44 protein-coding genes (1 of these 44 cut by a window edge) are annotated in these 44,065 nt (G+C 61.9%); 22 read left to right on the forward strand and 22 right to left on the reverse strand.

Going from position 1 to position 44,065, the window contains the following annotated elements; translation table 11 throughout:
• A protein-coding gene (locus HX817_RS07120; protein WP_102369405.1) for a fumarylacetoacetate hydrolase family protein crosses the window boundary here: on the reverse strand, positions 1–395 show its 5' portion. The gene continues 301 nt to the left of window position 1, outside the view; only the first 395 of its 696 coding nucleotides appear in the window; it begins with the start codon at positions 393–395; its stop codon lies beyond the left edge, outside the window.
• Between the two features lie 172 nt (positions 396–567).
• Between HX817_RS07120 and HX817_RS07125 the strand changes: the two genes are divergently transcribed.
• Positions 568–1,119, forward strand: coding sequence for a DUF4262 domain-containing protein (locus HX817_RS07125; protein ID WP_177040034.1), 552 nt, complete (start codon positions 568–570; stop codon positions 1,117–1,119).
• Positions 1,120–1,122: 3 nt separating this feature from the next.
• On the opposite strand, the gene HX817_RS07130 is transcribed toward HX817_RS07125, so the two are convergent.
• The gene (locus HX817_RS07130; protein ID WP_174717799.1) at positions 1,123–1,452 is read right to left on the reverse strand and encodes a hypothetical protein; all 330 of its coding nucleotides are present in this window, start codon (positions 1,450–1,452) and stop codon (positions 1,123–1,125) included.
• Between the two features lie 213 nt (positions 1,453–1,665).
• On the opposite strand from HX817_RS07130, the gene HX817_RS07135 reads away from it, so the two are divergent.
• Complete coding sequence (locus HX817_RS07135) at positions 1,666–2,211, forward strand: hypothetical protein (RefSeq protein WP_177040035.1); 546 nt, start codon at positions 1,666–1,668, stop codon at positions 2,209–2,211.
• A 62-nt stretch (positions 2,212–2,273) separates the two neighbouring features.
• On the opposite strand, the gene HX817_RS07140 is transcribed toward HX817_RS07135, so the two are convergent.
• The 3 genes from HX817_RS07140 to HX817_RS07150 all read right to left on the reverse strand — a co-directional run bounded on the left by HX817_RS07140 (position 2,274) and on the right by HX817_RS07150 (position 3,864).
• Positions 2,274–2,912 (reverse strand): hypothetical protein, encoded by a 639-nt coding sequence (locus tag HX817_RS07140; RefSeq protein WP_102369407.1) that lies wholly within the window; start codon positions 2,910–2,912, stop codon positions 2,274–2,276.
• Positions 2,913–3,029: 117 nt separating this feature from the next.
• Complete coding sequence (locus tag HX817_RS07145; protein ID WP_087693029.1) at positions 3,030–3,350, reverse strand: multidrug efflux SMR transporter; 321 nt, start codon at positions 3,348–3,350, stop codon at positions 3,030–3,032.
• A gap of 67 nt (positions 3,351–3,417) precedes the next feature.
• Complete coding sequence (locus HX817_RS07150; RefSeq protein WP_029615984.1) at positions 3,418–3,864, reverse strand: carboxymuconolactone decarboxylase family protein; 447 nt, start codon at positions 3,862–3,864, stop codon at positions 3,418–3,420.
• Positions 3,865–4,059: 195 nt separating this feature from the next.
• Between HX817_RS07150 and HX817_RS07155 the strand changes: the two genes are divergently transcribed.
• The 3 genes from HX817_RS07155 (at position 4,060) to HX817_RS07165 (ending at position 6,769) form a co-directional block, all read left to right on the forward strand.
• Entirely contained in the window at positions 4,060–4,662 is a 603-nt protein-coding gene (locus HX817_RS07155) for an FMN-dependent NADH-azoreductase (protein WP_177021637.1), read from the forward strand.
• Between the two features lie 17 nt (positions 4,663–4,679).
• Positions 4,680–6,092 (forward strand): PLP-dependent aminotransferase family protein, encoded by a 1,413-nt coding sequence (locus HX817_RS07160; protein WP_177040036.1) that lies wholly within the window; start codon positions 4,680–4,682, stop codon positions 6,090–6,092.
• A 77-nt stretch (positions 6,093–6,169) separates the two neighbouring features.
• Positions 6,170–6,769, forward strand: a complete 600-nt coding sequence (locus HX817_RS07165) for a TIGR00730 family Rossman fold protein (RefSeq protein WP_177040037.1) — start codon at positions 6,170–6,172, stop codon at positions 6,767–6,769.
• A gap of 55 nt (positions 6,770–6,824) precedes the next feature.
• On the opposite strand, the gene HX817_RS07170 is transcribed toward HX817_RS07165, so the two are convergent.
• The 3 genes from HX817_RS07170 to HX817_RS07180 form a co-directional block, all read right to left on the reverse strand.
• Positions 6,825–9,314: a TonB-dependent siderophore receptor gene (locus HX817_RS07170; protein WP_177040038.1), complete on the reverse strand. Its 2,490-nt coding sequence runs from the start codon at positions 9,312–9,314 to the stop codon at positions 6,825–6,827.
• An 89-nt stretch (positions 9,315–9,403) separates the two neighbouring features.
• Complete coding sequence (locus HX817_RS07175; protein ID WP_177040039.1) at positions 9,404–10,348, reverse strand: FecR family protein; 945 nt, start codon at positions 10,346–10,348, stop codon at positions 9,404–9,406.
• Positions 10,345–10,890, reverse strand: a complete 546-nt coding sequence (locus tag HX817_RS07180; RefSeq protein WP_102605591.1) for a sigma-70 family RNA polymerase sigma factor — start codon at positions 10,888–10,890, stop codon at positions 10,345–10,347. Before HX817_RS07180 ends, HX817_RS07175 begins: the two co-directional genes overlap by 4 nt.
• A gap of 174 nt (positions 10,891–11,064) precedes the next feature.
• Between HX817_RS07180 and HX817_RS07185 the strand changes: the two genes are divergently transcribed.
• Together HX817_RS07185 and HX817_RS07190 are read left to right on the forward strand one after the other, a co-directional pair.
• Positions 11,065–11,376, forward strand: coding sequence for a hypothetical protein (locus HX817_RS07185; protein WP_102605590.1), 312 nt, complete (start codon positions 11,065–11,067; stop codon positions 11,374–11,376).
• Positions 11,377–11,427: 51 nt separating this feature from the next.
• Positions 11,428–11,952, forward strand: a complete 525-nt coding sequence (locus tag HX817_RS07190; protein ID WP_177040040.1) for a hypothetical protein — start codon at positions 11,428–11,430, stop codon at positions 11,950–11,952.
• Between the two features lie 40 nt (positions 11,953–11,992).
• Here HX817_RS07190 and HX817_RS07195 read toward each other — a convergent pair whose 3' ends face one another.
• On the reverse strand, positions 11,993–14,140 hold the full coding sequence (locus HX817_RS07195; RefSeq protein ID WP_177040041.1) for a TonB-dependent receptor domain-containing protein: 2,148 nt from the start codon (positions 14,138–14,140) through the stop codon (positions 11,993–11,995).
• A gap of 216 nt (positions 14,141–14,356) precedes the next feature.
• Between HX817_RS07195 and HX817_RS07200 the strand changes: the two genes are divergently transcribed.
• Genes HX817_RS07200 through HX817_RS31565 form a run of 3 tightly spaced genes read left to right on the forward strand, consistent with a single transcriptional unit; the run spans position 14,357 to position 15,740 of the window.
• Positions 14,357–14,515 (forward strand): hypothetical protein, encoded by a 159-nt coding sequence (locus HX817_RS07200; protein WP_003219684.1) that lies wholly within the window; start codon positions 14,357–14,359, stop codon positions 14,513–14,515.
• 4 nt (positions 14,516–14,519) lie between these two features.
• Positions 14,520–15,158 (forward strand): helix-turn-helix domain-containing protein, encoded by a 639-nt coding sequence (locus tag HX817_RS07205; RefSeq protein ID WP_008436005.1) that lies wholly within the window; start codon positions 14,520–14,522, stop codon positions 15,156–15,158.
• Between the two features lie 60 nt (positions 15,159–15,218).
• Complete coding sequence (locus HX817_RS31565) at positions 15,219–15,740, forward strand: hypothetical protein (protein ID WP_177040047.1); 522 nt, start codon at positions 15,219–15,221, stop codon at positions 15,738–15,740.
• A 262-nt stretch (positions 15,741–16,002) separates the two neighbouring features.
• On the opposite strand, the gene HX817_RS07215 is transcribed toward HX817_RS31565, so the two are convergent.
• On the reverse strand, positions 16,003–17,331 hold the full coding sequence (locus tag HX817_RS07215; protein ID WP_177040042.1) for an LLM class flavin-dependent oxidoreductase: 1,329 nt from the start codon (positions 17,329–17,331) through the stop codon (positions 16,003–16,005).
• A 74-nt stretch (positions 17,332–17,405) separates the two neighbouring features.
• A complete protein-coding gene (locus HX817_RS07220; RefSeq protein WP_003219677.1) occupies positions 17,406–17,930 on the reverse strand; it encodes a MarR family winged helix-turn-helix transcriptional regulator in 525 nt (174 codons plus the stop codon).
• A gap of 120 nt (positions 17,931–18,050) precedes the next feature.
• Between HX817_RS07220 and HX817_RS07225 the strand changes: the two genes are divergently transcribed.
• Complete coding sequence (locus HX817_RS07225; RefSeq protein WP_177040043.1) at positions 18,051–18,851, forward strand: SDR family oxidoreductase; 801 nt, start codon at positions 18,051–18,053, stop codon at positions 18,849–18,851.
• A 14-nt stretch (positions 18,852–18,865) separates the two neighbouring features.
• Here HX817_RS07225 and HX817_RS07230 read toward each other — a convergent pair whose 3' ends face one another.
• Together HX817_RS07230 and HX817_RS07235 are read right to left on the reverse strand one after the other, a co-directional pair.
• The gene (locus HX817_RS07230; RefSeq protein ID WP_003219674.1) at positions 18,866–19,120 is read right to left on the reverse strand and encodes a hypothetical protein; all 255 of its coding nucleotides are present in this window, start codon (positions 19,118–19,120) and stop codon (positions 18,866–18,868) included.
• Positions 19,121–19,206: 86 nt separating this feature from the next.
• Positions 19,207–19,512 (reverse strand): putative quinol monooxygenase, encoded by a 306-nt coding sequence (locus tag HX817_RS07235; RefSeq protein ID WP_003219672.1) that lies wholly within the window; start codon positions 19,510–19,512, stop codon positions 19,207–19,209.
• Positions 19,513–19,664: 152 nt separating this feature from the next.
• Here HX817_RS07235 and HX817_RS07240 point away from each other — a divergent pair, with 152 nt between their 5' ends.
• Positions 19,665–21,380, forward strand: a complete 1,716-nt coding sequence (locus HX817_RS07240) for an amidase (protein ID WP_008436013.1) — start codon at positions 19,665–19,667, stop codon at positions 21,378–21,380.
• On the opposite strand, the gene HX817_RS07245 is transcribed toward HX817_RS07240, so the two are convergent.
• From HX817_RS07245 to HX817_RS07255, 3 genes are all read right to left on the reverse strand, one after another.
• Positions 21,371–21,646, reverse strand: a complete 276-nt coding sequence (locus HX817_RS07245) for a hypothetical protein (protein WP_003219667.1) — start codon at positions 21,644–21,646, stop codon at positions 21,371–21,373. The genes HX817_RS07240 and HX817_RS07245 overlap by 10 nt on opposite strands.
• A 139-nt stretch (positions 21,647–21,785) precedes the next feature.
• A complete protein-coding gene (locus HX817_RS07250; protein WP_102369418.1) occupies positions 21,786–23,936 on the reverse strand; it encodes a phosphocholine-specific phospholipase C in 2,151 nt (716 codons plus the stop codon).
• A 54-nt stretch (positions 23,937–23,990) separates the two neighbouring features.
• Positions 23,991–25,202 (reverse strand): DNA-binding transcriptional regulator, encoded by a 1,212-nt coding sequence (locus tag HX817_RS07255; protein WP_177040044.1) that lies wholly within the window; start codon positions 25,200–25,202, stop codon positions 23,991–23,993.
• Between the two features lie 153 nt (positions 25,203–25,355).
• On the opposite strand from HX817_RS07255, the gene xylA reads away from it, so the two are divergent.
• The 5 genes from xylA (at position 25,356) to HX817_RS07280 (ending at position 30,767) form a co-directional block, all read left to right on the forward strand.
• Entirely contained in the window at positions 25,356–26,672 is a 1,317-nt protein-coding gene (gene xylA / locus HX817_RS07260) for a xylose isomerase (RefSeq protein ID WP_102369419.1), read from the forward strand.
• Between the two features lie 57 nt (positions 26,673–26,729).
• Positions 26,730–27,731: a D-xylose ABC transporter substrate-binding protein gene (gene xylF / locus HX817_RS07265; RefSeq protein WP_003219660.1), complete on the forward strand. Its 1,002-nt coding sequence runs from the start codon at positions 26,730–26,732 to the stop codon at positions 27,729–27,731.
• Between the two features lie 68 nt (positions 27,732–27,799).
• Positions 27,800–29,359 carry a D-xylose ABC transporter ATP-binding protein gene (gene xylG, locus HX817_RS07270; RefSeq protein WP_008436027.1) on the forward strand — a complete coding sequence of 520 codons (1,560 nt, stop codon included), beginning with the start codon at positions 27,800–27,802 and terminating at the stop codon, positions 29,357–29,359.
• Positions 29,360–30,496 carry a sugar ABC transporter permease gene (locus HX817_RS07275; RefSeq protein WP_003219656.1) on the forward strand — a complete coding sequence of 379 codons (1,137 nt, stop codon included), beginning with the start codon at positions 29,360–29,362 and terminating at the stop codon, positions 30,494–30,496. It abuts the gene before it with no gap.
• A gap of 91 nt (positions 30,497–30,587) precedes the next feature.
• Positions 30,588–30,767 carry a hypothetical protein gene (locus HX817_RS07280; protein ID WP_032899468.1) on the forward strand — a complete coding sequence of 60 codons (180 nt, stop codon included), beginning with the start codon at positions 30,588–30,590 and terminating at the stop codon, positions 30,765–30,767.
• 41 nt (positions 30,768–30,808) lie between these two features.
• On the opposite strand, the gene HX817_RS07285 is transcribed toward HX817_RS07280, so the two are convergent.
• The 5 genes from HX817_RS07285 to HX817_RS07305 form a co-directional block, all read right to left on the reverse strand.
• Entirely contained in the window at positions 30,809–32,395 is a 1,587-nt protein-coding gene (locus tag HX817_RS07285) for a GMC family oxidoreductase (protein WP_177040045.1), read from the reverse strand.
• A gap of 49 nt (positions 32,396–32,444) precedes the next feature.
• Entirely contained in the window at positions 32,445–33,326 is an 882-nt protein-coding gene (locus HX817_RS07290; protein ID WP_177021626.1) for a sugar phosphate isomerase/epimerase, read from the reverse strand.
• On the reverse strand, positions 33,310–34,350 hold the full coding sequence (locus HX817_RS07295; RefSeq protein ID WP_008436030.1) for a glycoside hydrolase family 3 N-terminal domain-containing protein: 1,041 nt from the start codon (positions 34,348–34,350) through the stop codon (positions 33,310–33,312). The genes HX817_RS07290 and HX817_RS07295 overlap by 17 nt, the downstream gene beginning before the upstream one ends.
• A complete protein-coding gene (locus HX817_RS07300) occupies positions 34,337–35,368 on the reverse strand; it encodes a glycoside hydrolase family 3 N-terminal domain-containing protein (protein WP_102369424.1) in 1,032 nt (343 codons plus the stop codon). Before HX817_RS07300 ends, HX817_RS07295 begins: the two co-directional genes overlap by 14 nt.
• Positions 35,369–35,432: 64 nt before the next feature.
• Positions 35,433–36,599, reverse strand: coding sequence for a Gfo/Idh/MocA family protein (locus tag HX817_RS07305; RefSeq protein WP_177040046.1), 1,167 nt, complete (start codon positions 36,597–36,599; stop codon positions 35,433–35,435).
• Positions 36,600–37,038: 439 nt separating this feature from the next.
• On the opposite strand from HX817_RS07305, the gene HX817_RS07310 reads away from it, so the two are divergent.
• Positions 37,039–37,905: a helix-turn-helix transcriptional regulator gene (locus tag HX817_RS07310; RefSeq protein ID WP_032899479.1), complete on the forward strand. Its 867-nt coding sequence runs from the start codon at positions 37,039–37,041 to the stop codon at positions 37,903–37,905.
• Here the strand turns inward: HX817_RS07310 and HX817_RS07315 are convergent.
• A complete protein-coding gene (locus HX817_RS07315; protein WP_177028801.1) occupies positions 37,896–38,987 on the reverse strand; it encodes a thiamine pyrophosphate-dependent enzyme in 1,092 nt (363 codons plus the stop codon). The genes HX817_RS07310 and HX817_RS07315 overlap by 10 nt on opposite strands.
• A 761-nt stretch (positions 38,988–39,748) precedes the next feature.
• On the opposite strand from HX817_RS07315, the gene HX817_RS07320 reads away from it, so the two are divergent.
• From HX817_RS07320 to HX817_RS07335, 4 genes are all read left to right on the forward strand, one after another.
• Complete coding sequence (locus HX817_RS07320; protein WP_008430158.1) at positions 39,749–40,909, forward strand: PotD/PotF family extracellular solute-binding protein; 1,161 nt, start codon at positions 39,749–39,751, stop codon at positions 40,907–40,909.
• Between the two features lie 109 nt (positions 40,910–41,018).
• On the forward strand, positions 41,019–41,954 hold the full coding sequence (locus tag HX817_RS07325) for an ABC transporter permease (RefSeq protein ID WP_008430156.1): 936 nt from the start codon (positions 41,019–41,021) through the stop codon (positions 41,952–41,954).
• Positions 41,955–41,982: 28 nt separating this feature from the next.
• Complete coding sequence (locus HX817_RS07330) at positions 41,983–42,774, forward strand: ABC transporter permease (RefSeq protein ID WP_008430153.1); 792 nt, start codon at positions 41,983–41,985, stop codon at positions 42,772–42,774.
• Between the two features lie 5 nt (positions 42,775–42,779).
• Positions 42,780–43,847 carry an ABC transporter ATP-binding protein gene (locus HX817_RS07335; RefSeq protein WP_008430152.1) on the forward strand — a complete coding sequence of 356 codons (1,068 nt, stop codon included), beginning with the start codon at positions 42,780–42,782 and terminating at the stop codon, positions 43,845–43,847.
• The last annotated feature ends 218 nt before the right edge of the window (positions 43,848–44,065 follow it).

Here is a 44,065-nt window from a genome sequence, read left to right on the forward strand (position 1 = left end):
TTGGCCCATTCCCACGGCCGCGACAGCTTTTTCGCCTGGGCCTGGAGGTCGCGGCGGGTCAGGTCGATGCCCAAGCCGTAACCCCAGATATGCGCAAACGCATCTTCCGGGGCGATGTCCACGCCGCCCTTGCCGATGGCCACCACCAACTCGACTTCATGGTGCAGATCGGCGGTCAGCGGCGGATAGGCGATCACGCCCTCGGCGGGCACCACGGCATCCGCCGGCTTCATGAAAAAGAACGGCGGCTCGCGGTCAGGGTCGTGGCCCATTTCGCGGGCATGTTCGCTGTAGTTGCGCCCGACACAGAACACCCGACGCAGCGGGAAGCGCGCGTCGTCGCCGTGGATGGCGAGGGACGGGGTTTCGTTGGGAGTGATGACGTAGCGGGTCATGGCATGTGCCTCTTCGGTTACCTGGGGCCAGTATGCGGACGGGCTCCGGGGCGAAGTTGGACAGGCTTACGCAGATTTTGTACTGGGCGGTGCATCGGTCACTTTGCCGAGCGAACCCAACACTGCTAGCCTCATCGCGCTTTCAACCCCTGATCCCGCAGAAAGGACTCTGATGAACATCATTCGCGCCGTCGCCCTCTTCGCCGCCTCATTGTTCTCGATGAACACTTCAGCCAAGGCCCCGCTTCCGGGATTCCAGTTGCCCAAGGCAGATTCGGAATATGACGAGAAGGTGTTGGCGGATATCAAGAAGATCGGCTGGCACCATGTGCATGTGCGGGCTGAAGACGGTGAGCCTTCGCTCGCCTACTCCCTGGGGTTCTACGCCAACTTCGGCCAACCGGAAATCATCGTATTCGGGCTGCCCCCGCAGATTGCCCAGCAGTTGCTGAACATCGCCGCGATCCGCTTTGCCGGTGCAAAAGCCGCCTATGAAACCTACAAGCCCTATGACGATATTGCCGAAGGCATGCGCATCGCCTTCATTCCTGTAGACCGCAGGCACTACCGCGAGTACCTCGGTTATGCCGGCTGGTTCTACGCCTCGATCAAAGCTGATTTCCCTGCGTTGCAAATGGTCTGGCCGGACAAACAAGGGCGCTTTCCGTGGGAGCCCAACTACGACCAGTCGTTCTCAAGGCTCCAATTGCTGCTGGATAAATAAGGGTTATTTACGCGCCAGCTTGTAGCGCAAACAGTCCTGATAAAAACTCTGGCGAATCACCTCGGGCTTGACCCGCGAACGGCTGTCGTAGGTCTGCTCGGTGATGCCCATGGCCATCATGTGCATCCAGGGTTTCTTGAACTGGTAGGTCTTCAGCTTCTGCCGCGCGGCGTACAGCGAGACGCCCGACAGCTTCAATTCCTGGGCCCGGGCGGCGGTGCCTGCACCCCAGCTGCACATGTACTTGTCGTTGTCCCGCAGCTCCCGTGCCTCAACCGAAACCGCCCCACCCGCCACGGCACAGGCGATCAGCATGATTCCCACATTGCGCATTTGCATCCCGCCTAACCACCTGAAAATAAAAGTGATTTTGGCGAGAATTTTGTTACAAAGGGGCCAGCAAATTGCCTTATCGGTGAATTTTCCGGCCTGAAACCGAACCGAGTAACAGCGTTGCCATTCAGGCATTTTGCCACTATTGGTTGCCGATGGCCCATTGCCTGACGATAATCGCGGCGCTCTCCCACACTCACGCAAGGAAACGCCGTGAAAAAGCTTCTACTGTTGACCCCATTGCTCGCACTGCTGTTGCAAGGCTGCGGCGTCACCATGACGCAATACGAGCCGAACTTCGATAACGTCCAGGTCCTCAAGCAGGCAGCGCCGCTGCAACCCGTCAGCAATGCCCAGGTGACGGCCGCATCGGGCGAAGGCTCGTTGTCTGTACGTGCCAACCCGATCCGCTCGCCCAGTGGCAGCATCCCGGCGCATATCCAGGCTGCGATCACCCAGGAACTGCAACTGGCAGGCCTGCTGAACCCGCAAGCAGGACGTCATCTGCAAGTGCTGGTGGTGAAGAATTCGCTGTCGGCAGGCATGGGCTCCGGCAACGGCACGCTGGCCGCGCGGTTTACCCTGCTCAAGGGCAATGACGTGGTGTACGACGCGACCAAGGAAGTGAATCACACCTGGCCCAGTTCGTTCTTCGGGTTCATTGCGATCCCGAATGCCGCCAACGCCTACAACCCGATGGTGCGGGATTTGCTCAAGTCGCTGTACAGCGACCCGTTGTTCATCAAGGCGCTTAAGTAAGGCCTGGGCTGCGAGGATCGGCCACCCTGCCCTCGCAGCTGTTTCAAACGTTCAGTTACGTGTCACGCTCGTGGCACGTCGGCATCCAGTGCCGAATACTTCAGGTTATTGCCGTCGACCATTTGCTTGAGCAGGGCATTGACCTGGCGGGTGAAGGTATCGGTCACCGCGTCTTTCGGCGTGTTGGCCATCAACGGGATGAACCAGATGCCCATCCAGGTATTGATCGAGTCGTGGTTGGAGCCGGTGCTCAGTGCCTGGCCTTGTGCGTCCACCGATTCCAGCTTCATGGTGTACTGATCAGTCCCCAGCGCCGGAATGATGGTGAAGGTAAAGCCGCTGATAAAGGCCAATACCAGTTGGCCGCCACCCGGTGGATGGTTGTAGACCTTCAGGCGCAGGCTGTAATCGCCTGGCTGCTTCTGGAATTCATCCAGGGTCACGCGACCAAACAGGCCGGAGTCAGTCAGGACTTTCTGCAGCTGTGGCTTGAGCATGTCACGCGCTTGTGGGACTTCGGCCGCGGCGGCATTTGTCGGCTCGCCCTGGTAGAACTTGAAGTCTACGTAGACGTTCGGTTTGTTGGCGTAGCTGGCCTTCGACGGCAGCGTGACGGGTGCTACTTCGTCTTTCGTGAAGCTGGCGCAGCCGCCCATCGACAACGTGATCAGGGCCAACCCCAGCATTTTTCCAATGTGCATTACGACTTCCTTAGTGAATGGAGCGTCTCCATGGCCGGAGTTGCTGGGGGCGGATGATAAAGAGTGGGTGGGAATGTTAAAAGGCCATCTCCGAGAAATACCCGCTCGCAGGCAGCACTAGTTGGCGGAGACCAGTTTCAGGCCGATCACGCCGGCCAGGATCAGCACGATGCACAGCACTCGTAACGGTGCGGTGGAATCGCCCAGCAAAGCCATGCCGAGGATCGCGGTGCCCGCTGCGCCGATTCCAGTCCACACTGCGTAGGCGCTGCCCACCGGCAGGGTGCGCAGTGCCATCGACAGCAGGATCACGCTGGAAACGCCGGTCACTACGGTGAGCAATCCGGGGGTGAATCGGGTGAAACCGTCCGAGGCCTTCATCGCGAACGCGAAGGCGATTTCAAGGATGCCGGCCAAGCCGAGCAGTAGCCATGCCATGGGATGAGCCCTCAGGAAATACAGTGGGTGTGTGGCGAGCAGCCCCGCCACACCGAATCAGCGTTGGCTATGCCTTGGCAGCTGCCGCTGGCGTGGTACGGAAGGTGATGCCCAGTCGGTTGAAGGCATTCATCAAGGCGATGCCGTAGGTCAGGTCAGCCAGTTCCTTGTCGCTGAACTCGGCGGCCGCTGCCGCATAGTCGGCGTCCGAAACATCACTGGCGGTCACGGCTTCGGCAAAGGCCAGCGCCACGCGCTCACGCTGGGTGAAGACTGCGCCAGCGTCGTGCCACACTGGCACCAGCACCAGCTTGTCCACGGCCAGGCCTTGCTTGAGCAGGTCCCGCGAGTGCATGTCGATGCAAAAGGCGCAGCCGTTGACTTGCGAAACCCGCAGGTAGACCAGGTCGATCAGCTCCTTGGACAGGCCGCTGTTTTGCAGGTAGACGTAAACCCCGCCGAACGCCTTGTAACCTTCAGGGGAAGCTTTGGAGTAGTCGAGACGCGTTGTCATGGTGAAATCCTGTAGCGGTTGGATGAAGCCGCCATCTTGCGACGCCATGGCCTACCCCAAAAGATCCATGATCTGGCTTGAGCGCTAGGCCATGGACCCGCGGACATGGCCTACTCTGAATCATGATTCTTGGCTCTTTGGCATGGGTCATGGGGTTCGTAGACTGAGGGCCATCCATCCAGGAAGCAACGCACCATGAATATCCTCCATGTCAGTGCCAGCCCTCGCGGGCAAGCGTCGGAGAGCAACGCCCTCTCCCTCAAGATCATTGAATGCCTGCGCCAGCGGCACCCGGACGCCGAGGTGATCCGGCGCGGCATTGCCGCCAATGCCCTGGCACCGGTGGACGAGGCTTATGCAACGTCCCAGCAGTCCCTCGTGGACGTCTCGTCCGAGGGGTCGATGGCCCAGTCCGAGCGGCTTGTTCAGGAGCTGGAGCTGGCCGACATTGTGGTGATCGCCACCCCCATGCATAACTACTCGGTGCCCGCGGCCCTCAAGCTATGGCTCGATCACATCGCACGGGTGCGCCGCACCTTCGATATCTCGGCCCAGGGCAAGATCGGCCTGTTGCAGGACCGGCCAGTGTTCGTCGCCATCGCCTCAGGCGGGCGGTTTTCCGGGGAGCGCGCGCACCAGCCGGACTTCCTGACGCCGTACCTGAAAACCATACTGGGCATGATCGGCCTGCATGACGTGACCTTCTTCACCGTCGAAGGCACCGCTTCCCGCCCGGAAACTCTGGCCCAGACGCGCCGCCAGACCGACCAGGCGCTGCACGATTATTTCGCCACCTGAACAGGACCCGCCGCCGGATGAGCACTTCGATCAAGGCCTTTTCACCGCTGGACGCCGGCGCCGCGGAGCCGATTTACCGGCAACTTTACTGGCGGTTCCGCAGCGCGATTGCCGACGGTTTGCTCAAACCGGGCGAACGCATACCCGCAGCCCGTGCCCTGGCCAAGGAGTTGGGGTTGGCCAGGGGCACCATCGACACGGCTTATTCGCTGCTGGCAGCCGAGGGTTATATCCAGCCCCGAGGCCAGGCCGGCACGGTGGTGGCTGAAGGGATCAAGGCCAGCCTGCCGGAGCGCCCCATGACGGCCAGCGACCACAATGCCGTGCGGCACAAGGCCGCCGTGTTGCCGTTTCAAATGGGGCTGCCCGCACTGGACGCGTTCCCTCGCAAGATCTGGTCGAAAATCGCCGCCCGCTGCGTGCGGGCCACCCAGGTCGCCGACATGGCCAACCCGTGCGTGTTCGGCCTGCACTCGCTGCGCACGGCGATTGCCAGCTACTTGCAGGTTGCCCGGGGCATTCATTGTTCGCCGGCGCAGGTCTTCGTCACCTCGGGCTATCGCAATACGCTGGGGCTGATCGCCCACGCACTGCTGGAACCGGGCGATCGGGTGCTGGTGGAAGACCCGGGCTACCTGTTCACCCGGCCGTTGCTGGATTACCTGAATATCAAGGCCATACCGGTGCCGGTGGACCCGGATGGCATGCAGGTATCCCGGGCCGTGCAACAGGGCAAAGGCGCCCGCGCCGTAGTGGTCACGCCGGCCCATCAAAGCCCGCTGTGTGTCTCGCTGTCCTTGCCCAGGCGCCTGGAACTGCTGGATTGGGCGAGTCGCCAGCAGGCCTGGATCATCGAGGACGACTACGACGGCGAATACCGCTACGTGAGCCGCCCGCTGCCGGCCCTCAAGAGCCTGGACCGCGACGGCCGAGTGCTGTACGCCGGAACCTTTAGCAAGGTGTTGTTCCCCGGCATCCGCCTGGCCTATCTGGTGGTGCCGGCAGCTCAAGTGGAACGCTTCGAACATGTCAGTCAGACCTTCCTCGGGGGCTGCCCGGAGCTGACCCAGGCGATCGTCGCAACATTTATGACCGAGGGGCATTTTGCGCGGCATATCCAGCGCATGCGCAAACTCTACGGTGAGCGTCGGGAGGCCACCGCCAGGGGCTTGCGCAAGGCCTTGGGCGAGCATATTTCGATTGACGCCCAGCCGGGCGGGATGCACTTGATCCTGCGCCTCAATGCACAACAGTCAGACCGCCTGTGCGTGGAACGCCTGGCGCAGGCCGGCATTTATGCCGAAGCCTTGAGCGACTGGAATATTCAAGGCCAGACCGGCCCCGGCCTGCTGCTGGGCTTTGCCAATATCGAGTCCGAGGCCATCGCCGAAGCCCTTGGAAAACGCATCCTGGACGCACTCATGGCCTGATCCGCCTGCGCGTTCTTGGCTCTTTCGCCCACCGGCGAGTGGCGCCATGCTGGACAGCTTGTCCTCACCCGCCTGGAATGCCCATGCCCACTCCCCTGCGCAGCCTTGCAGTTTTCTGCGGTACCAATTTCGGCTTCAACCCGCGCTATGCGGATGGCGCCCAAGCCCTCGGCCGGGAAATCGCCCGGCGCGGCATACGCCTGGTCTACGGCGGCACCCACAAGGGCTTGATGGGCGTGGTGGCGGATGCTGCGCTGGCTGAAGGTGGCGAAGTCATCGGCGTGATCACCGAGTTACTGCATGAACGCGGCCATTCCCACGCCGGGCTTACCCACCATGAAGTGACTCAAGACATGCGCAGCCGCAAGACACGCATGAGCGACTGCGCCGACGGTTTCATTGCCTTGCCCGGCGGGCTGGGAACCCTGGAGGAGTTGTTCGAGGCGGCCACGCTGACCCAGGTCGGCGAACACCACAAGGGCGTGGCGTGCCTGAATACGGAGGGGTTCTTCAACCCGGTGCGCGCCCTGTTGGATCACGCCGTGAAGGAAGGCTTCATGAAGGTCGAACACAGCCGGATGCTGATGTTCAACGAAGACCCCGGCGCCCTGATTGATGCCCTGGAGCAGTGGCAGGCGCCGGTGGTTTCCAAGCTGATTGAGCCGGTGGCGAACTAACGCTTTTCGGCCTTGGCGATGCTGCTCCCGAATCCTTTCGCCAAGGCCTTTTTATTTACCACTGATAGGTCGCACTGGCCTGCACGGTACGCTGCGAGCCATACCAGCACCACGAGTAGGAATAGCAGGACGCGACGTACTCTTTATTCGCCAGGTTGGTGGCGTTCACTGCCAGGCGCAGGTTGTCACCCTGACGATTGATGTGCGGGATGTCGTAGTGCACCGCTGCATCAAACAGGGTGTAACCGGGCACCTTCAGGGTGTTGGCGGTATCGCCCCAGGAAGAACCGACATAGCGCGCACCGGCCCCCACGCCGAAGCCCTTCAGCGTGCCGTCGTGCAGGGTGTAATCCGCCCAGGCCGACGCGGTATGACGCGGCACCGCGTAGGTGGTGGTGCCTTCGGCCGCAATGGCCGGGCCGACACCGATGTCGCTGATGGGCGCATAACGCACGGTGTTGTTGGATTTGCTGATGCGGTTATCCAGGTAGGCATAGGCCGCAGTGATATCCAGGTTGTCGTTCAGGCTGGCCTTGCCTTCCAGTTCAAACCCGCGGGATTGCACTTCACCGTCCTGAATCTGGCAGCGGGAGCCGTTGCACAGGTGGGAAGCGTCCGGGTCCAGCGTCGGTACGTTGGTCTGGCGCAGGTCGAAAATGGCAGCCGTGATGAAGCTGTTGCTGCCCGGCGGCTGGTACTTGATGCCGATTTCCGTCTGCTTGCCCTCGGTCGGCTGGAACGTCGAACCGCCGTAGCCCGTGCCGGATTGCGGCTGGAAGGATTCCGAGTAGCTGACATACGGCGCCAGGCCGTTATCGAACAGGTAGACCAGGCCCAGGCGGCCGGTGAAGGCTTTGCTGTCCTGGGACGACTTGGTCTTTTTCTGGGTGGTCATCGCCAGGGTACTGTTGTCGGTGCTGGCCCAGTCATAACGCCCGCCCATCAACAGCACCCATTTGTCCCACTTCATCTGCTCTTGCAGGTACACCCCCGTTTGCTCGCTGCGCGAGGTGGCGTCGCTGGTGTACGCCGGCACCGGCACTGCCGCACCGTAGACCGGGTCGAAAATATCCAGCGTAGGCCCTGCCGTGTACACGCCGCTGCCCGACTTGGTGTCAGTGCTGGTGTTCTGGTAATCGGCGCCCATCAGCACGGTGTGCTGCAACGGGCCGGTGTCGAATTTGGCCTGCAACTGGTTGTCGAGGGCATAGGCGTCGATGTTCACGTCGCTGGCAGTGGTCGAGCGCCGGATGGTGCGGTAATCGCTCTCCAGGTAGTTGCTGTAGAGGCTGCGGTATTGCCCTTCGCTGCGCAGGTAGCGCGCATTCTGGCGCACAGTCCAGACATCGTTGAAGTGATGTTCGAAGGCGTAGCCGATGGAGTAATACTCGCGGTCACTCTTCTCGAAGCTTTTCTCGCCGTCGTAGAAATCCACGTCGATCTTGCGCCCCGTCGGGCTGTGCAGCACCGAGCCCCAGGCTGGCATCGAGCCGTAGGACGCGCCCTTGGGGTCCTTCTGGAAGTGCCCGAGCAAGGTCAGCGAGGTATTCTCGTCCGGGCGCCAGGTGAAGGCGGTGGACAGGGATTGACGCCGGGTTTCGGTGTGCTCGATCTGCCCGTCGGCATCGTCGAACAGGCCGGCAACGCGGTAGGAATACACGCCTTGGTCGTCCAGCGGGCCACTCAAGTCAAAGGTCGTGCGCTTCTTGTTGAAGGTCCCGTACTCGACGCCGACTTCATGGAACGGCGTGTCGAGCGGGCGTTTGCTGACCATGTTGATCACGCCGCTGGGGGTGCCCTGCCCGTACAGCACCGACGCGGGCCCGCGCAGCACTTCGACGCGCTCCAGGTCGAAGGCGTCTTTTTGCGGCAAGGCATCCCGGCTCGAGGGCATACGCAGGCCGTCGAGGTAGGTCGCCGGGGCAAAGCCACGGATGGTCAACTGGTCGAGACGCGAGGCGGTGGAGCCACGGGTTTCCGGGATCACGGCAGCGCTGTAGCGCAGGATCTGGTTGAGGCTCTCGGCGTTCTGCGCGCGCATCTGGTCTTTGGTGACCACGGAGATCGACTGCGGGGTTTCGATCAGTGCGGTGTCGGTCTTGGTGCCCGACAGGCTGCGGGTGGCCACGTAGCCAGACACCGGGCCGGTGGGGCTTTCCGACGGGTACGCGCCGCTGATGGTGGTGGCCTGCAACTCCATGGCGCCATCGGTGTGCGGGATGGCTTCGAGACGGTAGCGGTCGTCGGCGATCTTCAGGGCTTGCAGGCCGCTGCCGGCCAACACTTGGGCCAGGGCGGCGTCGGTATTGTATTGCCCGTTCAGGCCATTGCTGTGTTTGCCACGGGTCAGGCTCGAATCAAAGGCCAATACCAGGCCCGCCTGTTCGGCGAGGCTGTTGAGGGCCTGGCTCAGGTCACCGGCGGGAATGGAGAACGCAGCGCTTTCAGCCGCGTAGGACGCTTGAACGGTCAGCAGGGGTACGGCGGCAAACGCCATCGCCACTGAAAGGGTCAATGGCTGTAAAGGACGAGCAAGGCGCGACATGAGAAGTCCTGGGAAATGGGGGTTCTATTAGTCATGACGGCCATGTCGGAAAATCGGGTATGAATGAGAGCAGTTTTTATTCAGACTTTTTACAGCGGCTTGATCACCACCACCAAATCCGTGAAGTACTCCACCTTGATCGGCAGGTTATCGGCCAGTGACGCCAATGCCGCGCCGGTGTCGTCGAGCTTGAATACCCCGGACACGCGCATCCCTTGCAGCGCCTGCGGATCAAAGCGCACCAGCCCATGGCGGTAACCGGCGAGGGTTTGCAGGACCTCGCTCAGGGGTTGGTCGTCGACCTTGAGCAAACCACGGGTCCAGGCGTCCGGGTCGGCGTTGCCGATGGGTTGTGGGGTGCCGGCACGGCCGTCCTGGAGCGTGGACTTCTGCCCCGCCGGCACTTTCACGTCGCCCGCAACGGTGCCTTTGACGGCCACGGTGGACTCGATCACGGTGACCACGGTCGCGCCATCCTCGGCCTTGCGCACCAGGAACCGCGTGCCCAACGCCGTGGCCGTGCCCTGGTCGGTGTGCACCACGAACGGCCGTTGCGCGTCCTTGGCCACCTCGACCCACATCTCGCCCTGCAACAGTTCGATCACCCGTTGGTGGCCGTCAAACTTCACGTCCAGTGCCGAGTTGCTGTTGAGCTGTACCTGGCTGCCATCGGTCAGTGCCACCTGGCGCCGTTCGCCCACGCTGGTGCGTTGGTCGGCCATCCACACCGGCAGGCGCTCAATCCCGGCCCAGCCGCACAGCAACACACCCAACAGCGCGACGGCCTGGGTGCTACGGGCGGCAAACCTTGTTTTCTGTGGGGCAAATGCACGGTTCAGGGCCATGCGCGCCGGGGCGGCGGGCAACTCGCCGAGGCTGCCCCACAGGCTGCGCATGCGCTCGATGGCGACGGCATGCCGTGGATCGGCCTGGCACCATTTCTCGAAGGCCGCGCGGTCGGCCTCGGTCACGTGGTCGTCGTGCAACAACGTCAGCCAGCGGGCGGCTTCACTGATGATCTGCTCGGAACTCACGACAGCGGGTCCGCCCCGTGCAGGGTGTGATAGCAATGCACCAACGCACTGGAGATGTAGTTCTTCACGGTGCTGGAAGACACCTGCAGTTGTTCGGCGATTTCGCTGTAGGTCAGCCCGTCGAGGCGACTGAGCAGGAATGCCTCGCGGGCCTTGGCGGGCAGGCCGATGAGCATTTCGGCAATGCGTTCCAGGGCCTGCAGTGCCACATGAATCGCCGCCGGGTCCGGCATGCCGGCATCTTCGCTCTGGATCGCCAGGGCTTCCATGTAGGCCTTTTCGATGCGCCGCCGACGCGCGCCATCGATCATCAAGCGCCCCGCCGTGGTGGCCAGGAAGGCGCGGGGTTCCTTGATGGTATGGGGGTCGGCCAGCAGCAGGATGCGGATAAACGCGTCGTGGGCCAGGTCGGCGGCATGTTGCGAGCAGCCGAGTTTCTTGCGCAGCCAACCGTGCAACCAGGAATGATGGTCGCTGTAGAGGGTGGTGATGGTCTGCTGGCGACGGGTTGTATCACCATCAGCTACAGGAAAGTCATGCATGCGCAAAAATTTCTCAAACAAGAAAGATTACCAATTGCGCGAACGATGACAGTAAAACGAAGGGGGAGCAAGGATGGAGTGATGGCTTGCAACGAATCTGCGACTTGCTGTGCCCACCTTGAAAGCGACCAGTGCGCACGCGACACTTCTGCGACTCATACAAGGACATCACCCATGACAACCTTCGCCAACACGGTCTCCACCCGCGAGGCCTATCAACTGCTCAAGGACGTGGCATTAGAGGTTCGAACGCTGAAACCCGTCAGCTCCAGCGACGAGCAAATGGTTGTCGACATCGACGGCTGGCAGGTCACGCTGTCAACCTGCGGGACGGCTCTGGAGTGCTGCCTGCGCTGTATTGCACCGGATAACAGGCAAGGTTCACTGGACACCTGGCAACGTTACGGCACCAATCCGCTCGATCTGATGAGCCTGTGGGAGCGAACGCAGCTGCAGCGCCTGGTGCATGCAGCCTTCGTTCGCTGAACATGCGCTCTGCCAACTGAATTCAGCGCAGCAGAAAAACTTGCACAAGTGATGCCTTATGGCCATCATCCCATTTCATTTTTAATGCTATTGAAAATGGAAGTTCTTGTGGCAGGGCCTCACCGCCCTGTAACCACTGCAAATGCACGCCATGGATGCCCAATGCTTAAATATCTAAATAGAGATGTACTGAATATCAAAACCTGGTCATTCAGTATTTTGATGTACTCCTTGCTCTGCGCAGGATTTGACGTTTACCAGTTGTTCACCAGCAGCAACCTGTTCCTCACCTCGGTTTCCATGATTACACTGTTACTGGGCTACATTAGGTTCAGAAACGGCATGACCGAAGGTAACTACTACTATGCAGCCCTATACCTCATTCCCATAACGTTAGAATTGCTCAGCAAAATCCCTGGTGCTGAGCTTGTAGGCGTGGATAAAGCCGAGTTCAGCCTGAGTGCATGCACAACAGTTATTTCCACCTTGCTTCCAATTGTGGCAACACTAATCACCGTGCCAGTGGTTGCAACAGTCAGTTGTTTTTCCAAGTGGCTTGAAAAAAAATTGGCATGACCCAGCAATCACCCACTGCCAACATCAAACACTTTACGGATTAACGCCAGCTCCAGGAAACCCCGGTGTAAACCCCCATGCCATCCCCCGGCGTCGACCGCGCCACATCCAGCCCCTTGTCGTCATAACCCGGCGTGACCGTGTTCGCGTAACGCCGGTTGGTCAGGTTGCGCAGGTCGACCCAGGCTTGCCAGTCGTGCTTCGGCGCGTCGTACCCGAGCGTCGCGCCGAGCAGTGTGTAGGCCGCCGCGTAGTAGGAGTTGGCGTAGTCCACCGCGACCCGCGATGAATGTTCGCCATTGAGGCTGGTGTAGAAACCGCTCGGGTGGCTGTAGCGCAATTGCGCCTGGTAGTAGTGCCTGGGGATGCCGGGCAAGGTGTTGTCGCCGAAGCGGTCGTCGTTGCGGTAGTGGAAGTCGCTGTAGGTGTAGGCCTGGCGCAGGGCGAGCTGGCCCGTGCGGCCACCGTCCCACAGCGGGCTGATCAGGCTCAGCTCCAGGCCTTGGTGCACGGTTGGGCTGGCGTTGGATTCGGCGATTATTGCGGACGTGGTGGACGTCGCGGCCTGGGTTTCGACGCTGAGCAGTTCGTGGCGCACCTCGGAGCGGTACAGCGCCAGGTCCCACTGACCGAACCACGCTTCACCGCGACCGCCGACTTCCAGGGTGGTGGCGGTCTGGTTTTTCAGCTTCACCCCTTCACGCTGCAAACCGCTGGCCGGGCCGCTGCCCACGGGGAAGTACTTGTTGGAACCCCAGATCATCGACCACGCATGGGGCGGTTCCACCGAGCGACTCAGGTTGCCGTACACCTGCAATTGGGGGCTGAAGTCGTAGCGCAGGCCAACCCTGGGCGCGTAATCCCAATCGTGCTGGCTGACGGGTGTGTGGGTCTGCGGGTAGCTGACTTCGGTTTCACGACGGGTATAGATCGCCGCCAGCCCGGTGGTCAGCCACAGGTCCGGCAGCAGTTCCAGGTCATTGCCGATATGCAGCACGGTGTCCGAACCCAGGTAGCTGTAGTCGCGGGTCCTGGTGCCGGGTGTGTAGCCCTCCGTATTGCCGGTGGGGATCCGCACGAATTCCGAGCCGCCGTTGTTCGGCATCGCCTGGGTGGTGCGCAGGCCGAGGGTGGTCTTGCTGTCACGCCCGAACAATGTGTCCTGGCGGATGTAATTCAGGGTGCCGCTGACGTCGGTGTAGGCAACCTTGAGACGGTTGGTGCCCTCGCGCAGGTCCATCGGATAATCGTGATACGCCAGCCCGACCTCGACCCGGGCGTTGTCGTCCAGGTGCAGGGTGGTTTTGTTGGCGATCCAGGTCGAGCCCGGTTGCGTGCGTTTCGAGTCTCGCGCCACGTTGAGGCTGGCGGCGGCGCGCGGGTCGTGGCTGATCTGGTCGCGGGTCAGTTTGCCGGGGGAATCGTTGTCGGTTTCGCGGTAGCGAAAGTAGAAGCGGGTTTCCAGGTCGGGGTTGAAGCGGTAGCCGAAGTTGGCCGCGATGCCCTTGCCGCTGCCGGCGCTGTGGTCCTGGAAACCGTCGTATTGCGAGTCGGTGAGGCTGATGTAGTAGTCGGCATCCCCCAGCACCTGGCCCGAGCTGATCTCTCGCTGGCCGTAGCCATGGCTGCCGGCTTCGTAGCGTACTTGCAGCCTGGGCGCGTCGTAGCCGGTGTGGGTCACGTAATTGACTGCCCCACCCAGGGCCAATGCGCCCTGGTCAAAACCGTTGGCGCCACGCAGCACTTCAACGCGGCTGAGCCACAACGGGTCCTTGAGTTCGTAGGGCGTGCCACCCGGGCCGGTCAGTGGCAGGCCGTCGAAGGTTTCATACAGGCCGGAAGCGTGGGCGCCCGGGCCCCGGTTGATACCCGAGCCACGGATCGAAAGCTTCACCCCTTCGTTGTTTGCCGCCTTGGCATAAACACCGGCCTGGTACTTGAACACGTCCTCGTTGGTGCTCACCCGTCCCTGTTCGACGCTGCCCATGTCGATGTAGTTGGTGGCGCCGGGCACGCTCTTGAGCTGGGCCTGGGCCAGTTCGTCGGCGCTGAGTTCGGCGCTGCTGACTTCGACGGGTGCCAGTTGCAATGTGTCGTCGGCCTGGGAAACCGGGCTGAAGCTCAGGGCGGCGCCAAAGCCCAGCAAGGGCCAGGCTTTTCGGGAGGTGAACGGAAACGCGGGGGGCATGGGGGTAAATCCTTGGAATTCGTTTTTGCGACGGGCTCGGTCCGGCACAAGGTCTGTGGTGGGAAGCCCGTGAAGCGCGGCGGGTCACCATTGATGAACGCACAGGCCCCCATCGGTGTTAAGTCCAAAATAGAATTACCAAATGCAAACTCAGTATTTATGGAAATAAGCGGCACCGATTACTGTAGAGCCATTGAGTCCCCAGAGATTTACGTCATGCAAACATCCGCCACCGTCATCGATTTCACCCTCCACCGCAAACGCCGCCAGGCTCGCGCAGCGGCTGAACTGATGTGGGCGATGTATGCGGCACGGGCCGGGGTCGCGCTGTTTACCGCACACGTCACCACGTCCAGCGATACCCGCCGGGCGTGAGGCGATGAATTTCCTGCACGCGATACCCGAAGTGCCCGACCTCCCCACCAAACCCAAGGACTGTAACAGCGGCGACGATGACGCCATCGGCCAGTGCGTCGCGCAGAACCTGCAGCGCCTGCGCAGTAAACGCTACCTGTCGCTGGATGCCCTGGCGCGCAACTGCGGCGTAAGCCGGGCGATGCTCGCGCAGATCGAGTCCGGGCGCAGCGTGCCGTCGATCAAGGTGCTGTGCAAGATCGCCAAAGGCTTGAAAGTGTCGGTGGCGGCGTTCCTGGAAAATCGAGCGTTCGAAGGGGTTGAGCTGCTGCCGGCGCAACAGAGCAAACGCCTGGTGAGTGCCGATGGCAGCTTCATCAGCCGGGCGCTGTTTCCGTACGATATGGCGCGCCAGTCGGAGTTCTACGAGATACGCCTGAAGGCCCTCGGCGAGGAGATTTCAGAAGGTCACGGGCCCGGCATCCAGGAAAACCTGGTGGTGGCCCAGGGCGTGCTGGAAGTCAGCGTCAACGAGGAACGCTACCTGCTGTCCACCGGTGATTCGATCCTGTTCTACGCCGACCAGCCCCACCGCTACCGCAACCCCGCAGACAGTGAGGCGGTGGCGTTCCTGGTGATCACCTACCCGGAACGCCTGGACTGAAACGCAAAAAGCCCCGGCACTCGCCGGGGCTTTTTGATTTCACGCCAAACCAATCAGCAGGTGCAGCACATCATCGGCATGCCGTTGCAGCTCATCATCATCGGCATGGCGCAGTCGTTCATCATCTTCATCATCAGCATGCAGCAGTTGTTCATCATGTCCATGCTCATGCCAGGCATTGGCATCATCTTGCAGGTCATGCAGTCGGCTTCCATCTTGCATTCCATGACGCACTTCATCATCGGCATAGGCATGCCCATCGGCATCATCATCGGCATGTTCATGGTCGACATGCTGTTCATCATCGCCATGCCGTCTTCAGACATGCACATCATCGACATGTTGGCGCACTGCATCATCATCGGCATGCCGCAGTTCATCATCATCGCCATCATTTCGGCGTTATTCTTGAACATCGCCATGTCCATGCCCGCGGCCGGCTTCATGGTGCACATCATGGCCTCGTCGGTCATCTTGCTGGTCATGGTTGCCATCATCATCGGCATGCCCATCATCGGCATCATCGGCATCGCGTTGTTCATTGGCATCTGCATGGCGTTCATCATCTTCGAAACTCCGTAATCGACAGGAAATGAGTAAGTTCTGGGGCCGATTCTAGAGAGGCCGCACAACGGCGCAAGACGCTGGCCCAGCAGCAGGAATAGACGCTGCATGGGGATTTCCCGGGGCGCGGCAGCGGATAATTCCGCGATGACAGATGCTTTGGCGTGATCACGCCGGCCGGCTCCGCTATCAGGGCCAAACCGGCGCGATGGATATGCGATTGGGGAATGGCCCCCAATCAGAAGGAAATAAACGATCTAACCACGGTGGAAATACCCGCTCATTCGGCGAAGAAGCGGTTCGCCGGACGCGGCAGTCCGAGGTTTTCCCGCAGGGTAGAGCCTTCGTACTCGCGCCGGAAGATCCCGCGCCCCTGCAACTCGGGCACCACCCTGGCCACAAAGTCATCGAGCCCGCCCGGCAGCCACGGGAACATGATGTTGAAGCCATCGCTGCCCTCTTCTTCCAGCCACTGCTGCATCTCATCGGCAATACTGTGGGCGGTGCCGACAAACGAGAGACCTGCATAACCGCCAAGACGCTGGGCCAATTGGCGCACCGTCAACTGTTCGCGATCAGCCAGCGCCAGTACCCGTTCGCGGGAGCTCTGGCTGGCGTTGGTTTGGGGAATCGCCGGGAGGTATTGGTCGGGATCAAACTTCGTCGCGTCGGTACCCAGCGCGATCGACAGCGAGGCAATCGCACTTTCGTAATGCACCAGGCTGTCGAGATGCGCACGAATCCGCCGCGCATCTTCCAGCGTATCGCCGACCACCACAAACGCCCCGGGCAAGATCTTCAGATGGTCGGGATGCCGCCCCACCGCCAGCATCCGGCGCTTGATATCGGCATAGAATTTACGCCCTTCCTCGAGCGTGCCGGGCGCCACGAAAATCACCTCGGCGGTTTCTGCCGCCAATTGCCGGCCCGGCTCCGAGGCGCCGGCCTGCACGATCACCGGCCAGCCCTGCACCGGGCGGGCAATGTGCAGCGGGCCGCGCACATTGAGGTAGCGGCCCTGGTGATTGAGGGTGTGCAGCTTGTCGGGGTCGAAGTACACACCGCTGTCGGCATCGCGGATGAAGGCATCATCGGCCCAACTGTCCCAGAGCCCGGTGACCACATCGTAGAACTCCCGCGCACGGGCGTAGCGCTCGTCGTGGGCATAGGCCTGCTCCAGGCCGAAATTCTGCGCCGCATCCGGGTTGGCAGTGGTGACGATATTCCAGCCGGAGCGGCCGTTGCTCAGGTGATCCAGGGACGCGAAGCGCCGGGCAATGTGGAACGGTTCGTCGTAGGTGGTCGAGGCCGTGGCTACCAGGCCGATGTGCTCGGTGGCCTGGCTCAGGGCCGACAATAAGGTGAACGGTTCGAAGGAGGTGGCGGTGTGGCTGCGCTTCAACGCGTCGATAGGCATGTTGAGCAGGGCGAGGTGGTCGGCCATGAAGAACGCATCGAAACGCGCTTTCTCCAGGGTTTGGGCAAACTGCTTGAGGTGCGTGAAGTTGAAGTTGGCGTCACGGTAAGCGCCGGGATAGCGCCAGGCGCCGGTGTGGATGCTGACCGGACGCATGAACGCGCCCAGCTTCAGTTGGCGTTGAGTGGTCATGGAAAGCCCCTGATCGAGAGGGGCCCAGCATCGGATGGGCGAACGGCGTCTGTCTAATAACCAAAGGATCTGACTTATGCCTGCGCGGATCGGCTGTTGTAGTCCGCCAGAAATTCTTCGGAGGCGACATGGTCTGCCATGCCCCGCAGCTGCGCGGCCGAATCATGCCCCAGCACCTCCTCTACCCGGTTATTGGCCGCCGCCCAATACACCAGCGCCTCACTGAACAGCGCTTCGCCCTTGGGCGTGAGCACGCAGCGTTTGGTGCGCTTGTCCAGGGCATCCGGGCGCAGCTCGACAATCCCGTCGCGCACCAGCGGCTTCATCGCATGGGTCAGCGCCGACATCAGGATCGCCAGGCGTCCGGCCAGCTCCTGCAACGTCGGCCCTGCCTGCTCATCCACCGCCGCCCACCGGGCGATTTCACCCAGCAAGCCGACCTGCGTAGCCTTCAGGCCAATCGGCGCCAGCGCTTCGTCATACAGTTGGCCCAGCCGCCGGGCGGCACGGCGCAGTGCGTTGTTGGTGCACGCCACGTCCCCCAGCAGGCTCAAAAGGTCGGCACGGGCATCAGGCTTGTCAGTCTTGTGTGTTGGCATTTTCAGATCCTCCATGCCGGTAGAATGATTGAGTACTAAACCATTGACAAGGACAAACGCCAAGCCTATAACTTGAGCCCTCAACAATATTGGTTGAGTACTCATCTATTGGAGCCGTTCATGTCGATCCCTGCTTCCACAAAAATTGCCCTGATCACGGGTGCTTCTTCAGGTATTGGCGCCGTGTATGCCGACCGATTGGCAGCCCGTGGCTACGACTTGATCCTGGTCGCCCGTCGTGAAGACCGCCTCGAAACCCTGGCGGCGAAGATCACTCAAGCCTACGGGCGCGAGGTCCAGACCATCGGCGCCGACCTGGTAAACCCCGCGGACCTGACCCGTGTTGAAAGCCTGCTCGCCGGCAACCCGGCGATCCAGGTGCTGGTGAATAACGCCGGCCTGGCCCGCCTGCATCCGCTGGCTCAATCCTCGGTCGAGGATTCCACGACCCAGATCGCCCTGAACATCACCGCCCTCACCCGCCTGACCCACGCGGCGCTGCCGGGCATGCTGGTGCGCAATGAAGGCTTGATCATCAACGTGGCATCGGTGTTGGGCGTGCACTCGCTGCCGGTCAGCTCGGTGTACAGCGGCACCAAGAGCTATGTCCTGGCATTCAGCCGTGGCTTGCAATCGGAACTGGCGGAAACCGGGGTGAAGGTGCAGATCGTGTTGCCGGCAGCCACCGCTACCGAGATCTGGGACGCGTCGGGCATTCCGCTTTCCGCCCTGGAACAGGAGTCGGTCATGACCACCGAAAACCTGGTGGACGCGGCACTGGCCGGGCTGGATCAGGGTGAGACGATCACCTGGCCGTCGGTGGCCGATGGTTCGTTGTGGGAGACCTATGATGCGGCGCGTGGTGCGTTGTTTGCGGCCACGCAAACAGGCAAGCCGGCGCCCCGGTATGGGATCGTCTGAGGCGCCAGCCGGCTTTATTGAATACCGATGGAAATGCGCCGCACAGTCTGCTCCTCACGGGGCAGGCTGATGTCGCCTTCGTAGGTGCACTCGCGGCCGGTGCAGCTGTTTTCCACGGTCACCGGCGCAAGGCTTTTGACCGGAAAGCGCGGTTTGGGCTCAGCCTGCGGCGTGAGCGGTACAGCGCTGAGGACAGGTGCCTCGTAGGTCAGGTCCAGGCTGGACGCGTGGGCCTGGGTGGCCAGAACGGCGAGCAGTGCGCTCGCCATGACAGTCCTTGTAAACAACATCGAAATCTTTCCGGGCAGCAAAAAATGAAGGGGCAATGATAAACCCTTGAGCTGCCGGGTTGAAGTCAACGTGCCTGGACGGCAGGTTCCAGCACCAATACGTTGGAGGGGCCCGCACGGAATGTCGGGTTGTGCTTCGCGGCTTCCAGCATGTGCGGCGCTGCGTGGTGATCCTTGAGCGCCGCCTTTGAAGCCCACGTCTCGATCAACACAAAACTGTCGCTGTTGCCCTCGACCGGATGCAGGTCGTACTGGATGCAACCGGCTTCGGCCCGGACCAGCGGAGCGAGCCCGGCAAAGGCCGCCAACTGGTCCGCACCCCGGCCAGGCTGGGTATTGATGATGACGACAAGCCGCACTTCATCGGACATAAACAGCACCGTTATCGATAAGGAAATTGAGGTGCCACAGTAAGGGATGCCATTCTCTGGCGCTATGAAAAATCTATCAGTAAGCTACTTTCACTGATTGGATTGAGTCAGCACTCAAGCCCTCCCCCTTTTCTGCACCCGGCGATAACCACGTGATCGAAGTAACCGAAGTTTCCATTGCCCAGCTGCGCACTGCGCTCGAATCCGGCCAGACCACGGCGGTTGAACTGGTCGAGGCTTACCTCGCCAGGATCGACGCCTACGACGCCCCCACGACTGCCACCGCGCTCAACGCGGTGGTGGTGCGCAACCCGCAAGCGCTGGAGGAAGCCCGGGCATCCGACGCACGCCGGGCCAGCGGCACAACCCTGGGCCCGCTCGACGGCATTCCCTACACAGCCAAGGACAGCTACCTGGTCAAGGGCCTCACCGCCGCTTCCGGCAGCCCGGCTTTCGCGAACCTGGTTGCCTACCGCGATGCGTTCACCATCGAGCGACTGCGGGCAACAGGCGCCATTTGCCTGGGCAAGACCAACATGCCGCCGATGGCCAACGGCGGCATGCAGCGCGGCGTATATGGCCGGGCCGAGAGCCCGTACAACGCCGACTACCTCACCGCACCGTTCGCCTCGGGCTCCTCCAACGGCGCCGGCACGGCCACTGCGGCGAGCTTCGCGGCGTTTGGCCTGGCGGAAGAAACCTGGTCCAGCGGGCGCGGCCCGGCGTCCAACAATGGCCTGTGTGCCTACACCCCGTCCCGTGGCGTGATCTCGGTGCGCGGCAACTGGCCGCTGACCCCGACCATGGACGTGGTCGTGCCTTACGCCCGGACCATGGCCGACCTGCTTGAAGTGCTCGACGTCGTGGTCGCAGAAGACCCCGACACACGCGGCGACCTGTGGCGGATGCAACCCTGGGTGCCAATCCCCGGCGTCGCCTCGGTACGCCCGCAGTCCTACGCAGACCTGGCCGCGACCGGCGATGCACTCGCCGGCAAACGCTTCGGCGTGCCGCGCATGTACATCAACGCCGACCCCGAGGCAGGCACCAGCGACGCCCCGGGAATCGGCGGCCCTACCGGCCAGCCAATCAAAACCCGGGCCTCGGTGATCGAGCTCTGGGAAGCTGCGCGCAAGGCACTTGAAGCCGCCGGCGCAGAAGTGGTCGAGGTGGATTTCCCGCTGGTCTCCAATTGCGAAGGCGATCGCCCGGGCGCACCGAAAGTGTTTACCCGAGGCCTGGTCTCCAAGGAATTCCTCCACGATGAATTGTGGGAACTGTCGGCCTGGGCGTTCGATGATTTCCTGCGGGCCAATGGCGACCCTGCGCTGAACCGCCTGGCGGATGTCGACGGCCCGAAGATCTTCCCCCACGACCCCGGCACCCTGCCCAACCGCGAAGACGACCTGGCCGCCGGCATGGACGAATACGTGCGCATGGCCGAGCGCGGCATCACGCCGTGGGACAGGATCAGCACCGTGCCCGACGGCCTGCGCGGCCTGGAACAGACACGACGCATCGACCTTGAAGACTGGATGGATAACCTGGGGCTGGATGCGGTGATTTTTCCGACAGTCGCCGACGTAGGTCCGGCGGATGCGGATGTGAATCCCGCGTCGGCGGATATCGCCTGGAGCAACGGAGTGTGGGTCGCCAACGGCAACCTCGCCATCCGCCATTTGGGCGTGCCGACAGTGACGGTGCCCATGGGCGTCATGGCCGACATCGGCATGCCGGTGGGGCTGACATTTGCTGGCCGGGCGTATGACGATTCGGCGCTGCTGCGATTGGCATCGGCCTATGAGTCGACGGGCAGCAAGCGCCTGGTGCCGCCGCGCACGCCGGCGCTGGTGGCTCGTCAGGACTGATTGATTTCGCTGCTGATCTTGCGCATCAACCGATCGGCTTCCGACCCGGGTTCAAATCGAAAGCCACGCATCTCATCGAGGAGCAGGCAATCGCTGATGGCCTCCCAAAGTTGCTCCTGGGTCGGCTTGTTGCGCAACAGTATGTATGAAAGCAGCAGGCGTTCGAGGGGAACGCCTCGAATACAGGCCGTTTCAATGATTGCCAGCAGGATAAAGCGCAGTCGAACTTCCCGCTCCGTGGGCCAAACCGTTTTTCGCTTACCCAATGCCGGGCCTCAGTGTCAGGAAAAGCGTGAGGCTATGGCCCAGACGGGTGGCGTTTCAAGCGCTGCAAGGGGAGAAAGCCCTGCTCCTACACAAAACAGGGAAAAAGCCCACGAAATCACCCCGCAGATCAACAGCCTTTCACACACGCTTGCCCATCAACGGATCACTGATGCTATGCGCCCCCGTCTCGATTCGCCCCGCCACTCGTCGCACCCAGCCATGCTCGTCACGTAGCTTGAAGTCATACCAGCCCCCATTCGGCTGGCAGGAGAACGTTCGTTGCACGGTACTGCCGCCCGCAATCTCCAGCAGCCACGGCCCCTGCTTGGTGTAAGGGCAACGCTCGATGGTGATTGAGGCCGCACGCTTGCCGGGGTTGACCAGGGTCAGCAGTAAGGTGTCACCGTGATACGCCAGGGATAACTCCGGCTCGCGACGCTGCAGGTGCCCCTTGAACGAACGGTGGAACCCATTCGGCCCCAACAGCCAGAGCTTGTAGGCGCCCGCGACTTGCCAGGTGTCACTGAGGTGTTTGCCGGCTTCCACCGTGTAGCGGCGCGGTACCTCGTCCAGGTGCAGGCGGTCGTAGACGTGGAACACCACGCCCTGTTCGCCATTGTTGAAGAAGTCCAGGCTCACCGAACTGGCGCGACGGTCAACCGAGCCTTCAACGTTCAACTGGTACGGCAGCGCCCGGGATGGCCGCGCCATTCGCGCCTGGAACGGCGCCTGTTGCTGGCCCACCGTCGGCAGGGCGACCTGGGGCAGTTGCTCCTGGCGTTGACGCAGAGAGTCGGCGGCCTGGCGGCTGATGGTGTGCAGCGGTGGCAGGGTCTCGGTGTTGGGGTTGACGAAGTTGAAGGCCGAGGTGAGGTCGCCGCACACCGCCCGGCGCCAGGCGCTGATATTGGGTTCGCGCACGTGGAAACGCTTCTCCAGAAATTGCAGCACGGAGGTGTGATCAAACGCCTGGGAATTGACCCAGCCACCACGGCTCCACGGCGACAGCACCAGCATTGGCACTCGCGGCCCGGGGCCGTACACCCCGCCGTCCGGCGCGGGTTGCTGGCTAGAGCCGGGCGGTGCCGGGTGGGTGAAGATCTCGCTGTCGAACTTCACCGTGGACTTGCCGGCAAAGCTGCCATCCAGGCGTTTGGACGGGGCTGACGGCGACGGCACGTGGTCGAAGAAACCGTCGTTTTCATCGTAGTTGACCAGCAGCACCGTCTTGCTCCACACGTCCGGGTTGGCGGTCAGTGCCTTGAGGATTTCCTGGGTGAACCAGCCGCCTTGCACCGGGCTGGAAGGCCCGGGGTGTTCGGAGTAATCGGCCGGCGCCACCAGCCAACTCACCTGTGGCAGGCGCCCGTCGTTCACGTCCTTGCGAAAGCCCTGGATGATCGATTCCAGGTCGCTGCCGCTGACCGCCGGCAGGGTGTTGCCATTGCCTTTGTACAACGGCACGCGGGCGTTCAGTTGATCGCTGTAGGGCACAAAATCCTTGAAGTCTTTCGGTGGCACGGCGGGGTTGCCGGCCGCGACGCTGGCCGCACGAAACTGGCGAAACCCGGCCAAGGGGTTGTCGCCAAAGTTATCCGGCAGGTACTGGTAAACCTTCCAGCTCACACCCGCTTCTTCCAGGCGCTCGGGATAGGTTTTCCAGGTGTAGCCCACGCCCACCGCGCCGGGGCCGTCCCATTCGTTGACCACCGCCGCCACATTTGCACCGGTCGGGCCGTTGGTGCCGGTCCAGTGGAACAGCCGATTGGGATTGGTGCCTGCGTGTACCGAACAGTGGTAGGCGTCGCACAGGGTAAAGGTGTTGGCCAGGGCGAACTGGAACGGCACTTCCTGCTCACGGTAGTAACCCATCGAGGTGGGTGTCTTGAACGTTGGCCAGGCGTTCATCCGGCCGCTGCTCCAGGCGGCGTGCTCGTCGACCCAGGAATGCGGCGTGCCGCTGACCCGCTGCGCGTTGCCACGGGAGCTGTCCAGGTGATAGGGCAGGATCCGCCGCCCAACGCCCTGCTGCTCCCACACCCGGTGCCCGCCCGGCAGTGGAATGGTGAAGCGGTCACTGAACCCGCGCACACCCGGCAAGGTGCCGAAGTAGTGATCGAAGGAGCGGTTTTCCTGCATCAGGATCACCACATGTTCGACGTCCATCAGGGTGCCGGTGCGGTTGTTGGCGGGGATCGCCAGGGCCTGGCGAATGGAGTCGGGCAACAGGGTGTAGGCGGATCCGATGGCAGCTGCTTGCAACAACGTTCTGCGTGTAAGAGTCGGCATAAGACGATTCAATCCCTTGAAGTTCTGGAGCGAGGCTCAGGACAAAATAGGGACTCAAGGCGACAAATAAATGACATCGCTCGAATCGCGCTCGACCTGCCCCACCTGGTACTCCCTCGGCGTACACCCGAACTCGCGCTTGAACACCGTGTGCAGGTACTGGGCGGATTTGAACCCGCAGTCATAGGCAATATCCGCAATCGCGGCCCTGGTATTTTCCAGGCTGGAAACCGCAGCCGCGAGTTTGAAGCGCAGGATTTCATCGTGGACGCTGCGGTTCAGTTCACTGCGAAAATGCGCTTCCAGGGACGACCGCGACACGCCGACGTAGTTGGCGACCTGGGCGGTCTTGATGCCCTGGCAGGCGTACTGGCGAATGAAATGCAGCGCCTGCATCACGTAGGGATGGCCGAGGGGTTGGTGCAGGCTTGAGGTCTGCACGTTGACCGCTTCCGGCGGCACCAGGATCTGGCTGCCTGCCGAAGGCATGCCGTGCAGCATCTGGTGCAGCAGGCGCGCGGCGGTGCGGCCCATTTTTTCAGTGCCCTGGATCACCGAGCTCAGCGGCACGCGGGTCAGGGTGCGGGTCAAGGGGTCGTTGTCGATGCCGATCAGTGCCACTTGCTCCGGCACCGGGATGCCGGCGGTGAGGCAGGCCTGCAGCAACTGGCGGGCACGGGCGTCGCTGACCGCGATGATGCCGATGGGTTTGGGCAGGCTGTGCAACCAGGCAATTTGTTGCTCCACCGCCGAGTCCCACAGCGGCGCGCTGGTGCCGAGCCCGCGATACACCTCCACCGGCAAGCCATCGCGCTCCAGCAGGCGGCGGAAGGCTTTTTCGCGCTCCTGGGCCCAACGGTTGATATCGGCTTCAGGCAGGCTGAAACAGGCAAAGCGCGTCAGCCCGGCTTCGATCAGGTGTTCATAGGCCAGCTTGATCAAAGCAAAATTGTCAGTGGCCACATACGGAGTATGCCGTGGGTAAGCCCGCTCATCCTCATAAGACCCGCCCACCGCCACCACCGGCACATGCACACCCGCCAACGCGGGGCCCATCGCCGGGTCGTCGAAGTCGGCAATGATCCCGTCGCCATGCCAGCGCTCGATACCCTTGAGCCGGCAGACGAAGTCCTCTTCCAGGAACAGATCCCACGACACCCGCGTACTGCTCAGGTAGTTGCCGATCCCGGTGATGATGCCGCGATCGTAGATCTTGTTGCCATTGAACAGCAGGGCAATCCGGTGCACAGGCGGGACAGTTTTCACAGGGGCGGCTCCATGCGATATGTCGAGCCACTATGCGCGTAAAACCACTCAAAATCGAACCCTGCTCTGGTGATTTTCATAATCGGTTGGCCGGGGGCCGTTGCTAGTATCGAGGCAAGGTTAACGAGCACTCATAACAACAAGGATCTGGCGATGCCCTACTTTCCCGCGGTCGAAAAAATCCTCTATGAAGGCCCCGATAGCGACTCTCCCCTGGCCTTCCGGCACTACGATGCAAACAAGCTGATCCTCGGCAAACCGATGCGCGAGCACCTGCGGATGGCCGCGTGTTACTGGCACAACTTCGTCTGGCCCGGCAGTGACATGTTTGGCTCCGGCACCTTCCAGCGGCCCTGGCAGCAACCGGGGGAAGCCCTGCAAGTGGCACGCGGCAAGGCCGAAGCGGCGTTCGAGTTTTTCTCCAAGCTGGGCATCGACTACTACAGCTTCCACGACACCGACGTGGCCCCCGAAGGCGCAAGCCTGGCCGAGTACCGCGACAACTTTGCGCGGATGGTCGACCAGCTCGAAGGCCATCAGGAACAGACCGGTATCCGGCTGCTGTGGGGCACTGCCAACTGCTTCAGCAACCCGCGCTTTGCCGCCGGCGCCGCCAGTAACCCGAACCCGGAAGTGTTTGCCTATGCGGCGGCCCAGGTGTTCAGCGCGATGAATGCCACCCACCGTCTCAAGGGCTCCAGCTATGTGTTGTGGGGCGGCCGCGAAGGCTACGAGACCCTGCTCAATACCGACCTCAAGCGCGAGCGCGAGCAACTCGGGCGGTTCATGCGCATGGTGGTCGAGCACAAATACAAGATCGGCTTCACCGGCGAGCTGTTTATCGAGCCCAAGCCACAGGAGCCCACCAAGCACCAATACGACTACGACAGCGCCACCGTGTTTGGCTTCCTGCATCAGTTCGGCCTGGAGAAAGAGATCAAGGTCAACATCGAGGCCAACCACGCCACCCTCGCCGGCCACAGTTTTCACCATGAGATCGCCACCGCCGCGTCCCTGGGCATTTTCGGCAGCATCGACGCCAACCGTGGCGACCCGCAGAACGGCTGGGACACCGACCAGTTCCCCAACAGCGTCGAGGAGCTGACCCTGGTCACCTACGAGGTACTCAAGGCCGGTGGCTTCAAGGGAGGTGGCTACAACTTCGACTCCAAGGTACGCCGCCAAAGCCTCGACGAAGTGGACCTGTTCCATGGCCACGTGGCCGCAATGGACGTGCTGGCGCTGTCCCTGGAACGCGCCGCCGCCATGGTGCAGAACGACGCCCTCGAACAGTTCAAGGCCCAGCGGTATGCCGGCTGGGACCAATCCTTCGGGCGTGCCGTGCTTGGCGGCGACTTCAGCCTGGCGTCGCTGGCCGAGCATGCCTTCAGCCACCATCTGAACCCACAAGCCGTGAGTGGCCGCCAGGAGATGCTCGAAGGCGTAGTGAATCGCTTTATCTACCCATGACCGCTACGCTCCAGGTCCAGCAGTGCGTCTAAACAACAATAAAAGGGACTCACCATCATGAAACACCTGAAAACTGTCTTGCTCACCAGCGTTCTGGCACTGCTTTCCAATTCGGTCATGGCTGACGCGGCCCATCCGAAAATCGGCTTTTCCATCGACGACCTGCGCCTTGAACGCTGGGCCCGCGACCGTGATTATTTCACCGCCGCCGCCGAACAACTGGGGGCCAAGGTCTACGTGCAGTCGGCGGACGCCAACGAACAGCGGCAGATCTCGCAGATCGAAAACCTGATCTCCCGGGGCGTCGACGTGATTGTGATCGTGCCGTTCAATGCCACGGTGCTGAACAACGTGGTGGCCGAGGCCAAGAAAGCCGGGGTGAAAGTGCTGTCCTACGACCGGCTGATTTTGAATGCCGATATCGACGCCTACATCTCCTTCGATAACGAAAAGGTCGGCGAGATGCAGGCCCAGGGCGTGTTGAACGCGCAGCCTAAAGGCAATTACTTCCTGCTGGGCGGCGCACCTACCGACAACAACGCGAAGATCCTGCGCCAGGGCCAGATGAAGGTGCTGCAGCCTTCGATCGACAAGGGCGACATCAAGATTGTCGGCCAGCAATGGGTCAAGGAATGGAACCCCACCGAAGCCCTGAGCATTGTCGAAAACGCCCTGACCGCCAACAGCAACAAGATCGACGGCATCGTCGCCTCCAACGACGCCACCGCCGGCGGCGCGATCCAGGCCCTGGCGGCACAAAAACTCGCGGGCAAGGTGCCGGTCTCGGGCCAGGATGCCGACCTCGCCGCGATCAAGCGCGTGATCGCCGGCACCCAGACCATGACCGTCTACAAGCCCCTGAAGCTGCTGGCGTCCGAGGCGGCCAAGCTCTCGGTGCAACTGGTGCGTGACGAGAAACCGGCCTACAACTCGCAGTACGACAACGGCAGCAAGCAGGTGTCGAGCATCCTGCTCAAGCCGACCGCGTTGACCAAGGACAACGTCAACGTGCTGGAAGAAGACGGGTTCTACACCAAAGCGCAAATCGCCGGGCAGTAAGCGTACGGCTCACTGCAGGGGCGGTTTGAGGCCGCTCCTGCCTTATCGCTGTGGAATGAGTGCCCGCCATGTCCGACTACCTGCTGGAAATGAACAACATCGTCAAGACCTTCGGTGGCGTCAAAGCCCTGAATGGCATCGACATCAAGGTAAAACCCGGGGAATGCGTAGGGTTGTGCGGTGAGAACGGCGCCGGCAAATCGACCCTGATGAAAGTGCTGTCGGCGGTGTATCCCCATGGTACCTGGGACGGCGAAATCCTTTGGGACGGCCAGCCGTTGCGCGCCCACTCCATCGCCGAAACCGAAGCCTGCGGCATCGTGATCATCCATCAGGAACTGACCCTGGTACCCGACCTCTCGGTGGCCGAAAACATCTTCATGGGCCACGAGCTGACACTGCCCGGCGGGCGCATGAACTACCCCGCCATGATGCACCGTGCCGAAGCCCTGATGCGCGAGCTGAAAGTGCCGGACATGAACGTCGCCCTGCCCGTTTCGCAATACGGCGGCGGCTACCAGCAACTGGTGGAAATCGCCAAGGCCCTGAACAAGCAGGCGCGCCTGCTGATCCTCGACGAACCCTCCTCGGCGCTGACCCGCTCGGAAATCGAGGTGCTGCTGGACATCATCCGTGGGCTCAAGGCCAAGGGCGTCGCCTGCGTGTACATCTCCCACAAGCTCGATGAGGTCTCGGCCATCTGCGACACCATCGCGGTGATCCGCGACGGCAAACACATCGCGACCACGGCCATGGCCGAGATGGACGTATCGCGCATCATCACGCAGATGGTCGGCCGTGAGATGAGCAACCTCTACCCCACCGAACCCCATGCGGTCGGCGAGGTGCTGTTCGAGGCGCGCAACGTCACCTGCTACGACGTCGACAACCCGGGCCGCAAGCGGGTGGACAATGTCTCGTTCAGCCTGCGCCGTGGCGAAATCCTCGGCATCGCCGGGCTGGTGGGCGCCGGCCGCACGGAACTGGTGTCGGCGCTATTCGGCAGCTACCCCGGGCGCTACCAAGGCGAGGTGTGGCTGGATGGCAAACCGATTGATACACGCACGCCGCTGAAGTCGATTCGCGCCGGGCTGTGCATGGTCCCGGAAGACCGCAAGCGCCAGGGCATCGTCCCGGACCTGGGCGTTGGGCAAAACATCACCCTGGCGGTGCTGGACCGTTTCTCGCACCTGACGCGCATCGATGCCGAGGCGGAACTGGGCAGCATCGAGCAGGAAATCAAGCGCATGCACCTGAAGACGGCGAACCCGTTCCTGCCGATCACCAGCCTCTCCGGCGGCAACCAGCAGAAGGCCGTACTGGCCAAGATGCTCCTGACCAAACCCCGGGTGCTGATCCTCGACGAACCGACCCGTGGCGTGGACGTGGGCGCCAAATATGAGATCTACAAATTGATGGGCGCGCTGGCGGCCGAAGGCGTGTCGATCATCATGGTGTCTTCGGAGCTGGCCGAGGTGCTGGGGGTCTCCGACCGGGTGCTGGTGATCGGCGAGGGCCAGTTGCGCGGCGACTTCATCAACCAGGGCCTGACCCAGGAACAGGTGCTCGCCGCCGCCCTCAGCCAACCGAACGGGCATGACAATAATAATGATCGGAAGTCCGCGTAAATGAACCAGGTCAAACAGCTCTTCACCCGCTACAAAATGCTCGCCCTGTTGATCGCCGTGGTGCTGATCTGGGTGTTTTTCAGCTGGCAGACCGAAGGCGGTTTCCTGACCCCGCGCAACCTGTCGAACCTGCTGCGGCAGATGTCCATTACCGGCATCCTGGCCTGCGGCATGGTGCTGGTGATCATCAGCGGCGAGATCGACCTGTCGGTGGGCTCGATGCTCGGTTTGCTCGGCGGCGTCGCGGCGATCCTGGATGTGGTTTATCACATTCCCCTGCCGCTGAACCTGGCCATCGTCGCCCTCTGTGGCTTGCTGATTGGCCTGGGCAACGGCTACATGACCGCGTACCTGCGCATCCCCTCCTTCATCGTCGGCCTGGGCGGCATGCTCGCGTTTCGCGGGGTGCTGCTGGGCATTACCGGCGGCACCACGATTGCACCGGTTTCGCCACAACTGGTGTACATCGGCCAGGGTTACCTGCCGACAGTGGTCGGGGTGATTCTCGGCGTGTTGCTGTTCGGGCTGGCGATATTCCTGACCTGGCGCCAACGCCACAACCGCGCCCTGCACGGCTTGGCGCTGCCGTCGATGCTGCGCGACAGCGTGCGCGTGGTGTTGATCGGTTTCGTGCTGGCCGGCTTCGTCTACACCCTCAACAGCTACGACGGCATTCCCGTGCCGGTGCTGCTTCTGCTGGTGCTGCTGGGGGTGTTCAGTTACGTCACCAGCCAGACCGTCTTTGGCCGGCGCATCTACTCGGTGGGCAGCAACATGGAAGCCACGCGCCTGTCGGGGATCAACGTGCAGGCGGTCAAGCTGTGGATCTTCGGGATCATGGGCGTGATGTGCGCCCTCGCCGGGCTGGTCAACACCGCGCGCCTGGCGGCCGGTTCACCTTCGGCGGGCAACATGGGCGAACTGGACGCTATCGCGGCGTGCTTTATCGGCGGTACTTCAATGCGCGGCGGTTCGGGCACCGTGTACGGCGCCCTGCTCGGCGCACTGGTGATCAGCAGCCTGGACAACGGCATGTCGATGCTCGACGTGGACAGCTACTGGCAGATGATCGTCAAGGGCAGCATCCTGGTGCTGGCGGTGTGGGTGGATGTGAGTACGCGGACGGGGCGTCGCTGAGGTTGGGGCAATGGCATGGAGCTTGCTCTTGACCAGCAGGCGGCCGATATCGGCCTCGACTTGAGCAGAAACGACCCACGAGGCACATGCCATGCACAGTTTGTTCTTTGCAACCGCTCAGATGATCAACGGCCGCGTACAGTCCGTTGATTCCATGGACAAACATCCGGACCCTAGGGCAATGCCCCTTGAACTGCAGGCAAAGCTTGGCATCGCCCTTGGGCTGCTGGCCCTCGGCAGCTGTTTCGCGCTGTGGTTGATCGGCGCCTGAGCCTGCCCCAAAAAGAGGCTGGTGTTACCGCCCGGGCAACCCTATCGGGCGGTCCGGATCATGTCGGCAGCTTTTTCGCCGATCATGATGCACGCCGAGTTGGGGTTGCCTGAAATCAGGGTCGGCATGATCGACGCATCGGCCACCCGCAGCCCTTCGATGCCATGCACCTTGAGGTCCGGCCCCACCACCGCCCGCTCATCCACACCCATGCGACAGGTGCCGGATGGATGCAGTGCGGCGTGGGCTTCCTCGTGACAGAACTGCTTCATCGCTTCGCGCGAGCGCACGGTGGGTTCCGGTACATGCCGACGAGCCACGTAGGGTTTGAAAGCCGCCTGGGCCATGATCTGTTCGCCCACCAGGCAACCGTCCACCAGGCTTTCAATGTCGTACGGATCGGAAAAGTAGTTGGGCACGATGCGCGGCGGGGACATCGGGTCGGCGGAGTAAAGCTCCACATAGCCCCTGGACCTTGGCCGTATCTGCCCCAGGTTCAACGTGCAGCCATTGCCGCCGGGCACCGAATCCACGCCCTCCTCGATGCCCGCGCCCACCACCATGAAATACTGGATATCCGGGTGCACCGCCGTCTTGTCGCCCCACCAGAACGCCCCGCCTTCAATCAGGTTGGACGCCGCCGGGCCTTGCCGGAACAACGCGTACTGCAACCCCGCCATAAGCTTCCACCACGGTTTTTTGTACTTGTCGTAGCTGTGGGGGCCGGTCAGCTCATACACCAGTGAAATTTCGATATGGTCCTGCAGGTTCTGCCCCACACCGGGCAAATCCTGAACCACTTTGATCCCGTGTTTTTCCAGTTGCTCAGCGGGCCCGATCCCCGACAACATCAGCAACCGGGGTGAGTTGATGGCGCCGCAGGACAGGATGATTTCCTTGTCGGCGTGCATCACCTGGCGCACGCCCTTCTCCAGGTATTCGATGCCGACGGCCTTGTTGCCCTGCATCAGGATACGCAGCACCCGGCAGCCGGTCTTCACCGTCAGGTTCTTGCGCGACTTGGCCGGCGCCAGGTAGGCCACGGCGGCACTGCTGCGAAAGCCGTTTTTGGCGGTGATCTGGTACAGCCCGCAGCCCTCGGGCTGGCCCGAGTTGAAGTCTTCGTTATAGGGCAATCCAAACTGCTGGCAGGCCCGCAGCCAGACTTTGGTCAAGGGGTGGATATTGATCGGGTCCGACACCCCCAACGGCCCGCCGACACCGTGCACCTCGTTGCAGAACCGCTCGTTGTCCTCGGCCTTTTTGAAGTACGGCAACACGTCTTTATACGACCACCCGGCGGCGCCCTGTTCGGCCCAACCGTCGTAGTCGGCGGGTACGCCACGGATATAAATCATCGCATTCACCGAGCTGCCGCCCCCGAGTACGCTGGCCTGGACCATGGTCGGCGTTTCGCTGCGGTGCTGGTCCTCGGTCGGCTCCCACGCATAACGCTTGAGCAGCGGGCCCTGGGCGGTCTTGTAGTAGGCGCCGGGAATATGGATGTAAGGGCTGCGATCCCGCGGGCCTTCCTCGAACAGCACCACCGACGCTCCCGCATCCTCACTCAGGCGCGATGCGACTGTGCAGCCCGTGGAGCCGCCCCCGATTACGATGAAATCCACCATGACAACCTCAGATCTTTTTAGTATTCAGCCAGTGTCGAAACGCGCGTTATCAACCGACCAGGCCGGTTAACAGCGTCTTCAATTGTTGGGCGACGGCGTAGCTGTTTTGCTGCTGCTGTTTTTTGCAGAACAGCTCACAACTCCACCACCCGGCGTAACCGGTGGCCTTTACGGCGGCGGTCCACTCGACCAGGTCGAGCACGCCGCTGCCGGTGGGCACATCGCGCAGCACTTCCTCATTCGGGATACCGCCTTCGAAGGCCAGTGAGTCGCAGACATGCACGCCGTAGATCACGTCCTTGTCGAGCCGGGCGACGTCCGCAGGGGTCACGCCGCTGGTAAAGCAATGCCAATAGTCGATCACCATCTTCACGTTGCTGCGCCCGGTGCGTTCAATCAGCTGCAGTTGGTGATCCAGGGTGTTGAGTGGCGTCCAGGACAAGGCTTCGAGGTAGAGCAGCAGACCGTATTGCCTGGCCACATCGGCCAACTCCGCCAGGTTGCTTGCCGTGCGGGCGTACTGTTCGGCTTGATCCAGGCCCAGCAAGCCTGAGTAATGCAGGCTCTTGCCGGTCGCCTGAAAATCAATCACCGCCTGTACATTGATCGGACCGGTGAGGACTTGCACGCCTTTGGCGCCCACCAGATTGGCCAGCTCAAATAGCCGCCGGGCTTCCTTGAACAGGTCCTCGCGCTCGGCGCCCTGGCGTTCGATATCCCGCAGGTAGCCGATGCCGGTGACAGGCACGTCGTTGAGCAGTGCTTGAAGCTCTGACTCGCAATAGCCGGCCTGCAGATACGCCTCCAGCTTGCCGCTGTTGATCTCCAGCGCGTCAAAACCCAGCGTCCGGGCGATGTCGATATCCATCGCCAGGGTCGAGTGTTTCGCAACGGTGGAATGCAGGGCGAGGACGTTATTTTGGGTTGCCATATGGCGCTCCTACGGTTGAGTAGCGATCAGCCAAGGCACCAACGGCCAACGCCGCGGCGTCCAGCCGTGCTTGGGGCAAGAGGCCCTCGGCGACGGCGGCGACAATCGCCCGAACGATCTGCGGCACGTGGGGCATAGCCTTTGCGGAAATCAGTAATAAGTCGGCCCCGGCATTCAGCGCGGCCACTGCGACCTCGCCGAGGGACATCTGGCCGATGGTTGAGCGGTGATCGAGGTCGATGGTCATCACCAGCCCCTTGAAGCCCAACTCCTGGCGCAACACGCCGATCAATTCAGGCGACACCGAGGCTGCCGTGGGCGGTGTGCATGCGGCGAATATCGCCGGGCCCATCATCACCGCATCGGCGCCAGCGTCGATCCCGGCCTGAAACCCGGGCCAGAAGGCCCGCAGTTGCTGCATGGACTCGCTGACCACCGCCGTTTCAGTCGACGGCTGCTGAAACAGCACCGGGTGCCCGGGGAAGTGCTTCAGGGTGCTGGCCATCCCGGCCCGCCGCACGCCGCGCACATACGCCCCGACCATCGCCGCCGTCTGGTGGACATCGCCCGACAGCGTGCGCCCCGCCAGCCACACATTACGGCCGCCGACCACATCCGCCGTCGGCGACAGCAGCAGGTTGACCCCGGTCGCCCGCGCGGCGGTGGCGACCTTGAAGCACGCCTGCTCCAGCGCCGCACAATCCATCGCCCGGGCCACATCGGGCTCCGGCAGCGCCGGGGTCACCCCTTGCAAGCGGTGCACGGCGGAGATGTCGGCATCGGCTGCCAGCAGCAGCGGCCCACCCAGTTCGGTGGCCGTGCCGGTAAAACGCTGCCAGATGTCCAGGGTTTCGGTTTGCAGGCGGCTGGCGCTCATTTTTCCGCTGACGTATTCCTCTCCCGTCTCGCCAAACAACAGGCTGCGCCCGCCATTGCCGAGGAACCGACGCACGTCATCCGTCATCTGCACGTCCAGCAATACCGGGAACAGTACGCCGTAGGCCTTGCGGTCATTCGCGCTCATGGCTGGTTTCCTGGGTGGCGATTGCCAGTTGACGAACCTTGGCAGCGGCGTCCAACAGAACCTGGCGGTCCAGGGTGCCTTCGTGGACGGCGGCGACAATCGCCTCGGCGATGCTGTCCAGACCTGACTCGCTGGACACCAGCAACAGGTGCGCACCGGCCACCAGGGAGGCTACGGCGGTATCGGGGATGGTGTTGCCGCGCAGGATCGACACGGCGTCTAGGTCATCGGAAATGATCAGGCCTTCGAAGCCGAGGGTGTCACGCAGTACGCCGATGACCTTCGACGAGGTGGACGCCGACTGCTGCGCATCAATCGCAGGAAATACCGCCGGGCCAGGCATGACGGCTTTTACGCCGGTGGCGATGACCTGCTTGAATACTTCAAGATTGTCATGCAGCAATTCCAGCGGCCCCGGCACGGTGGCTTCGGCAATGGCCGGATCGTGCTCGGTGACGTAGTGCCCGGGAAAGTGCTTGGCAGTGGCGATCACACCCGCGCGCTGCACCCCGCGGATAAACGCGCAGGACACTCGGCTGACTTCCACTGGATCCGCGCCCAGGTGCCGGTTGTGCAGCCATGGATTGACGCCGGTGACCACGTCCACGATGGGCGCCAGGAACAGATTCACACCCAACCCGCGGGCCGCGGCGGCCATCTCGAAGCAACGTTGCTCGAGGTCCTCGGCGCCGAGGTCCTGGAGCTGCGCCCGGGTAGCGACCGCCGGGACCAGTTGGTGCAGGCGTTCGATTCCGCCGAGTTCCTGGTCTACCGCGATCAGCACCGCAGAGCCCGCCAGCGCCGTGGCTTCCTTGACGATACTGATGAAATCGGCTTTGGACTCGCCCGCCTTGCGCGCCGGGCTCATGCCTCGGCCCACGTATTCATCCCGGGTTTCCCCAAGCAACAGGGACACACCACCACGGCTCAGGTAACGGCGCACATTGTCGTCCAGGTGCAAATCCCCGAATGCGGGAAGCAGTACCGAATACGCGGCGCGATGCAGTTCGCTTGACATTGTTTTTCCTCAACAGCGTTTGGGTGAGTCGTTGGATGCGCAGCGATGCCACGCATGAAATCAATTACCGCGGGAAAGGCACCCAGGCCCGCTGCTGGTGGGATTCGAGGCTGGCCTGGGACAACAACACCCCGCGCACGCCTTCGTGAATATCCGGCAACGGGACGCTGGTCGCTGTGCGCCATTGCGCCCCGGCATCCAGGGCCTCGGCGAAGTCGGCGTACAGCACGGCCAGCGCTTCCAGATAACCTTCGGTATTGCCCGCCGGCAAGCTGGTGAACGTCAGCGTCTGCGGCCTGTTGTCGGACTGGCCTCGCCGATAGATGCGGTCTGCACCGTCAGTGGGCGTGAACAACAGGGTTTCCGGTGACTCCTGGCACCATTCGAGCGAAGCCAGGCTGCCGACGACCTTGAAGCGCAAGCCGTTGCGATGCCCGGGCGCGGCGAAACTGGCCCACAACAATCCATCCACGCCGCCGTCGAATTCCAGTTGCACCACGCAGGTATCGTCCAGGCCCCAACCCGGCACCACGCTGGTCAACTTGGCGTTGAGCTGGGTGCAGCGCTGCCCGGACAGAAACTCCAACAGGTTGAAGGCGTGGGTGCCGACGTCTCCCAGCGCGCCGGTGGGGCCGGCCTTTTGCGGGTCACCGCGCCACGCCAGGCTATTGCTCAAGCCGGACACGCCGGGGGCTAGCCACTCCAGCAGGTATTCGACGTACAGGAAGCGCAGCTCACCCAGCTCGCCGGCCTGGATGCGACTGCGGGCGTCCCTGACCATCGGGTAGCCCTGGTAGGTGTAGGTCAGCGCAAAAAATGTCCCATGGCGCTCGGCAAGGCTCGCCAACTCACGGGCTTCGTCAGGGTGGTTGACCAGGGGCTTGTCGCAGATCACCGGGATGCCCGCCTCCAGGAACAACCGGCACGGTTCGAAGTGCAAGTGGTTGGGCGTCACGATAACCACCGCCTCGATCGGGTCGGGGCGGCGAGACTCGGCGGCCGCCATGTCCTCGAACGACAAGTAGATACGTTCGGGTTCAATAGTGAGCGCTGCGCCCGCCTCGCGGCATTTATCCGCGTCGGCAGAGAATGCGCCGGCGACGATATCGAAGCGATTACACAGGCGCATCGCTGCGCGGTGGTAACTGGCGAAGTAAGCGCCCTGCCCGCCGCCGACCATGCCGACCTTGAGTCGCCTCTTTCCGGGAATGTCGCCGGTCAACCTTGCCATCGCCCAATCCTCCGCAAAAAGCATTGGCCCGAGTATCAGGGGTGACCGGTGTTTCCACCATTTCGCACCCTTGGCGATACCTGACGCGGACTGAAGCACTCCTGCGCAGCACGGGGTGTTACCCGTCGCTATCGAATGTGTTACTGGGCGGACCGCCACCGTCACGATTGACCCGTGAAAACCACAACGCACTGGCGCCGAACCTTCAGCAAAAGCGCTTACAATCTGACGCATTCAGTTATGCTCAAACTTCATGTTTGAACTTAAACAAACGGCATGAAAGATGCTTTGGTAATGATCGGAAGTTTCAAACGCTTAAACGGTTATTACGCTTATGCCCAAGGTTATTCGATAACCGCGCTATAACTTTAATAACTGGCGCCTTAACCCAGCCAAGTACATCGAGATAATAATGCCCAGCCGCCCGGACTCATCGCCCCTGTCATTAGCCGCCGCCACCTCCCACCCCGAGCGACAGCAGGCGCGCAGCGACTTGCAGGCCAATGTGCAAAAGAACCTGAGCACGCTGGTGGAGTCCTGCCGGTCGGTGGCCGACATGTGCCGCAAAGTTGATGTGAACCGCCAGCAGTTCAACAAGTACCTGGTGGGCCAGCACGTGCCGTCGCAGAAGATTCTGCAAAAGATCGGCCGCTATTTCATGATGGAAGCCGAAGACCTCTTCCGCCCGCCCGCCGAGTTCAAGAAGTTCTATGAAGGCTATGAAAACGAACTGCCGACCGGCTTGCGGGCTTCGGAGCAGTTCAATCATTTCCTGCCGCTGGCCAAGCAGTCGGCTGACGTGCTCGAAGACTATCTGGGGGTGTATTACCGCTACCACAATTCATCGATCTACAAGGGCCGGATCCTGCGTTCGGTCACCTGCCTGTACCGCGCCGACTCGATGGTGCAGTACGTCACCGTCGAGCGCTTTCCGCTGCGCGATGGCAGCGGCAAGATCGGGTATTCATTCACCTACCACGGGTTCTGCCTGCTGCTGGGCGATCGCCTGTTCATGGTGGATTTCGAAGGCAAGCAACGTAACGAAATGACGTTCTCGATCCTGACGCCGCAGCATCGTCGGCCGATCCGTTTTCTCTATGGGTTGGTGACGGGTGTGGCGTCGTCCTCGTTCCGCCAGCCCTTCTCCACGCGCATGGCGCTGGGACTGGTGGACAAGGGCAAGATCCGCAAGCATCACTTGCGCAATGCAACGGTGCTGTTGCCCAGCGACCAGTCGATCCCGCTGGACGTACGTGAATACATGACCGGCGACAACGCCACCATTGTCTGGGGCGGTCAGGACTGAGGGACCTGCAGGGGCTGGCGTGCCGTCATCATTTCAACCAGCGACGGGCCCTTGCTGTTGAGGGCTTTGACGAGGGTCGCGTTGAGTTGTGACGCGTGTTCCACACGCCAGGCTTCAAGGCCGAAGTTTCGGGCGATGCCGGCGAAGTCCGGGGCATAGGGTTTGCCATCCGGCAGGTTGAATTCACCGGCCCGGTGCTGCTCGATGGGCGACGTCTGTACGTCGCCCAGGGCTTCGTCACCGTTGCTGTTGAAGACCAGGAACACCACCGGAATGCTGTGCATCACGCACACAGCCATCTCTTGCATCGACTGCAGGAAATCCCGGCTGCCCACGGCACAGACCACCTGGCGGGCGGGCATGGCGAGCTTGGCGCCGATCGCTGCCGGGACGGCCCAGCCGAGGGTGGCGGGGTTGCCGGCGCACAAGTGCCTGCCGGGGTAATGCACCGGGAACATCTTGCGGGCCATGGGCTGGGTGGGGCCGCTACCGAAGACGAGGATCGCGTCGTTTTCCAGCACGGAGGATGAGGCGCGGCCTTCGCGCAGTACGCTGATTTTACGCGGGGTGGGTTGGGGTTCTGCACGCAGGGTGGCGGGTGGCAGGCTGGCGTTGGTGGAGGCGCCTTGGAGGGCGTCGTCAATGGACAGGCTGACAGGGCCGGGATGGGCGCTCAGCATGGTGTCGAAGGCTTGGCGCAGGGCTTGGGGTAGCTGTTGTAGAGTCGAAACCGTCGCGTGATCTTTCATGACATTGGCGGCTATCGTTTCGGGCTGGGCGTTGCTGATGACCAGCAGCGCGCAGGCGTCCTGGTGCGCGGTGGCGAGGGCTCCCAGGGCTGAGGGGATGCCCAGGGGGCCCGTGAGTACGACGGCCATGGGGCGACCGCACGCACGGTAGTAGCCGTCGGCGAGGTGCACGGCGCTGTGGGCCTGGATGACGTGGATAAAGGGGATGTCGGTGCCCGGGGTCAGCAGCGCTTCCACCAGGGCCCGGGCGCCGTCGCCCGGGGGCCCGGCTACGTAGTCGACACTGTTGGCCTTGAGTGCCTTGGCGATGATTTGGCCACCTGTGAATTTCACTCGATACTCCAGCGAATGCGCGGCGTCTGGGCCGGGATCAGGCTTGGAGTATTCGCCTGGTGCGGGGTGGGCTCAATTTCGCACCTTGGGTAAAAGAGACGCAGATTGACGCAGATATTGGGGCTCACTACAGCACAGCGGCCTGCAGGCCGGCTTGAGTGTTAGAAGCCAAATCAAAAGCTAAAGCGGGCACGGTCAAATATGGGAGCTGACTTGCCAGCGATGGCATCGCCCAGGTGTGTCTGATGTACCGAGTTGTCTGCATCGCAGGCAAGCCAGCTCCTACAGAAAAGCCGCTCTGCTTCTGCTCTGGTTTCTAACCTGCAGGTCGGCTTTCAGGCCGCCGTGCTCTTGCTACGGATCCCCCCCAGAAACCCCTGGGCCCCCACGTGCGCCGCTTAGGTCACTCCAATGCGTCAGAGTGCGTCGCTTTTAACCCCCCTGCGAAATTGAGCCCCCCCGCCTCCCCGCTCAATACTCAACCCATGAAAACAACAAGCCGAGCCTATCAAGCGCTGGGCGCACCGCTTCAGGCCCGCAACACCCTGCAGCCCGGAATAAGCGTGCGTCGCCCCGCCAAGGAAGAGTCAATCGGAACAGTGGAGGCCTTACCACCCTCCCCAGCAGCATGGAATCAATGCTGGCCATAACACTGCCGATCCAACTGACTGCATACAAAAGGACGCACCTGGCATCGACACCAGGCCCATGCCTTGCAAGTCGCTCAACATTTGCACCCACCACCCAGGCAGGAACTCGAAATGAAAAAAGAAATAGAGACGGGTTATGGTTTGACCGGCATTGACTTCAATTCCCTCAGCTTGAAACGACGCTCGTTCCTGCTGGGCGCTGCCGCCTCTGCCGCAGGCTTGTACCTCGGCTCGTTCGTGCCCAGCGCATTTGCCGCCACCACCGGGCACCTGGAAATCCTCGGCTGGGAAGGCGAAACCGGCGACGCCGAACTCGCCGACTGGCGCAAGCAACGCAACGTTACCGTGCGCTCCAGTTATGCCAGCAACCAGGACGACATCACCGCCCGGCTGGCAGGCTCCGATCCAGTGCAGCTCGACCTGACCATGTACGCCTTGGGCTACGAAAAGATCTATCAGGAAATGGGCCTGCTCAAGGCCATCGACACCACGAAGATCCCCAACTATTCCGCCGACAATACCCTCGCGCTGTTCTACAAGGGCAGCCGTTGGTACTGGGACGGCAAGCAATGGGGCATCCCGTTGCTGTGGGGGATGAACACCATCATCTACAACCCCAAGAACGTCAAAAAGCCCACCCAATACACCGACCTGCTGGACCCCAAGCTCAAGGGCAAGTTGACCTTTGTCGATGACGGCACCTCGAACTGGTCGCTGATCGCAACTATCGCCGGCTACGGCGACAAGTACCCCAACCTGACCCGCGCCGAATTCAACGACGCCTTTGAAAAACTCAAGCCGTACCGTGATCAATGCCGCGTGTTCGCGGCTTCGTCGGGTGACGCGGTATCGCTGCTGGTATCGGGTGAAGTGGACGCGGTGTTCTCGGCCTCCGCCAACACCCCGAGCGAAACCATCAAGCGTGGCGTGACCACTGCCCTGTCGGTGCCCAGCGAAGGCGCAGCGCTGTGGTGCGATGCGTTGTTCATCCCGAAAACCGCCAAGGATATTCCCCTGGCCCTGGAGTTCATCAACAAGACCCTGGAGCCAGATACCCAGGCCAAGATGGCAACCACGATGTTCTCCGGCGTGGTCAACCCCAAGGCCGTGCCGCTGCTGCCGGAGGACCTGAGAAACACCTTTGACTACGCGAACCTCGACAGCTTCTTCGAGAAATCCAAACTCTATGGCCAACCGCCCCTGAGCTCCGAAAAGTATGTGACCTATGCGGAATGGATCGATCAGTGGGCGAACTTCAAAGGCTCGTTCTAGAGCGCTTGGCACGCCGGCGCTGGCAACCGTGGGGTGGGTGTTCATCAACACGCGCCCCACGGGTCAACGCGCCCTGACTCTCGAATAAAAACGCAAAGGCAACCTCATCATGACCGTAGTCAACAACACCGAGTCCATGCCCCTGGACGACGGCGATTCAAGGGTCGGTAAACACGTGAAGATGGATAAGAGAACCCTCAGCGGGTATTGGCTGGCGTCGCCGCCGTTGCTGTTTCTGGTGGTGTTCTTTCTGGTTCCGTCGGCACTGTTGCTGATTGCCAGTTTCTGGACCGCCAAGACCTTCAGCATGGAGCCCGCCGCCACCCTGGCCAACTATGCCAAGGCCCTGAGCGCCAGCGGGTTTTATGACTCGCTGTGGATCGCCCTGCAAAACGGCTTCTGGACCGCCCTGCTCTCCACCGTGATCAGTGCGCCGGTGGCCTATTACATCGTGTACCGCACACGCTCCAACGCCGTGTTGTACCTGGCGTTGGTGTCGTGGTTTTCCAGTTACCTGGTACGGGTCTACGCATGGCGCTCGATCCTGGGCACCAACGGCGTGATCAACTCCACCCTGCTGCACTTCGGCCTGATCGACCAGCCGCTGGAGTGGCTGGTGTTCAGCAAGTTCGCCGTGGTGCTGACCCTGGTGCACATCATGCTGCCCTTCACCCTGTTGCTGCTGGTGTCGGGCCTGCGGGACATCAAGAAGGACTACCTGGAGGCCGCTGCCGACCTGGGCGCCGGCGGTGTCACCATTCTGTGGCGGGTGATCATGCCGATGGCCCACAAAAGCATCGTCAGCTCCTTCATGTTCACCTTCGTGCTGGCCGCCAGCGACTACGTCACCCCGCAACTGCTGGGCGGCCGGGATGCGATGACCACCGGGCTGGTGATCGCCAACCAGTTCCGCTCGGTAGGTAACTGGCCACTCGGTGCGGCGATGGCTTATCTGCTGTTGATCGTGTTCATGCTGGTGTACGCGTTGCTGCTGGGGGTGTTGCGCGCAGCCAACCTGGCACCCGGCAAGCGTTACCACGACTGACTGCCGCTCATAAAAAAGGTAACTCGCCATGATCCGGTTATTCACTTACGTCTACATGTTGTTCCTCTACGCGCCCATCGCGATTATCGCGCTGTTCAGCTTTCACTCGTCCGCCTCGCTGTCGTTCCCGTTCGAGGGTTTTTCCACGCGCTGGTACGAGGCGCTGTTCAGCAGTTCGGACTTCATGACAGCCCTGACCAATAGTGCGATCGTCGCCGCCGGTTCGGCGATTCTCACCACGCTGCTGGGCACGTTCTCGGCCCTGGCGCTGATGCGCATGAAAGGCCGGGTAAAAGCGGTGTTCGCGTTCATGAACTTTGCCCCCATCGCCTTGCCCGGTTTGTTTTTGGGGATTGCACTGGTGATTTTCTTCTCACTGGTCGGCCTGCCCCGTTCGCTGCTGACGGTGATCATCGGCCACACCCTGTTCACCTTTCCGTTCTTCGTGGAGTCGGTGCGCTCACGGCTGGAGTATTTCGACCTGTCGTTCGAGGAGGCCGCCCGCGACCTCGGCGCCTCGCCCCTCAAAGCGTTTTGGCTGGTGACGCTGCCGATCATCGGGCCAACCATCGCCGGCGCCGCGATCCTCGCGGTGGCGCTGTCGATGGATGAATTCCTGATCACCGTGTTCGTCACCGGCAGCGACACCACGCTGCCCCTCATGATTCTTTCGATGATGCGCCGCGCCGTCAGCCCCACCATCAATGCCGCCTCGGTATTCATGCTGGTGGTGACCATCGCCATCATCGCCATTGCCGGCCTGGTCATGACCTTGCGTCGTCGCCGCCTCGAACTTGAACGTGCTGAAACTGCAGAGTAATCACCATGACCAACAGTATTGAACTGACCGGGATTTCCAAGAGCTACGGCAACCTCACTGCCCTGGGCAAAGTCGACCTCACGGTAAAACGCAACGAGATCCTGACCCTGCTCGGCCCCAGTGGCTGCGGCAAGACCACCCTGATGCGGATCATTGCCGGCTTCGAAGAGCCCACCACCGGCAAAGTGGTGATCGACGGCAAGGACTCCACCGCCCTGGCGCCTGAACACCGCCCGGTGAATATGGTGTTCCAGAAGTACGCGCTGTTCCCGCACCTGGACGTGTTCGACAACGTTGCCTTCGGGTTGCGTTTGAAGAAGAAGCCCAAGGATGAGATCAAGCGTGAAGTGAACAAGGCGCTGGAACTGGTGCAACTGGAAAGCTTCAAGAGCCGTTGGATCTCCGAGCTCAGTGGCGGGCAGGCGCAACGTGTGGCCCTGGCCCGCGCACTGGTGAATCGCCCGGCGGTGTTGCTGCTGGACGAGCCGCTGGCGGCCCTGGACCTGAAGATTCGCCATCACATGCTTAACGAGATCAAGCGCATCCACGAAGAGACTTCCACCACGTTTGTGTATGTGACTCACGACCAGGACGAAGCGATGATCTTGTCGGACCGTGTGGTACTGCTGAACAAGGGTGGCATCGAGCAGATCGGCGGGCCGCAGGAGATGTATTGGTCGCCGCGCACGTTGTTTGCCGCCAGGTTTTTCGGCGATACCAATATCGTCAACGGCACGTATGGGCTCGGTGGCGTGGTCGAGTTGCCGTTTGGGCGTTATGCCCATACGGCTAAAAGCGGCGTGGGTGCAGGGCCGGTGAATGTGTCGATCCGGCCTGAAACCATCGGCCTTGAGCCGGCTCTGGGCGCTGCACTGGCCGACGGTGCGTTTGCCGGGAAGGTCAAGGACACTTCGTTTATCGGTAATCGGGTGATCTACCGCGTGGAGGTGGCCGGTGGCACGCTTGATCTCAAATGCCAGCAACTACCGACTCCCGGCAGCCACGCACTGCCGCCGGGTACGAACGTGGCGTTGACCTGCAAACCGGAAAGCTTTGTGGTGATTCCGGTCTGAAGGGGTTGAACATGGGGCCTGGCTGAAGCAGCCGAGGTTCATTTTTACGCTGGATCATGCGCTCTTTCACGGGAGGCTGGTCTGGCGTTTTTTTTGCCCGGGGGGAAGAGAGTAATGGTCGGTTTTATTGAGCGGGAAGTGGGCCCTCCGGTAAGTCTAGATTTACCGGGGGCCCGTGCCGGGCTGACCATCTCATTAGGGCTCTGCCCCGCCTGTCG

The sequence above is a fragment of the Pseudomonas sp. C6002 genome (assembly GCF_013385805.1).
Classification (GTDB): domain Bacteria; phylum Pseudomonadota; class Gammaproteobacteria; order Pseudomonadales; family Pseudomonadaceae; genus Aquipseudomonas.

What these genes read in the sequence shown, in the direction of transcription:
- HX817_RS07125 (WP_177040034.1), top strand. Translation starts at nt 568, where the DNA reads ATGAACATCATTCGCGCCGTCGCCCTCTTCGCCGCCTCATTGTTCTCG.
- HX817_RS07130 (WP_174717799.1), bottom strand. Translation starts at nt 1,452, where the DNA reads ATGCGCAATGTGGGAATCATGCTGATCGCCTGTGCCGTGGCGGGTGGG.
- HX817_RS07140 (WP_102369407.1), bottom strand. Translation starts at nt 2,912, where the DNA reads ATGCACATTGGAAAAATGCTGGGGTTGGCCCTGATCACGTTGTCGATG.
- HX817_RS07145 (WP_087693029.1), bottom strand. Translation starts at nt 3,350, where the DNA reads ATGGCATGGCTACTGCTCGGCTTGGCCGGCATCCTTGAAATCGCCTTC.
- HX817_RS07150 (WP_029615984.1), bottom strand. Translation starts at nt 3,864, where the DNA reads ATGACAACGCGTCTCGACTACTCCAAAGCTTCCCCTGAAGGTTACAAG.
- HX817_RS07155 (WP_177021637.1), top strand. Translation starts at nt 4,060, where the DNA reads ATGAATATCCTCCATGTCAGTGCCAGCCCTCGCGGGCAAGCGTCGGAG.
- HX817_RS07160 (WP_177040036.1), top strand. Translation starts at nt 4,680, where the DNA reads ATGAGCACTTCGATCAAGGCCTTTTCACCGCTGGACGCCGGCGCCGCG.
- HX817_RS07165 (WP_177040037.1), top strand. Translation starts at nt 6,170, where the DNA reads ATGCCCATGCCCACTCCCCTGCGCAGCCTTGCAGTTTTCTGCGGTACC.
- HX817_RS07170 (WP_177040038.1), bottom strand. Translation starts at nt 9,314, where the DNA reads ATGTCGCGCCTTGCTCGTCCTTTACAGCCATTGACCCTTTCAGTGGCG.
- HX817_RS07180 (WP_102605591.1), bottom strand. Translation starts at nt 10,890, where the DNA reads ATGCATGACTTTCCTGTAGCTGATGGTGATACAACCCGTCGCCAGCAG.
- HX817_RS07185 (WP_102605590.1), top strand. Translation starts at nt 11,065, where the DNA reads ATGACAACCTTCGCCAACACGGTCTCCACCCGCGAGGCCTATCAACTG.
- HX817_RS07190 (WP_177040040.1), top strand. Translation starts at nt 11,428, where the DNA reads ATGCCTTATGGCCATCATCCCATTTCATTTTTAATGCTATTGAAAATG.
- HX817_RS07195 (WP_177040041.1), bottom strand. Translation starts at nt 14,140, where the DNA reads ATGCCCCCCGCGTTTCCGTTCACCTCCCGAAAAGCCTGGCCCTTGCTG.
- HX817_RS07200 (WP_003219684.1), top strand. Translation starts at nt 14,357, where the DNA reads ATGCAAACATCCGCCACCGTCATCGATTTCACCCTCCACCGCAAACGC.
- HX817_RS07205 (WP_008436005.1), top strand. Translation starts at nt 14,520, where the DNA reads ATGAATTTCCTGCACGCGATACCCGAAGTGCCCGACCTCCCCACCAAA.
- HX817_RS07215 (WP_177040042.1), bottom strand. Translation starts at nt 17,331, where the DNA reads ATGACCACTCAACGCCAACTGAAGCTGGGCGCGTTCATGCGTCCGGTC.
- HX817_RS07220 (WP_003219677.1), bottom strand. Translation starts at nt 17,930, where the DNA reads ATGCCAACACACAAGACTGACAAGCCTGATGCCCGTGCCGACCTTTTG.
- HX817_RS07225 (WP_177040043.1), top strand. Translation starts at nt 18,051, where the DNA reads ATGTCGATCCCTGCTTCCACAAAAATTGCCCTGATCACGGGTGCTTCT.
- HX817_RS07230 (WP_003219674.1), bottom strand. Translation starts at nt 19,120, where the DNA reads ATGGCGAGCGCACTGCTCGCCGTTCTGGCCACCCAGGCCCACGCGTCC.
- HX817_RS07235 (WP_003219672.1), bottom strand. Translation starts at nt 19,512, where the DNA reads ATGTCCGATGAAGTGCGGCTTGTCGTCATCATCAATACCCAGCCTGGC.
- HX817_RS07250 (WP_102369418.1), bottom strand. Translation starts at nt 23,936, where the DNA reads ATGCCGACTCTTACACGCAGAACGTTGTTGCAAGCAGCTGCCATCGGA.
- xylA (WP_102369419.1), top strand. Translation starts at nt 25,356, where the DNA reads ATGCCCTACTTTCCCGCGGTCGAAAAAATCCTCTATGAAGGCCCCGAT.
- xylF (WP_003219660.1), top strand. Translation starts at nt 26,730, where the DNA reads ATGAAACACCTGAAAACTGTCTTGCTCACCAGCGTTCTGGCACTGCTT.
- xylG (WP_008436027.1), top strand. Translation starts at nt 27,800, where the DNA reads ATGTCCGACTACCTGCTGGAAATGAACAACATCGTCAAGACCTTCGGT.
- HX817_RS07275 (WP_003219656.1), top strand. Translation starts at nt 29,360, where the DNA reads ATGAACCAGGTCAAACAGCTCTTCACCCGCTACAAAATGCTCGCCCTG.
- HX817_RS07280 (WP_032899468.1), top strand. Translation starts at nt 30,588, where the DNA reads ATGCACAGTTTGTTCTTTGCAACCGCTCAGATGATCAACGGCCGCGTA.
- HX817_RS07285 (WP_177040045.1), bottom strand. Translation starts at nt 32,395, where the DNA reads ATGGTGGATTTCATCGTAATCGGGGGCGGCTCCACGGGCTGCACAGTC.
- HX817_RS07290 (WP_177021626.1), bottom strand. Translation starts at nt 33,326, where the DNA reads ATGGCAACCCAAAATAACGTCCTCGCCCTGCATTCCACCGTTGCGAAA.
- HX817_RS07295 (WP_008436030.1), bottom strand. Translation starts at nt 34,350, where the DNA reads ATGAGCGCGAATGACCGCAAGGCCTACGGCGTACTGTTCCCGGTATTG.
- HX817_RS07300 (WP_102369424.1), bottom strand. Translation starts at nt 35,368, where the DNA reads ATGTCAAGCGAACTGCATCGCGCCGCGTATTCGGTACTGCTTCCCGCA.
- HX817_RS07305 (WP_177040046.1), bottom strand. Translation starts at nt 36,599, where the DNA reads ATGGCAAGGTTGACCGGCGACATTCCCGGAAAGAGGCGACTCAAGGTC.
- HX817_RS07320 (WP_008430158.1), top strand. Translation starts at nt 39,749, where the DNA reads ATGAAAAAAGAAATAGAGACGGGTTATGGTTTGACCGGCATTGACTTC.
- HX817_RS07325 (WP_008430156.1), top strand. Translation starts at nt 41,019, where the DNA reads ATGACCGTAGTCAACAACACCGAGTCCATGCCCCTGGACGACGGCGAT.
- HX817_RS07330 (WP_008430153.1), top strand. Translation starts at nt 41,983, where the DNA reads ATGATCCGGTTATTCACTTACGTCTACATGTTGTTCCTCTACGCGCCC.
- HX817_RS07335 (WP_008430152.1), top strand. Translation starts at nt 42,780, where the DNA reads ATGACCAACAGTATTGAACTGACCGGGATTTCCAAGAGCTACGGCAAC.